This is a genomic window from Pseudomonas sp. RIT-PI-q (assembly GCF_001297125.1).
Lineage (GTDB): Bacteria > Pseudomonadota > Gammaproteobacteria > Pseudomonadales > Pseudomonadaceae > Aquipseudomonas.
In genome coordinates this window covers 1-55396 of the sequence record NZ_LHPC01000038.1, presented here as the reverse complement: position 1 = coordinate 55396, position 55396 = coordinate 1, and the positions used below count along the sequence as shown (strand labels likewise).

Annotated in this window: 53 protein-coding genes and 2 pseudogenes (1 of these 55 cut by a window edge); 23 read left to right on the top strand and 32 right to left on the bottom strand. The window is 59.6% G+C overall.

The window, feature by feature from the left end; genetic code table 11:
- From alkB to AEQ67_RS19530, 5 genes are all read right to left on the bottom strand, one after another.
- Window positions 1–150, bottom strand: partial view of a DNA oxidative demethylase AlkB gene (gene alkB, locus AEQ67_RS19545; protein ID WP_059405470.1) — the beginning only. The gene continues 531 nt to the left of window position 1, outside the view; 150 of the gene's 681 nt are visible here — the first part of the coding sequence; it begins with the start codon at window positions 148–150; its stop codon lies off the left edge, out of view.
- The gene (locus tag AEQ67_RS19540; RefSeq protein WP_059405469.1) at window positions 140–844 is read right to left on the bottom strand and encodes a 2OG-Fe(II) oxygenase; all 705 of its coding nucleotides are present in this window, start codon (window positions 842–844) and stop codon (window positions 140–142) included. Before AEQ67_RS19540 ends, alkB begins: the two co-directional genes overlap by 11 nt.
- Window positions 841–1347 carry a methylated-DNA--[protein]-cysteine S-methyltransferase gene (locus AEQ67_RS19535; protein ID WP_059405468.1) on the bottom strand — a complete coding sequence of 169 codons (507 nt, stop codon included), beginning with the start codon at window positions 1345–1347 and terminating at the stop codon, window positions 841–843. Before AEQ67_RS19535 ends, AEQ67_RS19540 begins: the two co-directional genes overlap by 4 nt.
- Before the next feature lie 126 nt (window positions 1348–1473).
- The gene (locus AEQ67_RS35990) at window positions 1474–1650 is read right to left on the bottom strand and encodes a hypothetical protein (RefSeq protein WP_177333663.1); all 177 of its coding nucleotides are present in this window, start codon (window positions 1648–1650) and stop codon (window positions 1474–1476) included.
- Between the two features lie 30 nt (window positions 1651–1680).
- The gene (locus tag AEQ67_RS19530) at window positions 1681–1983 is read right to left on the bottom strand and encodes a DUF1883 domain-containing protein (protein ID WP_007900033.1); all 303 of its coding nucleotides are present in this window, start codon (window positions 1981–1983) and stop codon (window positions 1681–1683) included.
- Window positions 1984–2195: 212 nt separating this feature from the next.
- Between AEQ67_RS19530 and AEQ67_RS19525 the strand changes: the two genes are divergently transcribed.
- Entirely contained in the window at window positions 2196–2552 is a 357-nt protein-coding gene (locus AEQ67_RS19525) for a hypothetical protein (protein WP_059405467.1), read from the top strand.
- A 72-nt stretch (window positions 2553–2624) separates the two neighbouring features.
- On the top strand, window positions 2625–2855 hold the full coding sequence (locus AEQ67_RS19520) for a hypothetical protein (RefSeq protein ID WP_059405466.1): 231 nt from the start codon (window positions 2625–2627) through the stop codon (window positions 2853–2855).
- Between the two features lie 12 nt (window positions 2856–2867).
- Here AEQ67_RS19520 and AEQ67_RS19515 read toward each other — a convergent pair whose 3' ends face one another.
- Both AEQ67_RS19515 and AEQ67_RS19510 read right to left on the bottom strand, forming a co-directional pair.
- Window positions 2868–3149: a hypothetical protein gene (locus tag AEQ67_RS19515; RefSeq protein WP_059405465.1), complete on the bottom strand. Its 282-nt coding sequence runs from the start codon at window positions 3147–3149 to the stop codon at window positions 2868–2870.
- A gap of 139 nt (window positions 3150–3288) precedes the next feature.
- Window positions 3289–3477, bottom strand: a complete 189-nt coding sequence (locus AEQ67_RS19510; protein ID WP_059405464.1) for a hypothetical protein — start codon at window positions 3475–3477, stop codon at window positions 3289–3291.
- Between the two features lie 268 nt (window positions 3478–3745).
- Here AEQ67_RS19510 and galU point away from each other — a divergent pair, with 268 nt between their 5' ends.
- The 3 genes from galU (at window position 3746) to gorA (ending at window position 7848) form a co-directional block, all read left to right on the top strand.
- Window positions 3746–4585: a UTP--glucose-1-phosphate uridylyltransferase GalU gene (galU, locus tag AEQ67_RS19505; RefSeq protein WP_010460715.1), complete on the top strand. Its 840-nt coding sequence runs from the start codon at window positions 3746–3748 to the stop codon at window positions 4583–4585.
- 267 nt (window positions 4586–4852) lie between these two features.
- Window positions 4853–6382, top strand: a complete 1530-nt coding sequence (locus AEQ67_RS19500) for an MFS transporter (RefSeq protein WP_059405463.1) — start codon at window positions 4853–4855, stop codon at window positions 6380–6382.
- Between the two features lie 107 nt (window positions 6383–6489).
- Complete coding sequence (gene gorA / locus AEQ67_RS19495) at window positions 6490–7848, top strand: glutathione-disulfide reductase (RefSeq protein WP_059405462.1); 1359 nt, start codon at window positions 6490–6492, stop codon at window positions 7846–7848.
- Here gorA and AEQ67_RS19490 read toward each other — a convergent pair.
- Window positions 7845–8855, bottom strand: a complete 1011-nt coding sequence (locus tag AEQ67_RS19490) for a DNA-binding protein (RefSeq protein WP_059405461.1) — start codon at window positions 8853–8855, stop codon at window positions 7845–7847. The genes gorA and AEQ67_RS19490 overlap by 4 nt on opposite strands.
- Window positions 8856–9033: 178 nt before the next feature.
- Here AEQ67_RS19490 and AEQ67_RS19485 point away from each other — a divergent pair, with 178 nt between their 5' ends.
- From AEQ67_RS19485 to ahpF, 3 genes are all read left to right on the top strand, one after another.
- The gene (locus AEQ67_RS19485) at window positions 9034–9963 is read left to right on the top strand and encodes a site-specific integrase (protein WP_059405460.1); all 930 of its coding nucleotides are present in this window, start codon (window positions 9034–9036) and stop codon (window positions 9961–9963) included.
- A 329-nt stretch (window positions 9964–10292) separates the two neighbouring features.
- A complete protein-coding gene (gene ahpC, locus AEQ67_RS19480) occupies window positions 10293–10856 on the top strand; it encodes an alkyl hydroperoxide reductase subunit C (RefSeq protein ID WP_010460707.1) in 564 nt (187 codons plus the stop codon).
- A 132-nt stretch (window positions 10857–10988) separates the two neighbouring features.
- Window positions 10989–12551, top strand: coding sequence for an alkyl hydroperoxide reductase subunit F (gene ahpF / locus AEQ67_RS19475; protein WP_059405459.1), 1563 nt, complete (start codon window positions 10989–10991; stop codon window positions 12549–12551).
- A 165-nt stretch (window positions 12552–12716) separates the two neighbouring features.
- On the opposite strand, the gene gloA is transcribed toward ahpF, so the two are convergent.
- Window positions 12717–13238 carry a lactoylglutathione lyase gene (gene gloA / locus AEQ67_RS19470; protein ID WP_046054068.1) on the bottom strand — a complete coding sequence of 174 codons (522 nt, stop codon included), beginning with the start codon at window positions 13236–13238 and terminating at the stop codon, window positions 12717–12719.
- A 145-nt stretch (window positions 13239–13383) separates the two neighbouring features.
- Here gloA and AEQ67_RS19465 point away from each other — a divergent pair, with 145 nt between their 5' ends.
- Window positions 13384–13908 carry a DUF4946 domain-containing protein gene (locus AEQ67_RS19465; protein WP_059405458.1) on the top strand — a complete coding sequence of 175 codons (525 nt, stop codon included), beginning with the start codon at window positions 13384–13386 and terminating at the stop codon, window positions 13906–13908.
- A 175-nt stretch (window positions 13909–14083) separates the two neighbouring features.
- Here AEQ67_RS19465 and AEQ67_RS19460 read toward each other — a convergent pair whose 3' ends face one another.
- The 3 genes from AEQ67_RS19460 to AEQ67_RS19450 all read right to left on the bottom strand — a co-directional run bounded on the left by AEQ67_RS19460 (window position 14084) and on the right by AEQ67_RS19450 (window position 17200).
- Window positions 14084–14449 (bottom strand): histone-like nucleoid-structuring protein, MvaT/MvaU family, encoded by a 366-nt coding sequence (locus AEQ67_RS19460; RefSeq protein ID WP_008075430.1) that lies wholly within the window; start codon window positions 14447–14449, stop codon window positions 14084–14086.
- Window positions 14450–14682: 233 nt separating this feature from the next.
- Window positions 14683–16215, bottom strand: a complete 1533-nt coding sequence (locus AEQ67_RS19455; protein ID WP_059405457.1) for an EAL domain-containing protein — start codon at window positions 16213–16215, stop codon at window positions 14683–14685.
- Window positions 16216–16318: 103 nt separating this feature from the next.
- Window positions 16319–17200, bottom strand: coding sequence for a LysR family transcriptional regulator (locus AEQ67_RS19450; RefSeq protein ID WP_059405456.1), 882 nt, complete (start codon window positions 17198–17200; stop codon window positions 16319–16321).
- Window positions 17201–17278: 78 nt separating this feature from the next.
- Between AEQ67_RS19450 and AEQ67_RS19445 the strand changes: the two genes are divergently transcribed.
- Together AEQ67_RS19445 and hppD are read left to right on the top strand one after the other, a co-directional pair.
- On the top strand, window positions 17279–18223 hold the full coding sequence (locus AEQ67_RS19445) for a DMT family transporter (protein ID WP_059405455.1): 945 nt from the start codon (window positions 17279–17281) through the stop codon (window positions 18221–18223).
- A gap of 252 nt (window positions 18224–18475) precedes the next feature.
- Window positions 18476–19552, top strand: coding sequence for a 4-hydroxyphenylpyruvate dioxygenase (gene hppD, locus AEQ67_RS19440; protein WP_059405454.1), 1077 nt, complete (start codon window positions 18476–18478; stop codon window positions 19550–19552).
- A 128-nt stretch (window positions 19553–19680) separates the two neighbouring features.
- Here hppD and rarD read toward each other — a convergent pair whose 3' ends face one another.
- Complete coding sequence (gene rarD, locus AEQ67_RS19435) at window positions 19681–20568, bottom strand: EamA family transporter RarD (protein WP_059405453.1); 888 nt, start codon at window positions 20566–20568, stop codon at window positions 19681–19683.
- A gap of 274 nt (window positions 20569–20842) precedes the next feature.
- On the bottom strand, window positions 20843–21856 hold the full coding sequence (locus AEQ67_RS19430; RefSeq protein ID WP_059405452.1) for an aldo/keto reductase: 1014 nt from the start codon (window positions 21854–21856) through the stop codon (window positions 20843–20845).
- Window positions 21857–22023: 167 nt separating this feature from the next.
- Between AEQ67_RS19430 and AEQ67_RS19425 the strand changes: the two genes are divergently transcribed.
- From AEQ67_RS19425 to AEQ67_RS19410, 5 genes and pseudogenes are all read left to right on the top strand, one after another.
- Window positions 22024–23145 (top strand): sugar diacid recognition domain-containing protein, encoded by a 1122-nt coding sequence (locus tag AEQ67_RS19425; RefSeq protein WP_059405451.1) that lies wholly within the window; start codon window positions 22024–22026, stop codon window positions 23143–23145.
- Window positions 23146–23503: 358 nt separating this feature from the next.
- A complete protein-coding gene (locus AEQ67_RS19420; RefSeq protein ID WP_059405450.1) occupies window positions 23504–24646 on the top strand; it encodes a glycerate kinase in 1143 nt (380 codons plus the stop codon).
- 549 nt (window positions 24647–25195) lie between these two features.
- Window positions 25196–25915: pseudogene (locus tag AEQ67_RS36810) on the top strand (MCP four helix bundle domain-containing protein); the annotation flags it as partial.
- A gap of 42 nt (window positions 25916–25957) precedes the next feature.
- Window positions 25958–26821, top strand: coding sequence for a methyl-accepting chemotaxis protein (locus AEQ67_RS36805; RefSeq protein WP_442965658.1), 864 nt, complete (start codon window positions 25958–25960; stop codon window positions 26819–26821).
- A gap of 170 nt (window positions 26822–26991) precedes the next feature.
- Entirely contained in the window at window positions 26992–28179 is a 1188-nt protein-coding gene (locus AEQ67_RS19410; RefSeq protein ID WP_059405448.1) for a pyridoxal phosphate-dependent aminotransferase, read from the top strand.
- A 145-nt stretch (window positions 28180–28324) separates the two neighbouring features.
- On the opposite strand, the gene AEQ67_RS19405 is transcribed toward AEQ67_RS19410, so the two are convergent.
- From AEQ67_RS19405 to AEQ67_RS19385, 5 genes and pseudogenes are all read right to left on the bottom strand, one after another.
- A complete protein-coding gene (locus tag AEQ67_RS19405; protein ID WP_059405447.1) occupies window positions 28325–29302 on the bottom strand; it encodes a 2-hydroxyacid dehydrogenase in 978 nt (325 codons plus the stop codon).
- A 14-nt stretch (window positions 29303–29316) separates the two neighbouring features.
- On the bottom strand, window positions 29317–30615 hold the full coding sequence (locus AEQ67_RS19400) for an MFS transporter (RefSeq protein WP_059405446.1): 1299 nt from the start codon (window positions 30613–30615) through the stop codon (window positions 29317–29319).
- Window positions 30616–30731: 116 nt separating this feature from the next.
- Window positions 30732–31706 carry a sugar kinase gene (locus tag AEQ67_RS19395; RefSeq protein WP_059405445.1) on the bottom strand — a complete coding sequence of 325 codons (975 nt, stop codon included), beginning with the start codon at window positions 31704–31706 and terminating at the stop codon, window positions 30732–30734.
- Window positions 31699–32481, bottom strand: coding sequence for a sugar phosphate isomerase/epimerase family protein (locus tag AEQ67_RS19390; protein WP_059405444.1), 783 nt, complete (start codon window positions 32479–32481; stop codon window positions 31699–31701). The genes AEQ67_RS19395 and AEQ67_RS19390 overlap by 8 nt, the downstream gene beginning before the upstream one ends.
- Before the next feature lie 174 nt (window positions 32482–32655).
- Window positions 32656–33681: pseudogene (locus AEQ67_RS19385) on the bottom strand (LacI family DNA-binding transcriptional regulator).
- On the opposite strand from AEQ67_RS19385, the gene AEQ67_RS35985 reads away from it, so the two are divergent.
- The gene (locus AEQ67_RS35985) at window positions 33622–33786 is read left to right on the top strand and encodes a hypothetical protein (RefSeq protein WP_177333662.1); all 165 of its coding nucleotides are present in this window, start codon (window positions 33622–33624) and stop codon (window positions 33784–33786) included. The pseudogene AEQ67_RS19385 and the gene AEQ67_RS35985 sit on opposite strands and share 60 nt — an antisense overlap.
- 20 nt (window positions 33787–33806) lie before the next feature.
- On the opposite strand, the gene AEQ67_RS19380 is transcribed toward AEQ67_RS35985, so the two are convergent.
- Both AEQ67_RS19380 and AEQ67_RS19375 read right to left on the bottom strand, forming a co-directional pair.
- On the bottom strand, window positions 33807–34415 hold the full coding sequence (locus tag AEQ67_RS19380) for a LysE family translocator (protein WP_059405443.1): 609 nt from the start codon (window positions 34413–34415) through the stop codon (window positions 33807–33809).
- A 52-nt stretch (window positions 34416–34467) separates the two neighbouring features.
- The gene (locus tag AEQ67_RS19375; RefSeq protein WP_059405442.1) at window positions 34468–35307 is read right to left on the bottom strand and encodes an AraC family transcriptional regulator; all 840 of its coding nucleotides are present in this window, start codon (window positions 35305–35307) and stop codon (window positions 34468–34470) included.
- Window positions 35308–35687: 380 nt separating this feature from the next.
- Between AEQ67_RS19375 and AEQ67_RS36305 the strand changes: the two genes are divergently transcribed.
- From AEQ67_RS36305 to AEQ67_RS19365, 3 genes are all read left to right on the top strand, one after another.
- Window positions 35688–36617, top strand: a complete 930-nt coding sequence (locus AEQ67_RS36305; protein ID WP_236710384.1) for a hypothetical protein — start codon at window positions 35688–35690, stop codon at window positions 36615–36617.
- A gap of 123 nt (window positions 36618–36740) precedes the next feature.
- Complete coding sequence (locus tag AEQ67_RS36300) at window positions 36741–37703, top strand: hypothetical protein (protein ID WP_236710383.1); 963 nt, start codon at window positions 36741–36743, stop codon at window positions 37701–37703.
- 175 nt (window positions 37704–37878) lie between these two features.
- Window positions 37879–40080 carry an autotransporter outer membrane beta-barrel domain-containing protein gene (locus AEQ67_RS19365; protein ID WP_059405441.1) on the top strand — a complete coding sequence of 734 codons (2202 nt, stop codon included), beginning with the start codon at window positions 37879–37881 and terminating at the stop codon, window positions 40078–40080.
- 456 nt (window positions 40081–40536) lie between these two features.
- Here AEQ67_RS19365 and AEQ67_RS19360 read toward each other — a convergent pair whose 3' ends face one another.
- The 3 genes from AEQ67_RS19360 to AEQ67_RS19350 form a co-directional block, all read right to left on the bottom strand.
- On the bottom strand, window positions 40537–41178 hold the full coding sequence (locus tag AEQ67_RS19360; protein ID WP_059405440.1) for a DUF1345 domain-containing protein: 642 nt from the start codon (window positions 41176–41178) through the stop codon (window positions 40537–40539).
- Window positions 41179–41371: 193 nt separating this feature from the next.
- The gene (locus tag AEQ67_RS19355; RefSeq protein ID WP_059405439.1) at window positions 41372–44470 is read right to left on the bottom strand and encodes an efflux RND transporter permease subunit; all 3099 of its coding nucleotides are present in this window, start codon (window positions 44468–44470) and stop codon (window positions 41372–41374) included.
- A gap of 15 nt (window positions 44471–44485) precedes the next feature.
- Window positions 44486–45643 carry an efflux RND transporter periplasmic adaptor subunit gene (locus tag AEQ67_RS19350; RefSeq protein ID WP_059405438.1) on the bottom strand — a complete coding sequence of 386 codons (1158 nt, stop codon included), beginning with the start codon at window positions 45641–45643 and terminating at the stop codon, window positions 44486–44488.
- A 270-nt stretch (window positions 45644–45913) separates the two neighbouring features.
- Between AEQ67_RS19350 and AEQ67_RS19345 the strand changes: the two genes are divergently transcribed.
- Window positions 45914–46615, top strand: a complete 702-nt coding sequence (locus tag AEQ67_RS19345) for a response regulator transcription factor (protein ID WP_059405437.1) — start codon at window positions 45914–45916, stop codon at window positions 46613–46615.
- Window positions 46616–46619: 4 nt separating this feature from the next.
- Entirely contained in the window at window positions 46620–47921 is a 1302-nt protein-coding gene (locus tag AEQ67_RS19340) for an ATP-binding protein (protein WP_059405436.1), read from the top strand.
- 728 nt (window positions 47922–48649) lie between these two features.
- Here AEQ67_RS19340 and AEQ67_RS19335 read toward each other — a convergent pair.
- The 4 genes from AEQ67_RS19335 to AEQ67_RS19320 are packed head-to-tail and all read right to left on the bottom strand — an operon-like array spanning window position 48650 to window position 51081.
- A complete protein-coding gene (locus AEQ67_RS19335; protein ID WP_059405435.1) occupies window positions 48650–49411 on the bottom strand; it encodes an anti-sigma factor family protein in 762 nt (253 codons plus the stop codon).
- Window positions 49408–49905: an RNA polymerase sigma factor gene (locus tag AEQ67_RS19330; protein WP_177333664.1), complete on the bottom strand. Its 498-nt coding sequence runs from the start codon at window positions 49903–49905 to the stop codon at window positions 49408–49410. The genes AEQ67_RS19335 and AEQ67_RS19330 overlap by 4 nt, the downstream gene beginning before the upstream one ends.
- Window positions 49906–49959: 54 nt before the next feature.
- Window positions 49960–50493, bottom strand: coding sequence for a tetratricopeptide repeat protein (locus AEQ67_RS19325; protein WP_059405433.1), 534 nt, complete (start codon window positions 50491–50493; stop codon window positions 49960–49962).
- A gap of 27 nt (window positions 50494–50520) precedes the next feature.
- Window positions 50521–51081 (bottom strand): cytochrome b, encoded by a 561-nt coding sequence (locus tag AEQ67_RS19320; RefSeq protein ID WP_059405432.1) that lies wholly within the window; start codon window positions 51079–51081, stop codon window positions 50521–50523.
- 138 nt (window positions 51082–51219) lie between these two features.
- On the opposite strand from AEQ67_RS19320, the gene AEQ67_RS19315 reads away from it, so the two are divergent.
- On the top strand, window positions 51220–51993 hold the full coding sequence (locus AEQ67_RS19315; protein WP_059405431.1) for a class I SAM-dependent methyltransferase: 774 nt from the start codon (window positions 51220–51222) through the stop codon (window positions 51991–51993).
- A gap of 198 nt (window positions 51994–52191) precedes the next feature.
- Here AEQ67_RS19315 and AEQ67_RS19310 read toward each other — a convergent pair whose 3' ends face one another.
- The 4 genes from AEQ67_RS19310 to AEQ67_RS19295 form a co-directional block, all read right to left on the bottom strand.
- Complete coding sequence (locus AEQ67_RS19310) at window positions 52192–53145, bottom strand: D-2-hydroxyacid dehydrogenase family protein (protein ID WP_059405430.1); 954 nt, start codon at window positions 53143–53145, stop codon at window positions 52192–52194.
- A 13-nt stretch (window positions 53146–53158) separates the two neighbouring features.
- Window positions 53159–54184, bottom strand: a complete 1026-nt coding sequence (locus AEQ67_RS19305) for an alpha/beta fold hydrolase (protein ID WP_059405429.1) — start codon at window positions 54182–54184, stop codon at window positions 53159–53161.
- An 84-nt stretch (window positions 54185–54268) separates the two neighbouring features.
- Window positions 54269–54703, bottom strand: a complete 435-nt coding sequence (locus AEQ67_RS19300) for a YqaA family protein (RefSeq protein WP_059405428.1) — start codon at window positions 54701–54703, stop codon at window positions 54269–54271.
- On the bottom strand, window positions 54703–55149 hold the full coding sequence (locus AEQ67_RS19295; RefSeq protein WP_059405427.1) for a DUF411 domain-containing protein: 447 nt from the start codon (window positions 55147–55149) through the stop codon (window positions 54703–54705). The genes AEQ67_RS19300 and AEQ67_RS19295 overlap by 1 nt, the downstream gene beginning before the upstream one ends.
- Window positions 55150–55396 lie beyond the last annotated feature (247 nt).

Sequence of the window (55396 nt, the reverse complement as noted above, 5' to 3'; positions counted from 1 at the left end):
CAATGCAGGCAACAAACGATCCAGCCAGGGCAGGGCAAAGCCGCGCAAGACGTAGGACTGTTGGCCAATCTGATCGCGTCTGGGCTGCTGCTCACGTTCCATGTCGGCAAACAGATCGAAAGTGCTCGGTTTCATGGGGTCATAGTGCATCGTGAAAGATGATTCCAAGGGTATGCCGTTTTCCGCTGTGCAGGCGACTGACGCCATGACGCAAGGTCACTCGGTAATAGCCGCGAACACCTTTGACCGGGCGCTGATTGACGGCAAAGATCAGCCCGTCGCCTTTCTTCAAGCCAATGACCTGCGGGCGCGACTGCATCCGTGGGCGCTGTTCGGTCAAGACGAATTCGCCACCGGTGAACTCTTCGTCCGGTTCTGACAGCAGAATCGCCACTTGCAGCGGGAACACGTGTTCGCCGTACAGGTCTTGATGCAGGCAGTTGTAGTCCTGCGGGCCGTATTGCAGCAACAGCGGCGTCGGGCGTTCCTGACCGGCGGCATGGCAGCGTTCGAGGAAGGCTTCATGCGTGTCGGGGAAACGGGTCGGCAGATCCATGTGCTCGTACCAGCGATTGGCAATCGGCACCAGCTGAGGGTAGAGCGCGCTACGCAAGCGGGCGACGAGATCCGGCAGCGGGTATTTGAAGTATTTGTACTCGCCACGGCCAAAACCGTGACGAGCCATCACTACTTGTGAGCGAAACGGTTCGGAGCCGGGGTACAGCGCGCTCACCTCATCACACGCCTTGCGACTTAGAAGTGATTTGATGATCGCGCAGCCATCCTGATCGAGTTGCTGTTCAATCAGTGCCCAGTCCAGTTTATCGAGGTAGTGTTCGCTCATCCCCGTGCCTCACGATCCAGCAGTTGCCGTTTGCGTTCCAGGCCCCGGCGGTAACCGCCGAGGCTGCCATCCTGGCGCAGCACCCGGTGGCACGGCACGATCACTGCCATCGGGTTCGCTCCACAGGCATTGGCCACCGCCCGATACGCTTTGGGTTGACCCAACTGCCGGGCGATATCCTGGTAGCTGGCGGTTTGACCGACCGGTATTTTTTGCAAGGCCTCCCAGACACGCCGTTGAAACACGCTGCCGATAAGATCCAGCGGCAGGTCGAGAGCGGTGTGCGGGTTTTCGAGATGGCGCAGGGTTAGCTCCAGCGCTGGGCTCAAGCCCTCATCGCGCTGTGGTGTCGGTTTGCCGGGGAAGCGCTGGGCAAGATCGTGCTCAAGCGCCGCCAGGTCATCACCGAGCAACAGGGCGCAAAGGCCCTCGTTGCTGAACGCCAGCATCAAGATGCCGAGGCTGGAGGTGGCGCTGATGAAACGAATCGAAGAAGCAGGCATGTTCTGACTCCTTAACCAATGGTTGAGGTGGCCAGTCTAGGACGCGTTGATGGAGCGAACACTCCGGCGCTTGCGGTCGAATTTCAACGTGGGGAGCAGACGTCCATGTTGTCGCTCCGGATCGCGTTACAGCGCTTTGCTGACGCTGATTTCGCTGATGACGTCGTCGGTCTGGCCATGAATGACGTCCAGCGCGGCCTTGGCTTCTTCTTCAGTGCCTTGTTCAAGCTGGGCAAATTCGAAGCGGCGCTCACCGTTGAGTTTGTATTTGATGACGTACTTGGTCGTTTGGGCCACGGTCATACCTGCCTGTCTTGGTGTGGGGCGCGTTACTCAGCTCAGTTTCGAGCTGGAGCGGCGGATGATCTTGATCGAGTGAGTCAGGGTCGGTTTGCGGGTCACGCTGATCGGCCGGCGGTTGACGGTGTCGATGGTGATGTTCCAGAAACCGGTGCTCGGTGCAGTAATTCGCGCCGGGAAAGTGTCGAATGCTCCGCCATGGTAAGTGTGGCGGCCGCCATTCTTGAAACTGCGGAAATTGGCGTCGTTCATCAAACGGATGTTGCACATTTGGGAGCACTGGATGACAACGATGTCGTCTTCGTTCAGGTGCTCGCGCTGGTGGATAAATTTCATGAGGCGCCTCCAGAAGGGCTTTTTCTACAAAATCAAAACGATAGCATGGGCGATTGGCGCAGTTTATCAGCCCGAACGGGTTATTATCCGGTCGTCGGGGTCCGCTTTGACAATTAAAAACAGTTATTCGGAATTCTATGAGCAATAAAAGCAGTGAGCCTCGGAGAAAATCGGCATTTGTGCTGTCGGAGGGTCTTTATCGGAGGTTACGTATGAAGTGGGGTGTGTGGATCTTGCCGCTGGCGTTGGCCATAAGTGGCTGTGCGAGTGTCGCCGAAATCAATGAAACGCTGCCCACGATGAGTGTGATCTCCGGCAAGAAACCCCATGAATATGCGCAATGCCTGGTTGAAAAACTGGCCGACAGTCGTGGCGCGCTGCAGGTGGAGCCACACAAGGACGGCGTGCGTGTGATCGTCCCGGCCAAATTTTCGTCGGCGCCGGCCGCCGTCTTCGACATCGAAGACCGCTCCACGGGCAGCAGCATCAAGCTGCATGAGCGCATGTCCAATGTGCCGGTGCGTCCTAAGGACGTACAGAAAGCCGCCAACGCGTGCATTTCCGGCTGATAGACTGTCGACCATCAGCACCGATGCCGTCAAAGCAACGCTTTGGCGGCATTGTCATTTCTGGAGTCGAGCATGAAGCGAGAGCAGGTACGGGAACGCCATGCAGAGGGTCATATCTCTGCCACGCACGTCATTCAGAATCCGGCGAGCCCGGGGGAATGGATCGTGTTTTTCAAGAAGAGCGCCGGGCGCAGTTACTTCCTGGTGGATGAAAACGACGAAGTCGAATCCTTCAGTGGCCTCGACGAGTTGGTCGAGACCGTACGCGGTCTCGGGATCAAGTTCGCCGAAATTCACATGTAGGGCAGGGCGCCCTTACTTGCAGACCACCACCACACTGCGGTTCTTGTAGTTGCCGACGTCCACGCCCAGGGTCTTGTCGCTTTCCTTGGTCGAAGGGGTTCCGTCGGTACCGACGATTCGGTAGCCAGTGCCGGCGCAGGAGGCATCGGCTTTTTCGTAGCAGGTGGCCCAGGAATTGGCTTCACCGGAGCAGTCGATGCTCAGGCCTTGCTCGCCGTTGTTGAGGACCGTTTTTTCGGACGTGGCGCAGCCGCTCAGGGCCAATACTGCAATCAGGGGCAAAAATTTATTCATGTCGTTGTCGTCGTCAGGATGATGGGGCTAAGCCTGTGACAGCGCCGGCATCGAAAGGTTATAGCGATTGGCCACGACCGTGCAGTCAATCACAAAAAAGCCCTGCGCTACGGCAGGGCTTTATCTAGTCAGGTGCTGCTCAGGACTTGTCTTTGCCGCGCCGTTTCGGGCCGGCGGGTTGATCCTGCAACACCGATGCCACCTCGATTGCCAGCGCTTCGGTCGGGAAAGGTCCGGCGATATTTTCGCCGCCGACGCTGTCTACCCACCACTGGCCGTCTTTCGCCTGATTGATCAGGTATCCGTTGACGCTTTTTGCTACCGACATCTAACTGCCTCGTTGACTGGTTCAATCGCGCAATGATACCGCCAAATGCACGCAGAAGGTGCCGATGGGCGTATGGTGGTGCAGATTGTCTTCGGTTGACAGGTCGTGCAATTCTGTCGGTCTCTGCTATCTATAAGAGCCAGCGGAACTATCCGCGAGAATATTTCTCTATGATGGCATCGGTTAGCCAGTGCGGGGCATTGTAAGGTGCGCGCCGCCTGATTAGACTGCGCCGAAACTCGTACACACAGCCCTTTCAAGGACTTATATGATCAAGAAATGCTTGTTCCCAGCAGCCGGTTACGGTACTCGCTTCCTGCCAGCGACTAAAGCCATGCCCAAAGAAATGCTGCCGGTGGTAAACAAGCCACTGATCCAGTACGGCGTCGAAGAAGCACTGGACGCTGGGTTGACCGAAATCTCCATCGTCACCGGTCGCGGCAAACGCGCCCTGGAAGACCACTTCGACATCAGCTACGAGCTGGAAAACCAGATCAAAGGCACCGACAAGGAAAAATACCTGGTCGGCATCCGCAAGCTGCTCGACAATTGCTCGTTCTCTTACACTCGCCAGACCGAAATGAAAGGCCTGGGCCATGCCATCCTGACGGGCCGCCCGCTGATCGGCGACGAGCCGTTCGCCGTGGTACTGGCGGATGACTTGTGCGTCAACCTCGAAGGCGACGGCGTACTGACCCAGATGGTCAAGCTGTACAAGCAGTTCCGCTGCTCGATCGTCGCCATCCAGGAAGTCGATCCGCAAGAAACCCACAAGTACGGCGTGATTGCCGGCGAAATGATCCGCGACGACATCTACCGCGTTCACAGCATGGTCGAAAAACCAAAGCCTGAAGATGCCCCGTCGAACCTGGCGATCATCGGTCGTTACATCCTGACCCCGGACATCTTCGACCTGATCGAACAGACCGAGCCAGGCAAGGGCGGCGAAATCCAGATCACCGACGCCCTGATGAAGCAAGCCCAGAACGGCTGCGTCATGGCCTACAAGTTCAAGGGCAAGCGTTTCGACTGCGGCGGCGCCGAAGGCTACATCGACGCGACCAACTTCTGCTTCGAGAACTTCTACAAGACTGGCAAGGCTTACTGATAGCGCCTGAGCCGCTTGTACTGAAAAGCTGACTTCAGGCTGTGTAAAAACACGAATGAAGTTAAAAAAAGGCCCCGACTTCGGTTGGGGCTTTTTTTTGCACAGCATTTAATGGGGATTAATCTGAAGTCCATTTCCCACATTTTTAACGGGTGTGTTGAGTTATTTCAAAAACATCAAGTGAAACAAATTTCTAATTGAATATGGGTATTGCGAAATTATAGAAGAGAGATCGAGTTCTGAGTGCGGACAGGAGGAGTTTTTGCCATGGCACGAATAAGTGGGGCAACACACGGTGGGGCAATAGCGAAACGCTGGTTTGGTTTGAGCGTATTAATGTTCCCGGTATTGCTGGTAACAGTTGACAACACAATACTTGGATTTGCCTTACCGAAAATTGCCGAAGCCCTGCGTCCGAGTGCTAGCCAGCAGTTGTGGATGATCGATGCTTATTCGCTGGTATTGGCGGGATTGCTGGTGTCGATGGGTAGCCTGGGAGATCGAGTCGGTCATCGTAAGTTGTTGATGGCCGGGTCTTTGGGTTTTGCCATAGTGTCGGTGCTGACCGCGTATTCCGATTCCGCCATGCAACTGATCGCCGGGCGAGCGTGTATGGGCGTTTTCGGTGCGATGTTGATGCCCTCAACTTTGGCATTGATACGTTCGGTGTTCGAGGATCGAGAGGAACGTCGATTAGCGGTCGCGATATGGGCTACTACTTTGACGGTAGGTTCGGCACTCGGTCCTTTAGTCGGTGGGGTATTGCTGGAGTTCTTCAGTTGGGGGGCGATTTTCCTGTTGGCGGTTCCCCTGCTGGTGCCACTGCTGGTATTGGGGCCACTGTTGCTGCCGGAATCCGAGCGAGATGCTTCAGGGTCTTTTGATCCGATTAGCATCCTGCAATCGATGGTGGCTCTCGGTGCCATTGTTTATGGCATTAAACACAGCGCCAGTAATGGTATCGACTGGATGGCGCTGACAGCATTTGCAATAGGCACGGTTGCGGGCTGGATGTTTGTGCGTCGGCAGTTACGTCTGTCAGTGCCGCTGATGGATCTGAGTTTGTTCCGCAACGGCACTTTTAGCGGATCGGTCCTGATCAATTTGATGAGTCTCGCGTTTCTCATCGGCTTCGTATTCTTTGCCACTCAGTTCTTGCAGATAGTTCTTCAGATGTCGCCGTTGAGAGCCAGCCTCGCGTTGGTGCCAGGTCAGATCATAGCGATTGTAGTGGGGATGGCGGTCGTACCAGTCGCGCAGCGATTGCAGGTGCATGTGCTGATACCGATTTTGATGGCGTTTGCTGGAGCGGCGTTTTTGCTGGTCGCCAGCATGGGCAGTAGCCTGATCGTTCTAGTGGTGGCTTTTGCCTTGCTTAACATTGGCGTGGGTGCGATCGCGACGGTGTCCAATGATGTGATTTTGTCAGCCGCGCCGCCGGCAAAGGCAGGCGCTGCGTCGGCCATTAGCGAAACGGCCTACGAAGTGGGGGTGGTTTTGGGGACGACTGTGCTTGGCGGTCTCGTCACCGCCTACTATCGCGGTACGTTGCAGCTTCCGGGATTCCTGAGCGAAGTGCAGATGATGCTGGCCAGTGAGACGCTGTCTGGTGCCCATCATGTGTCGGCAGACCTATCACCTGATCAAGCGAGTGAATTGATGACGCAGGCTGGAAGGGCTTTCGAAGGTGGGATCGGATTGGTTTCGTGGGTGACGTTCGGTCTGGCGCTTATGGCGATTTTGATTGCTTGGTGCACTTTGCGGATACCGAAAGCGCAATCTGCAAAGGGACATTGATTGAAAATGAAGGTTGGGCCCGGCATCGCACAACCCAAGCATTTCAGTGCAATGCTTGCTCAATGGCCACCCGCAGGTATGCTGGTGGCCTGCCGAGGAGATTGAAAATGGCCTACGATTTTGACCTTTATGTGATTGGTGCCGGTTCCGGCGGTGTGCGGGCTGCGCGGTTTGCGGCGGGTTTTGGGGCGAAAGTGGCCGTGGCCGAGAGCCGCTATCTGGGCGGCACGTGTGTGAACGTCGGTTGTGTGCCGAAGAAGTTGCTGGTCTACGGCGCGCACTTCGCCGAGGACTTCGAACAGTCGCAAGGTTTTGGCTGGACGCCGGGTGAGGCGAAGTTCGATTGGGCGACGCTGATCGCCAATAAGGATCGCGAGATCAATCGCCTCAACGGCATCTATCGCACGCTGCTGGTTAACAGCGGCGTGACCTTGCACGAAGGTCACGCCAAGATCGTCGATCCGCATCAGGTCGAGATCAATGGCGAGCGTTTCACTGCCAAGAACATCCTGATTGCTACGGGCGGCTGGCCGCAGATTCCGGAGATTCCGGGGCATGAACACGCGATCAGTTCCAACCAGGCGTTCTTCCTCAAAGAGCTGCCCAAGCGCGTTCTGGTGGTGGGCGGTGGTTACATCGCCGTCGAGTTCGCCGGGATTTTCCATGGCCTGGGCGCCGAAACCACGCTGCTCTATCGCGGTGAACTGTTCCTGCGCGGCTTCGACGGTGCGGTGCGCAAGCATTTGCAGGAAGAGTTGACCAAGCGCGGCATGGACCTGCAATTCAATGCCGACATCGAGCGCATCGACAAGCAGGCTGACGGCACCCTGAAAGTTACCCTCAAGGACGGTCGTGAGTTGGAGGCGGATTGCGTGTTCTACGCCACCGGCCGACGTCCGATGCTGGACAATCTCGGACTGGAAAACACCGGCGTCAAACTCGACAAGAAAGGCTTCGTCGAGGTCGACGAGCAGTATCAGACCGCCGAGCCGTCGATCCTGGCGCTGGGCGATGTGATCGGTCGGGTGCAGCTGACGCCGGTCGCGCTGGCCGAGGGCATGGCCGTTGCGCGTCGTTTGTTCAAGCCTGAGCAATATCGCCCGGTGGATTACAAAATGATCCCGACGGCCGTGTTCAGCTTGCCGAACATCGGCACCGTCGGTTTGAGCGAAGAAGAAGCGCGCGAAGCCGGCCACGAGGTGGTGATCTTCGAAAGCCGTTTCCGCCCAATGAAGCTGACCCTGACCGAATGTCAGGAGCGCACGCTGATGAAACTGGTGGTGGACGCCAAGACCGACAAGGTCCTGGGTTGCCACATGGTCGGACCGGATGCGGGCGAAATCGTCCAGGGCCTGGCGATTGCGTTGAAGGCCGGTGCGACCAAGCGTGACTTCGACGAAACCATCGGTGTGCATCCGACGGCCGCCGAAGAGTTTGTCACCATGCGTACGCCGGTCGCCGGTTAAGCGTCCTTTGCTGCGTCTGGCACTGCCTTGGCGGCAGCTGCCAGGCGTACGCTTTCTGCCAGATCCGCCTGGGCCTTGGTCAATTCGATTTCCAGCGCCTGGTTGATCTGCGACTGCTCGTCGACGCTTTGTTTGAGTGACTGGCCTTCCAGCAGGGCGACGCGCAAGCGTTCCTGGAGGAGGGTGCGTTCGCTGTCGACGCGAGTGGCTTGTTCCAGTAGCTGATCCTGTCGGCTGTTGCTCTGTTTCAGCTGATCCTGCATCAGGCTCAGCTCCCTCAAAGTCCCACGGTTCTCCGTCAGCAGGCGCTCGTTGTCGCGGTGCAATTGCGTGATCTCGTCCTGGCGCACCATTGCGCTTTGCTGAGCCTGACGCAATTCCATCTGAATCTGCTGCACCTGGCCTTCATGGCGACGCTGTTCCTGCTCGCGCTGGTCCTTGACAGCGTTGCGGTAGTGTTCCAGCGCATCGCGCGCATGCAGGTGTTTCTCTTCAAGGGAGCGGATTTGCTCGTCCTTGTCTTGCAAACGTAATTCGAAATCGGCCAGCGCCTGGTTCAGTCCGGCGTTGCGGGTTTGTTCGGTCTGCAGCATGGAAACGGTGCTGTGCAGCGCCTCCGATTCCTGGGTCAGTGCCAGGCTTTGAATTTCGTAATGCTCCTGCAACTGCGTGTTGCTCTGCTGAGCTTCATGCAGCTGGCTTTCCAGCTCCTTTCTTTGCCGGTCGAACTGCTCGCGAGCCTGATCTATTGGCTCTTGCGCCTGTTCCTTGAGGCGTTGTGCCAGCCGCGACACCAATCCAGCCAGTTCATCGTCGATCGGTGCAGGCGCTGCTTCGACGCGCTCGACGCCGTCATCCAGTTCCTTCAAATACCGATGAATCGTGGTTTTCGAGCCAGTGTTGCCCATCTCGATCCGTACTGCGTCGATGCTTGGGTTTTCGCCGCGCGCCAAAATTGCCAAGCGTGCCGCTTGCACCACTGCTTTGTTTACACCGCCACGAGCCATGAGTTCTCCTACGATTTCGTACTGTGGTACGTATTACTGGAATACATATTGTACCATCCAATCAAAAAAGTTAAATACTGAATGTAATTGAGGCGGGATATACTGGTATTACCCCGTGTGATGGACGATTCACCGGGTTTTCACCCGCAAAAGCAGTACGCCTTCGAGAATTGCGCCCATGACTGAGCTGGATCGTTACCTGCAAGCCGCCACCCGCGACAACACCCGTCGCAGCTATCGGGCGGCGATCGAGCACTTCGAAGTCAGTTGGGGCGGGTTTCTGCCGGCGACCGGCGATAGCGTGGCGCGCTATCTGGTAGCGCATGCGGGCGTGTTGTCGATCAATACCTTGAAGCTGCGTTTGTCGGCATTGGCGCAGTGGCACAACAGTCAGGGTTTTGCCGATCCCACCAAGGCGCCGGTGGTGCGCAAGGTTTTCAAGGGGATTCGGGCGCTGCACCCGGCCCAGGAGAAACAGGCCGAGCCGTTGCAACTTCAGCACCTGGAGCAAGTGGTCGCGTGGCTGGAGCAGGAAGTGCAAAGCGCAAAATCTGCGGACGATCGACCGGCGCTGTTGCGCGCCAGGCGCGACATGGCGCTGATTCTGCTGGGCTTCTGGCGTGGATTTCGTAGTGATGAGTTATGCCGAGTGCAGATTGAACACGTGCAAGCGAACGCCGGTTCCGGTATCACGCTCTACTTGCCGCGCAGCAAAAGCGATCGCGAAAACCTTGGCAAGACGTATCAGACACCGGCGTTGCAGCGATTGTGTCCGGTGCAGGCGTATATCGCCTGGATCACTGAAGCCGCACTGGTGCGCGGACCGGTGTTCCGAGGCGTCGACCGCTGGGGCCATTTGAGCGAGGAGGGCTTGCACGCCAACAGCGTGATTCCACTGCTGCGCCAAGCGCTGGAGCGCGCAGGCATCCCGGCTGAGCACTACACCAGCCACTCCTTGCGACGCGGCTTCGCCACCTGGGCGCACCAAAGCGGTTGGGACTTGAAGTCGCTGATGAGTTACGTGGGCTGGAAGGACATGAAGTCGGCCATGCGCTATGTCGACGTCAACCCGTTTCTCGGGATGAACCGCATCGCTGAAAAACCCTGATCAATACCTCTGCAAACGCAATCTGTTGTAGCAGCTGTCGAGCCCGCGAGGCTGCGTTCGGCTGCGCAGCAGTCGCAAAACCAGAACTCGCGGTGTGCCAGGTAAACCATGCCAGCCGGGTTTACGACTGCTGCGCAGCCGAACGCAGCCTCGCAGGCTCGACAGCTGCTACAAGACGCCATGGAGCCCTAGTACCGTTTTCTTCTATTAATACTGTCGGCTAATAGCGAAAACCAATCAGCAGCATGAGGTTTGCCAATGAGCCATCCGTCCGTCGAGTCGGTAGAGTTCACTCCATCAACTTCTTAACCCCTGACGGAGAGTCAACGATGCCTATCATCAACAGCCAAGTTAAACCGTTCAAAGCTGACGCATTCAAAAATGGCGACTTCGTAAAAGTCTCGGACGCTGACCTGAAAGGCAAGTGGTCGGTCGTGTTCTTCTACCCAGCTGACTTCACCTTCGTTTGCCCGACCGAACTCGAAGACCTGGCTGACAACTACGACGCGTTCCAGAAGCTGGGCGTCGAGATCTACAGCGTTTCCACCGATACCCACTTTGCCCACGCTGCCTGGCACAACACTTCGCCAGCCATCGGCAAAATCCAGTACACCATGATCGGCGACCCGACTCACGCCATCTCCCGCAACTTCGACGTACTGATCGAAGACGCTGGCCTGGCTGACCGTGGCACCTTCGTGATCAACCCAGAAGGCCAGATCAAAATCGTCGAACTGAACGACGGCGGTGTAGGCCGTGACGCTTCCGAACTGCTGCGCAAAATCAAGGCTGCCCAGTACGTTGCTGCTCACCCAGGCCAGGTTTGCCCAGCCAAGTGGAAAGAAGGCGAGGCCACTCTGGCTCCGTCCCTGGACCTGGTCGGCAAGATCTAAGTCTGTGACGCGCTTCATCAGGGCGGAACTCCGCACCTACTAAGTAAGCTGCACCGCCCTCAAAAACGCCCGGGCGAGATTCGCTCGGGCGTTTTTTTTGTTTTATGAATTTGCAAAAAGGAAATCGCCCGTATGTTGGACGCCAATCTTAAAGCCCAGTTGAAATCGTACCTGGAACGGGTCACCCAGCCGATCGAGATCGTTGCCTCCCTCGACGACGGTGCGAAATCCCAGGAAATGCTCGAACTGCTGAAAGACGTTGCCAGTCTTTCCAGCCAAATTACCTTGCTCGACAACGGTGACGATGCGCGCAAACCATCGTTCTCGATCAATCGCCCCGGTGCCGATATCAGCCTGCGATTCGCCGGTATCCCGATGGGCCATGAATTCACTTCGCTGGTGTTGGCCCTGCTGCAAGTCGGCGGCCACCCTTCGAAGGCCAGTGCTGAAGTAATCGAACAGATTCGCTCGCTCAAGGGTGATTTCAGCTTCGAGACGTACTTCTCGCTGTCCTGCCAGAACTGCCCGGACGTGGTCCAGGCACTGAACCTGATGGCCGTGCTGAACCCGAACATCCGCCATGTCGCCATCGACGGCGCGCTGTTCCAGGCAGAAGTCGATGAACGCCAGATCATGGCCGTGCCCAGCATCTACTTGAACGGCGTGAACTTCGGTCAGGGCCGCATGGGCCTGGAAGAAATCCTCGCCAAGATCGACACCAGCGGCATCGAGCGTCAGGCCGAGAAGATCAGCGCCAAAGAAGCCTTTGACGTGCTGGTCGTCGGCGGTGGCCCGGCCGGTGCTTCGGCAGCCATCTACGCGGCGCGCAAAGGCATTCGCACCGGTGTGGCGGCGGAGCGTTTTGGTGGACAGGTGCTGGACACCATGGCCATCGAAAACTTCATCTCCGTGCAGGAAACCGAAGGGCCGAAACTGGCGGTAGCGCTGGAAGAGCACGTCAAGCAGTACGACGTCGACATCATGAACCTGCAACGCGCCGATAAGCTGGTGCCGGGCAAGAACGGCGAGCTGCACGAAGTCCACTTCGCCAGCGGCGCAACGCTGAAAGCCAAGACTGTGATTTTGGCGACCGGTGCAAGATGGCGTGAAATGAACGTGCCAGGTGAGCAGCAATACCGCAACAAAGGCGTGGCGTACTGCCCGCACTGTGACGGTCCGCTGTTCAAAGGCAAGCGTGTGGCGGTGATTGGCGGCGGTAACTCCGGCGTCGAAGCGGCCATCGACCTCGCCGGTATCGTCTCTCACGTCACACTGCTGGAGTTCGACGTGCAGTTGCGCGCCGATGCGGTGTTGCAGCGCAAGTTGCACAGCCTGCCGAATGTCACCGTGATCACCCATGCGCAAACCACTGAAGTGTTGGGTGACGGTCAGAAGGTCAACGGCCTGCGCTACAAGGATCGTCAGTCTGACGAACTGCGTAGCGTGGAACTGGAAGGGATCTTCGTGCAGATCGGTCTGTTGCCGAACACCGATTGGCTCAAAGGCACCATCGAGTTGTCGCCGCGTGGCGAGATCATCGTCGATGCGCGTGGCGAGACGTCGATGCCCGGGGTGTTTGCCGCCGGCGACGTGACGACTGTGCCGTACAAGCAGATCGTGATTGCAGTGGGTGAGGGCGCCAAGGCTTCCCTGAGCGCATTCGATCACCTGATCCGGACTTCGGCCCCGGCCTGAATTCCGGTGCTGAAAACAAAAAACCCATGAGCGATCATGGGTTTTTTTTGTGCGCAGCTGCAGATCCTGTAGGAGCCGGCTTGCTGGCGAAAGCGGTACTCCTGTCATCATCGATGCTGAATGTACCGACGCCTTCGCTGGCAAGCCAGCTCCTACAAGGTTGTGTTACAGCGGGGCTGGCTGAATGATCTCGACCCAGTAGGCATCCGGGTCCTTGATGAACGCCAGGCTTTTCATGCGGCCATCGTTCAGGCGTTTCTGGAAATCACAGCCCAGCGCTTCGAAGCGCTCGCACGCGGCAACGATGTCCGGCACGGAGATGCAGATATGACCAAAACCACGCGGGTCGGTGTTGCCGTTGTGGTAGGCGAAATCCGCGTCGTTCTCGGTGCCGTGGTTGTGGGTCAGCTCAAGAATGCCAGGGATCGATTTCATCCACTCGGTGCGTGCTGCGGCGTCGGCAGGGATCTGGTTTTTGTCGACCAGCGCCAGAAAGTACAGGCTGAACTCGGCTTCCGGGAAGTCGCGTTTTTCCACCAGCGAGAAACCGAGGATGCGCGTGTAGAAATCCAGGGACTTGGTGATGTCCTTGACCCGCAGCATGGTGTGGTTGAAGACGAACTTCTGGGTGGCGGTGTCAGGCTGGGCGGTGACGCCTGGGAAGGTGTTCAATTCGTGCAGGCTCATGGGCCCTCCGGAAAATAAGTGGGGCTAACGAATGGCGACAATGATACGCAAGGGATCCGACATCACCAAACCCAAACCGTCGGCTATTGCCTGACGGGCGGGTGAGGCTCAGACTTTACGGTTCAATCCGTGAGTGTTCATTGCAATGATTCGATTCAGTAAATCGGCGTTCGTCCTGATGTGTCTGCTATCAGCTGTTGCCAGCGCTCACGCAGACGAGCCGGTGGTGACCTGGCCAAGCGGCTGGGAAGTCGAAGCCATCGCGCACGACGACGCCAAGCCAGAGGTTACCCGCCAACGCGCGGTAAAAAACGATCAGGGCGGCACGCCGGTGATGGTGATGGAGTTGACCATGACCCAGGTGGAAAGCGGTCACCAGGTGAACCTGCAGGGCGTGTTGCTGGAGATGCGCAAGTCGGTGCAGAAAGACTTCTTTCAAGGCGGCTATCAGAGTGTCTGCACCAAGATTCACCCGACGACCTTGAGTCGCTTAACGGCGCTGGAAACTACCTGCACGATCACCCAGAACGGCAGGCATGTGCTCTCGCAAACATTGGTCGCGGCAGTCGATGCCGATAAAGCTTATGTTCTTTCCTACGCAGGGCAGGCTGAGGTTTATAAGGCAAGTCAGGACGAAATAGAGGCGGCGCGTAACAGCTTGAAACTTTAGTGAACGATTTCAATGGCTGCGGATTTCAGTGCTTTCGGACATTTTTAGATACCTAAAGGGATTAAGCACAAAGTTAATCAGCAAGTAGTGAGTTGATCGGTGCCAATCGTTGCATTTAGAGGGTATCCATGAAAAAGCCCTGCATAAGCAGGGCTTTTTTTGTCACCGCAAGTGCTTAGCCGCGCAGCCAGGAATCAACGGTGGCTGCACCGTATTGTTCCTTCCAGGCTTTCAGGCCGCGGTGGTTGCCACCCTTGGTTTCAATCAGTTCACCGGTGTGCGGATTCTGATAAACCTTGACCACGCGAGCGCGGCGGGTTTTAGGCGCTGCCGCCTGTTGCAGACCGGATTTTGCCGGGTTCGGATCGAGAATGGCGATGATGTCGCGCAGGCTCTTGCCGTAGGTTTTCATCAGCCCCTGGAGCTTTTCTTCGAATTCGATTTCTTTCTTGAGCCCGGCATCATTCTTCAGCGATTCCAGCTGCTTGAGCTGTTCTTGAAGGGCCTTTTCAGCTGCACGAAATTCAGCGAGTCTGGACAATATCTTTACTCCAATAGTGTGTTTGGCTGATACCAATCGCAAACAAAGCTATAAGCCAAGAGCCTTGTAGCGACTCGGTGATAGTGGCTCACCTGCTAATCTTACGCGGGCATGAAAAATTGTAGTAGTTAATTGACCAAGAGTAAATCCTGTCTTTTTCTTCATGTAACTACTGTAGTCTTTTGATTCAATTTGGTGCGCTGGCCTCATGTCACGTCGCTTAGAGCCGCTAGTTAATGGTGACTTAATGCGTTAATGAACTCTGCGGCGGGCATTGGTCGGCCGAACAGATAACCTTGCAAGAAGTTCACGCCATGGGCGGTCAGATAATCACTTTGCTCCTCGGTTTCCACACCTTCGGCAACAATGCCCAGATCGAGCTTGGCGGACAGTTCGATGATGGTGTCAAGGATGTGCCGGGAAAGGGCGTCGACACCAATCATGGCCACAAAACTCTGATCGATCTTCAGAAAGTCCACATTGAACTGACGCAGGTAACCCAGGCTGGAGTGACCCGTGCCGAAATCGTCGATAGCGATCATCACGCCCAGTTCATGAAGCTGCTCGAACAGTTGGAGCGTGATGGCCGTGGGCTCGATGAGTTCGCGCTCAGTGAGTTCCAGCACCAGGCTGATGGCCCCCGGTGCAAAAGCGGCGAGGAATTCACGGCAATCGGCGACCAGCTCCAGGTCTCGGCAGTGACTGGCGGTGACGTTGATGCCGACATGAAACGGCCCGTCGAACGGCGCCGGATGGGGCGCCAGCAGGGCTGCGGTTTGTCGCATCAATGAGCGTGTCATCGGCACGATCAGCCCGGAATGTTCGGCAAACGGGATGAACATATCCGGGCGCACCAGACCTTCCTTCGGATGATTCCAGCGCATCAGCACTTCGGCCCCCGACCACTGCTTGCTGTCGCCATGGACCACGGGCTGAAAATACGGAATGAACTCGCAAGCCTCGAGTGCGCGCTGCAATTCATGGCTGGGTGACGACGAGCGCTTCTGCAAAAAATGCCCGATAAAACCGGAGATCACGCCGAAAAAGATCAGCAAACTGAACAACGGCGGATACTCGCTGCGCATGTAACGCCAGGTTTCACCTTCGGGGAAACCTGCCTCCACAGTAAAGGCATAACGCGAGGACGTCAGTTTGGTTTGCGCCACAGGCAAAGTAGGCAGCGCGTCATTGTGGAAGGTGCCGTCAGCGGTCAACCAATCAGGGCCGACTTGCAGTAACAGCAACGTCTTGCCGCCGATCATGCGCAACACGTTACTCAGGTGATAACCGTCCAGGGTGCTCATCGCACCCTGTTTTCCTGCGTTGAGCCGATACACCAGTAACGCGCTATCGGGCGTTATCAGGTTGCCTTTCATCAGCAATATCTCGCCTTTGCTGTAGTCACCGGCAGTGACTTTTTCCTGGTAGTCGCCGAACAGGGAACTGCAGTAAATGGTGTCGTCCCACAGCAGGTTGGTTGAGCGCACGAACGGGCGGCGGGTGACTTGTTCGCGCAACGCCAGGTTCACGTCGATGCAACTTTTCCCGGCCAGCGGCAGTAACTCGCGGGCGGCTTGTGCGTTGTTGTCGAGCATCAGTTCGAATTGGCGAATGGCTTCTTCGGCGGTCTGTTCGGTGTTGTGCTTCAGTGCCCGTTCCGCTTGCATATAAAGGATGGTGAATCCCAGCAGGACCGGGAGTAAACCGCTCAATACCGTCACAGCAATCCGGGTGCGTGTGCGGCGGGTTTTGACGTTCAGTGGCATTCGCGAAACCTGTAACAAAAAAAGAGGGCTCTCAAATGCTGGCAGGGCTGGGCGCCTCCCAAAAAGAGTTCAGGTACGGGCCATGATAGTTGGCCTTCGATCATTATGTCGCGCAAGGGTAGTTCAGACGCTGCGCCAGTTTGAGAAAGGCCAGCGCCGCCGGTGAGGACTGGCGCTGGTCGAGCACCGCCAGGCCGATCTGGCGTGCAACCGGAGGTGACAGCGGTTTTTTCACGTAGCGCCTGTCGTCCTGGTCGGGCAATGAGCCTTCGGCGACCACGGTCAACGCCTCGCCTCGGCAGACGATATCCAGCGTGCTCAGTAGCTGCGAACAACGATAGCGAATGTTCGGTGTCAGCCGGGCGGCACTGAACAACCGTGAAACCAGTTCTGAAGAACCGGCCTCGGTCAGCACGAATGGGTCGTGACACAGATCGCTCAGGCTCAAGCCGTCGCGACTGGCCAGCGGGTGATCGACGGGTAGCAGCGCGACCATCTGGTCCTCGGTCAGCGCAAAGGTATCGAAGCGCTCTTCGGGCAACACCACGAAGCCGATGTCGATACGTCGCTCCTCCAGCCACTGGATCACTTGGCGGTCGGGGCCTTCATCAATGTGCACCTCGATGCCCGGGTGAGCGGCGCGGTAGTGTTGCAGGATCAGCGGCAGTAATTTGATCGACGAGGTCGGGCCGAACGAGCCGATACGCAGCGTGCCACGTTTCATTCCACGGGCATCGGCGGCTTCCTGGCGCAAGGTGTTGGCCAGACCGAGCATCGCCCGGGCGCGCAGCAAAAGCTGTTGGCCGATGTCGCTGAGTTCGACCTGGGACTGATGCCGACGCAGTAACTCCACACCCAATTCCTGCTCCAGCGACTTCAGCGCGTGAGACACCGCCGATTGGGAAATCCCCAGGCGATTCGCCGCCGCAGTGAAACCGTGAAGCTCGGCCACGAGGGAGAAAATCTCCAATTGGGTAAGGGTCATGAGTTTTTACTCATTTTACGATGATCCGACATTAGTCGAATCATACGTCATCTCGCCCATTTCCCGTTCTGGAAACTTATGACCCGTTGTGAACAGACCCTAGCCAATCCTTCGGACATGCCGGTTTATCTGAAGCTCGCCGCCGTCACCATGATCTGGGGCGGCACCTTCGTCGCAGGCCGGTTTCTGGCGGATAGCCTGAGTCCGCTGCTCGCCGCCAGCCTGCGTTTCCTGTTGGCCAGCGCGGCGCTGCTGGTGTTTTTGCTGTTGGCCCGCATACCGCTGGCCCGACCCAGCCCCAGGCAATGGCTGCAATTAATGATGCTGGGTTTTTTCGGGATCTTTTTCTACAACCTGTGCTTCTTTTATGGCCTGCACTACATCAATGCCTCACGGGCATCATTGATTGTGGCGCTGAACCCGGCCGTGATCGGCTTGGCCTCGTGGCTGTTGTTCAAAGAGCACTTGAGTCGGGCGAAAGTCGCCGGTATCGCGATTTGTATTGCCGGGGCGAGCCTGGTGATCGTCAGTCGTAACCCACAGCTGTTGGCCGGCAATGCCAACGCCTGGATCGGCGATCTGTTGATTTTCGGTTGCGTGGTCGGTTGGGGAATTTACTCGCTGTGCTCCAAGGATCTGAACCACAGCCTCGGGCCCGTGCAGACGGTGACGTACTCGATTCTGCTGGGTACGGTGATGCTCTGGGTGACCAGTGCGGTCAGGGGCGAGTTGAGTGTGACTGCACTCGCCAGTCTCGGCCCGCAACAATGGCTGAGCCTGATGTACCTCGGCGTGTTGGGTTCGGCGCTGGCCTACATCGGCTATTACGATGGCCTCCGCAAAATCGGCGCGACCCGTTCCGGCGTGTTCATTGCCTTGAACCCGCTGACCGCGGTGATCCTTGGCGCGCTGCTGCTGGGCGAGCAACTGACGATTGCGATGTGCCTGGGAGGAGGGCTGATTCTGGCCGGGATTTTCCTCTGCAACAAACCCCTTGCGCGAGTGGGGAAAAAGGGGATTTGATACAGAAGGCGGACAAACTGATTTACGCTGTGTAGAATCGGTTTACGCATATAAGAATAATCGTCTTCTGGCAGCAGAAGCCTCGCCCGCAAGAGCCTTGGGTCGACAATGAAGAGTTTTGGGTTTCAACTGATCTATGGTGACTTCCTCGCCCGCAGTGTGCGGGGCATCTCCTGCGCGCCACCCGCCGGTCTCAGCATTGCTAGTAACTAACGTTCCGTTAATTCTAAGAATGATGATGAGGCGCCAACCATGGCAGATTTATACGAAAACCCAATGGGCCTGATGGGCTTTGAATTCATCGAATTCGCATCGCCAACCCCGAACACCCTGGAGCCGATCTTCGAGATCATGGGCTTCACCAAGGTCGCGACCCACCGTTCCAAAGACGTGCACCTGTATCGCCAGGGCCAGATCAACCTGATCCTCAACAACGAACCGAACAGCGTCGCCTCGTACTTCGCGGCTGAGCACGGTCCGTCGGTGTGCGGCATGGCGTTCCGCGTCAAGGATTCGCAAAAGGCCTACAAGCGTGCACTGGAACTCGGCGCACAGCCGATCCACATCGAGACCGGCCCGATGGAATTGCACCTGCCGGCGATCAAAGGCATCGGCGGCGCGCCGCTGTACCTGATCGACCGTTTCGGCGAGGGCAGTTCGATTTATGACATCGACTTTGTGTTCATCGAAGGCGTGGATCGCAACCCGGTCGGCGCAGGCCTGAAAATCATCGACCACCTGACGCACAACGTGTATCGCGGTCGCATGGCCTACTGGGCCAACTTCTACGAGAAGCTGTTCAACTTCCGCGAAATTCGTTACTTCGACATCAAGGGCGAATACACCGGCCTGACTTCCAAAGCCATGACCGCGCCGGATGGCATGATCCGCATCCCGTTGAACGAAGAATCGTCCAAGGGCGCCGGGCAGATCGAAGAGTTCCTGATGCAGTTCAACGGTGAAGGCATCCAGCACGTTGCCTTTCTCAGCGACAACCTGATCGACACGTGGGATCGCCTGAAGAAAATCGGCATGCGCTTCATGACCGCGCCGCCGGAAACCTACTACGAAATGCTCGAAGGCCGTTTGCCGAACCACGGCGAGCCGGTCGATCAACTGCAATCGCGGGGGATTCTGCTGGACGGTTCGTCCGAGTCGGGCGACCGCCGCCTGCTGCTGCAGATCTTCTCGGAAACCCTGATGGGCCCGGTGTTCTTCGAATTCATCCAGCGTAAAGGCGATGATGGTTTCGGCGAGGGTAACTTCAAGGCGCTGTTCGAATCGATTGAGCGGGATCAGGTGCGTCGTGGTGTGCTTTCCACTGACTAAACGGTTTCAGATGTGAAAAAGCCCGGTCAGCAGCAATGCTGGCCGGGCTTTTTCTTGTCTGTAGGAGCGAGGCTTGCCCGCGAAGCTTTTAGCGTCTTCAAAGGCCCCTTCGCGGGCAAGCCTCGCTCCTACATTGGTCCGCGACGCTGCCGGACCAGGTGCTTGAACCCTTCAAACATCAGCACAACCACCGCCATCCAGATCGGAATGTAGGTCAGCCATTCGCCGGCCTTGATACTTTCTCCCAGCAGCAACGCGACGCCGAGCAACAGCACCGGTTCGACGTAGCTCAGCAACCCGAACAGGCTGAACGGCAACAGCCGACTGGCGATGATGTAGACCACCAGCGCCGATGCGCTGATCACCCCGAGTATCGGGATCAGCAGCGACAGCCACGGATACTGATCGAACACGCCGAAACCTTGGTCACCCCCCAGCACGAACCAGAACGCCACTGGCAGCGTCAGCGTCATGTCCACCCAGAGACCGCCGAGGTTGTCCGTCGCCAGTCGTTTGCGCAGGACGAAATAGGTCGGATAGCCAATGCACACCAGCAAGGTCGCCCAGGAAAAACCACCGACCTGATACACCTCATTGATCACGCCGAGGCAGGCGAACGTCACGGCGACTTTTTGCAAATAGGAGAGGCGTTCGCCATAGGCGATCCGGCCGGTCAGGACCATGGTCAGCGGCAACAGGAAATACCCCAGCGACACGTCCAGGCTGTAACCGTTGAGCGGCGCCCACATGAACAGCCAGAGCTGCACGCCGACCAGGGCGGAAGAGGCGATCAGGCCGGCGATCAATTTCGGTTTGCTGCCCAGGCGCCGAAGGATGTCGATGACGCGTTTCCATTCGCCGGAGACCACCATGAACACGGTGATGCACGGCACCGTCAGCAGCATGCGCCAGCCGAAAATTTCCACGCCGCTCAACGGGGTGAGCAGCGACGTGTAGTAATACATGACGGCAAACAGCACCGAGGCTGTGACCGATAAAACAATACCTTTAGACAAACTGTCCTCGCGAGGTTGAACGTGAAACGGGGCGCAGAGGATACGTGGTTTTCGAGCCGAATATTGACCAACTGATCAACACCGACCCCATGTGGTGGACCAGCCGCCATCTATGGTGAATGTGATACCGCCATCGCGGGCAAGCCCGCTCCCACATTGCCAGTGCCGTACACAAGATTCGCGATCGACGCATAACCCCTTGTGGGAGCGGTGCGTACACAAGATTCGTGATCGACACATCACCCTGTGGGAGCGGGCTTGCCCGCGATTAATCTCAAACGTTGCGCGGGCTACGCCCTGACACGAAATGGCTCACGTCATTGAACCCCGGTGTCGACGAGTGCCCCGGCGTGACCAGCGAATCGATAAACGCTTCATCCTCCGCCGTGATTTTCACCGCTTGCGCCTTAGTGTAGGCATCCCATTGCTCTTCGGTACGCGGCCCGACGATGGCCGAGGTGACGGCGCCGTTGTTCAGCACCCAGGCGATGGCGAACTCGACGATGCCCACGCCACGGCCCTGGGTGTACTGCTGGATCTGCTGGGCAATGCGCAGGGATTCAACGCGCCATTCGGTTTCCAGAATGCGTTTGTCTGCGCGCCCGGCACGGCTATTGGCGTCGGGTTTCACGTCCGGTGCGTATTTGCCGCTGAGCACGCCACGCGCCAGCGGGCTGTAAGGCACCACGCCGAGGCCATAGTGTTGCGCGGCCGTGATCTGTTCGGATTCGGCCTGGCGGTTGACGATGTTGTACAACGGCTGGCTGATCACAGGTCTGTCGACGCCCAGTTTGTCGGCCACGCGGATGACTTCGGCGATGCGCCAGCCACGGAAGTTCGACAGCCCCCAGTAACGGATTTTGCCCTGGCGAATCAGATCGCCGATGGCCGACACCGTCACTTCCAGCGGCGTATTGTGGTCTTCGCGGTGCAGGTAATAGATGTCCAGGTAGTCGGTGCCCAAGCGGGTCAGGCTGGCGTCGATACCATTGAAAATGTGCTTGCGGCTCAGGCCGCTGCGGTTCGGCACTCCGCCGACCGGGCCGGAGCCGACCTTGCTGGCGAGCACCCATTCGTGACGGCGGCTGGCAATCGCTTCGCCGACGATTTCTTCGGAGCGGCCATTGGTGTAGACGTCTGCGGTGTCGATGAAATTGATGCCCTGGTCCCAGGCCTTGTCGATGATCCGCAGGGAATCTTCGGTGCTGGTCTGTTCGCCGAACATCATGGTGCCCAGGGTCAGGGTGGAAACGTGCAGACCCGAATGACCCAGTACGCGGTAGCTCATGACGAAATCCTTTTACCGATGGGAAAGGCTCAATCAAATACCAGAACCACCGCCGGGCGCAAACGCAAATCTCAAACACCCACATTTGACCGAGACCATTTTTATCGTCAACGTTGATCGGCCATAAAGCCCCGACCGCCCTCATCACGCTTTCAAGGATCACCACTATGTTCGAACTCGATCACGACCTGGCCCAGGACATCGTCGACCGGGCAATGGCCATCCTGCCTTACAACGTCAACGTCATGGACAGCCAGGGCCTGATCCTCGGCAGTGGCGAACCGGAGCGGGTCAACACTCGGCATGAAGGCGCGCAACTGGTGTTGGCCAACGGCCGCGTGGTGGAGATCGACGCGCAGACCGCGATCCACCTCAAAGGCGTGCAGCCGGGGATCAACCTGCCGCTGATGCTCGACCAGCGCCTCATCGGCGTGCTGGGCATCACCGGCGAACCGGAGCAATTGCGCACCTACGCCGAACTGGTGCGCATGACCGCCGAAATGCTGGTGAGCCAGCGCAATCAGCAGGCCGAGCAGCAATGGCGGCGTCAGCGTTGCGATGATCTGCTGGCGTTACTGCTCAGCGAGGCCGGGGATTCGCCCCGGCTGATCGACGAGGCGCAACAACTGGGGCTCAAGCCGCAAATGACTCGGGTGCCGTATCTGTTTGAGTTGGAGTTGGAGCACGGCCCGGGGCAAACCGTCGAGGCACTGAGCGCCTGGTTGGCTTCGCGCTATCCGGACAGTTGGTGCGTGAGTTCGGCCAAGTCCTCGTTGCTCTGGTGTCGGCCGGCGAACCAGGCGATCGAGAATGATCGACTGCTGGAAAAGCTCGATGGGCTGGGCTGGAACATCCTGCGCATCGCCGTGGGCGGGCAGGCTGATGGGTTGACGGGTTTGCGCCGTTGCTGTCGCCGGGTGAGTGACTTGCTGGCCTATGGACGTGACGTGTTGCCCCAGTCGCGGTTGCTGACCCTGAACCGCTATCGGTTGCCGGTGTTGCTCTGGCGTCATCGTAACGACGATGCGCTGGACGAATTGCTCAGCCCGCTGCGCAAAGTCGTCGCCAAGGACAACAACGGCCAGTTGCTGGCGACCCTGCGCAGTTGGTGCGAACACGATGGCCAGAGCCAGGCGTGCGCCGATGCCCTGGGCATCCACCGCAACAGCCTGCGGTATCGGATGGAGCGGATTGCCGAACTCAGCGGGGTTGATCCGTTGCGGCTGGACGGCATGCTGGCGCTCTACCTCGGCGTGCAACTCCTGCCCCAGACCGACACAACCCCCTAAACAACACAACCCCCTTGTAGGAGCCGGCTTGCCGGCGAAGAGGCCGTCAAATCCAGCATCAATGCCGTCTGACACACCGCAATCGCGAGCAGGCTCGCTCCCCACGTGGTGGAGTAACGATGTGTAAGCGACGCTGATTCCCTGTGGGAGCGGGCTTGCCCGCGAAGAGGCCATCACATTCAATATCGACGGTGACTGACACACCGCCATCGCGGGCAAGCCCGCTCCCACAGGTAATGCGTACATCCAAAGGGTTTTGTGGGAATGAACAATAATCCTCTGTGCCACTTGTGCAGCAGACCGGCGTTATTGTTCTAACCTGCTGGCAGCATGAGGGCATTGGAACTGGAGAACTCCCATGAAAATCGTTATCGCCCCCGATTCGTTCAAGGACAGCCTCAGCGCTCAAGGCGTGGCCGATGCCATCGCCCTCGGGCTGGCCGAGGTCTGGCCCGAAGCGCAGTTGATCAAATGCCCGATGGCCGACGGCGGGGAAGGGACAGTCGAGTCGGTTCTGGCGGCCTGCAATGGCGAATTACGCCGCACGGAGGTTCGCGGGCCACTGGGCGCGCCGGGCAACGCCGCTTGGGGCTGGTTACCGGAGAGCCACACTGCAATCATCGAAATGGCTGAGGCCCGCGGGTTGCAGTTGGTCCCGCTGGGCCAGCGCGATGCGGGCGTCAGCAGCACCTTCGGCACCGGTGAGTTGATCCGCGCGGCGCTCGATGCCGGCGCGCAACGGGTGATTCTGGCGATTGGCGGCAGTGCGACCAATGACGGCGGTGCGGGTGCCGTGCAGGCCTTGGGCGTAAAACTGTTCGATGCGCAGGGTCAGATCCTGGCACCGGGCGGGTTGGCGCTCGGGCAACTGGCGCGCATTGATCTGAGCGCCATCGACCCGCGCCTGGCCGACGTGCGCTTCGACATCGCCGCCGACGTCAATAATCCGCTGTGCGGCCCGCACGGCGCGTCGGCGATTTTCGGTCCGCAAAAAGGCGCCTCGCCGCAGCAGGTCGAGCAGCTGGATCGTGCCCTCGGACACTTTGCCGATCACTGCGCAAAAGCTTTGGACAACGACGTGCGCGACGAGCCGGGCAGCGGCGCGGCGGGTGGCCTGGGGTTTGCCGCCAAGGCGTTTCTTGGCGCGCAGTTCAAGGCGGGGGTTGAAGTGGTCGCCGAACTGGTCGGCCTGGCGGATGCGGTCAAGGGCGCTGACCTGGTGATCACCGGCGAAGGCCGTTTCGATGCGCAAACCCTGCGTGGCAAGACCCCGTTCGGTGTGGCGCGCATTGCTCGGCAGCACGGCGTGCCGGTAATCGTCATCGCCGGGACACTGGGCGAAGGCTATCAGGCACTCTACGAGCATGGCATCGATGCCGCCTTTGCCTTGGCCAGTGGCCCGATGACGCTGGAACAGGCTTGCGCCGAGGCACCGCGGTTGTTGCATGAAAGGGCCAGTGATATTGCGCGGGTTTGGCGAATCGCCGCACGCAAATCCTGACGCCAACACAATCCCTGTAGCAGCTGCCGAAGGCTGCGTTCGGCTGCGCAGCAGTCGTGCTTTTACCTTCGGACAAAAGACCGTCAGGCGACCGCTTCGCGCTCGAACGCAGCCTTCGGCAGCTGCTACATGGATCCGCGTCAGCCGGTGAAGACACGGCGTTGCAATCACGGGTCTCATCCTGACAGCCAGCCGCAACACGACCGTAGCAGCTGGCGAAGCCTGCGTTCGGCTGCGCAGCAGTCGTAAAATCGGCGTCCGCGGTTAACCTGATACACCGCAGTGCCTGACTTCGCGACTGCTGCGCAGCCGAACGCAGCCTTCGGCAGCTGCTACAGGGGATCGTGTTTCATGGATGAAACACACCTGATGCCCTAAAAAATATTTCACCTCCCCCCGCAAAAAATCCCAACTCCCGCCGATACAGATAACAGGCGCGCACACACCAACTACAACAGTCGCGCCAAGCTGAAACGGTGCGCGGCAACGCCTGCCCGACAGCCATCACGGCATGGATGCTCGCAGCTTCAATCACCCGAGAATCGTCCTATGTCACTGCGTAATCTGAACATCGCGCCTCGAGCTTTCCTGGGTTTCGCCTTCATCGCCTTGCTGGTCATCGCGTTGGGCGTGTTTGCCGTGAACCGCATGACGATCATCCGCCAGGCTTCCATCGACATGGGGAGCACGCAGTTACCCAGCGTCGGCTTTCTGGGCAACATGACGGAAAACGTCCTGCGGATGCGGATTCTTTCATTCCGGGTGTTGGTCAACCGTGATCCGGCCGCGTTGCAGGAAGCCCAGACGCGTATCGGCGTGCTTGCCGACAAGCTGCGCAGCGCGCAAGCCAGTTATGCCGCGTTGCCGGCAGCTCCCGAAGAAGCGCAGCTGTACAAGACGTTCACCGCCACCCTCGACAGCTACATGCAAGCCCAGAACCAGATGATGGAGTTGTCGCGGCAAAACAAGCTCGATGAGATGCGCACCTTGATCAATACGCGGATCAAGGACGGCACTGACCAGATGGGCGAGCAGCTCAATAAACTGGTGGCCTTCAATACCGACGAAGCCAAGGCCGCTTCGGCCGAAGCCGGCGAGCATTACAGCAACGCCATCACCGGCATCATCACCGTTGCAGTGATTGCGGCGCTGATGACCGTGTTGCTGGCCTGGCTGTTGACCCGCAGCATCGTCACACCGCTGAACCGTGCGCTGCTGGCGGCCGAAACCATTGCCGGGGGCAACCTCACCAAAATCATCGAAATCGACGGCAAGGATGAGCCGGCGCGCCTGCTCAACGCGTTATCCAACATGCAGGCCAACCTGCGCAAAACCATCGAACAGATCGCCGGTTCCGCCACCCAGTTGGGCGCCGCTGCCGAAGAACTCAGCACGGTCACTCAGGAAGCGTCTCGCGGTCTGCAACAGCAGAACAATGAAATCGAGCAGGCCGCTACCGCCGTCAATGAAATGACCGCCGCCGTCGAAGAAGTCGCGCGCAATGCGGTGTCCACGTCCGAAGCCTCGAACCAGTCGACCCAGGCCGCCCGCGAAGGTCGCGACCGCGTGGTGGAAACAGTCGACGCGATCCAGACCATGACCCACGACGTGCAAAACACCTCGCTGATGATTGAAGGCCTGGCGGCGCAGGGACGTGATATCGGCAAGGTGCTCGACGTGATCCGCGCCATCGCCGAACAGACCAACTTGCTGGCATTGAACGCCGCGATCGAAGCCGCCCGTGCCGGTGAAGCCGGGCGTGGTTTTGCGGTGGTGGCGGATGAAGTTCGGGCCTTGGCCCATCGCACGGCGCAGTCGACTCAGGAAATCGAGAAGATGGTCGCCGGTATTCAGAACGGCACCGGCGCAGCTGTCTCGTCGATGCAGCAAAGCAACCAGCGCACCCAAAGCACCCTGGAAATGGCCCGCGCCGCCGGTGTGGCGCTGGAGCAGATCACGCAGTCGATCCACCTGATCAACGAACGCAACCTGGTGATTGCCAGCGCTTCGGAAGAGCAGGCGCAGGTGTCCCGCGAAGTCGACCGCAACCTGGTGAACATCCGCGACCTCGCCACCCAATCCGCCGCCGGTGCCAACCAGACCAGCGCCGCCACCCACGAGCTGTCGCGCCTGGCCGTGGACCTGAACGCAATGGTCGCGCGCTTCGTGATCTGATCAGCCCTCTGTGGGAGCGAGCTCGCTCGCGAAGGTCGTCAACGATGACGCGTAAACCCGGATGCCCCTTGGCGCCCTTGAGTTTTTCGCGAGCAGGCTCGCTCCCACAGTGGCGTGTTTCGCGATTTGAGATAGGGTTGAGGCATGGAACCGCGCCACAGGAGAAAGACATGCGCTATTCAGCCTTGACCCAACGAATCGCCGGTGACGGAGCGGCGGCGTGGCAGATTCATGATCGAGCGCTGGAATTGCGCGAGCAGGGCGTCGATGTGTTGCTGCTGTCGATCGGCGATCCGGACTTCGACACACCGCAACCCATCGTCCTGGCCGCCATCGACAGTTTGCTCGCCGGCGACACGCACTACCCGGCGGTACGCGGCAGTCAGGGCTTGCGTAGCAGCATCGCCCGGCGTCATCGCCAACGCAGTGGCCAAGAGGTGGATGCCGAACACGTGATCGTGTTTCCGGGGGCGCAGTGCGCGGTGTATTCGGTCGTGCAATGCCTGCTTGATCCGGGTGACGAAGTGATCGTCGCCGAACCGATGTACGTGACCTACGAGGGCGTGTTCGGCGCCTGCGGGGCCAACGTCGTGCCCGTGCCGGTGCGCCCGGAGAATGGCTTTCGGGTCGATCCGGCCGATGTCGCCGCACGCATCACGGCGAAGACCCGAGCCATTTTGCTCAACAGTCCCAACAACCCGTCCGGCGCCAGTTTGTCGCTGGCCATCTGGCAGGAACTGGCGGCGCTATGCGTGCGTCACGACCTGTGGCTGATCAGCGACGAGGTCTACAGCGAATTGCTCTACGAGGGCGAACACATCAGCCCGGCGAGCCTGCCGGGCATGGCCGAGCGCACCGCGACGATCAACAGCCTGTCCAAATCCCACGCCATGAGCGGCTGGCGGGTGGGCTGGGTGGTCGGGCCCAAACCCTTGGCCGAGCACCTGGTGCATTTGTCGTTGTGCATGCTGTTTGGCCTTCCGGATTTCATTCAGAACGCCGCGCAAGTGGCACTGGATAAAGACCTGCCGGAAGTGGCCTTGATGCGTGAGGAATATCGCCAGCGTCGCGACCTGGTGTGTGCGAGCCTCGATCACTGCCCTGGCATGCACGCGATCCGCCCGGATGGCGGCATGTTCGTGATGGTCGACGTGCGCCAGACCGGTTTGACTGCCCAGCATTTTGCCGAACGGCTGCTGGAAGGTTACGGCGTGTCGGTGCTGGCCGGCGAGGCGTTCGGGCCGAGTGCGGCGGGGCATATCCGGATTGGCTTGGTGGTGGACCAGCGCAAACTGGCGGATGCGTGCCGCAGGATTGCGCTGTGTGCGACCGACCTTTTGGAAGCGCGGCGGGCCTGAAAGTTTTGTGGTGCCTGTGCTGGTCCCTTCGCGAGCAAGCCCGCTCCCACACTTGATTTTCGGCGATCACCGGTTTTGTGTACGACTGAGATCAAGTGGGGGAGCGGGCTTGCTCGCGAAGGCGGCCTGACAGGCCCCGCCTGCCTCAGCTCTTCCACGCCCCTACATTCACCAGATTTCCCGGCCGCTCCCCTGCCAGTGCCGCCAATAGATTGTCCACCGCACACCTGGCCATCGCTTCCCGAGTCTCATGAGTCGCCGAACCGATGTGCGGGGTCGCCACCACGTTGTTCAACTGCAACAACGGCGAGTCCGCGTTCAAGGGTTCACGCTCAAACACATCCAGCCCCGCCGCGCGAATCTGACCCGCACGCAACGCTTCAATCATCGCCGCTTCGTCAACCACCTTGCCCCGGGAAATGTTGATGAAGATGGTCTCCGGACGCATCAGCGCAAACTCTTCGGCACCGATCAGCCCTTCGGTTTCTGCGGTCAGCGGCAACGTCAGGCAGACAAAATCCGCCTGTTGCAGCAACTCGGTGAGGCTGCGGTACTGCGCATTGAAGCGTTGCTCGACCGCCGGTTTCGGCGAGTGGCTGTGATAGATCACCGGCATGCCAAAGCCGAAATGGCCGCGCTGCGCGAGGGCTTCACCGATACGGCCCATGCCGATGATGCCCAGGGTTTTGCCGTGCACATCGGTGCCGAATTGCGCCGGGCCGACGTTGCGCTTCCATTCTCCAGCGCGAACCATATTGGCCAGTTCCACCACACGCCGTGCCGTCGCCAGGATCAGCGCAAAACCGGTGTCGGCGGTGGTTTCGGTCAGCACATCCGGCGTGTTGCTCAGCAGGATGCGCCGTTCGGTGAGGTAGTCGATGTCGTAGTTGTCGACACCCACCGAGACGCTGGCGATGGCTTCAAGATTAGGCGCCAGGTCGAGCAGTTCGGCATCCAGTTTCAGGCTGGCGCCGAGCAGGCCGTGGGCGCGGGGCAGGGCCTCGCGCAGTTTGGCCAGGCCTTCAGCGTCGAGGCTGTCGATCAGCGTCACTTCAGTGTGCTCATGCAGCCGCGCCATCAGCAGCGGCGAGAGTTTTTTGTACAGAACGACCTGCTTTTTCATCGTAATACTCTCAATCAGGAATGTGTGGCGGCGGGGCGATTGGCCGCGACCGGGGGACGCTCCCGGTCACTGGCGCCGGGCTTGAGGAAAATCGTCAGCACCACCGAGAGCATCAACGCGCCGCTCATCAGCAGGTACGAGGCACCGGGCGAACCGGTGGAGCTGTTCAGGTAACCGACCAGATACGAACCGCCAAACGAACCGAGCGCGCCCATGCTGTTGATCAGAGCCATGGCGCCACCCGCGACGTTGGCCGGAAGGATTTCCGGGATGATCGCGAAGAACGGGCCGTAAGGTGCATACATGCAGGCACCGGCAATCACCAGCAGGGTGTAGGACCACCAGAAATGTTCGGCGCCGAGGGCGTAGGAGCCGTAAAACGCTATCGAGGCAATCAGCAGCGGCGGCCAGACAAAGCGTTTGCGCTTCTGCATTTTGTCCGAGCCCCAAGACACCAGCAGCATGCCGATCACCGCCGCCAGGTACGGCAGCGCCGAGAGCCAGCCGGCTTCGATCATGTCCATTTGTGCGCCAGCCTTGAGGATCGACGGCAGCCACAGCACGAAGCCATAGACGCCAATGCTCCAGCAGAAAAACTGCAAGGCCAGGATGATGACTTTGGGCGAACGGAAGGCTTCGGCGTAGTTTTTTACGGCTTTGATGCCGACCTGTTCGGCGGCCAGGGCGCTTTCCAGATCGTTTTTTTCCTGGTCGCTGAGCCACTTGGCCTGCGCCGGACGATCATCGGCCAGGTGCCACCAGATAAATGCCCAGAGCACCGCCGGCAGACCTTCGATGATGAACATCCAGCGCCAGCTGTAATGCTGCACCAGATACCCCGAGACCACCGACATCCAGAGCATGGTCACCGGGTTGCCGAGGATCAGGAAGGTATTGGCGCGCGAGCGTTCGGCACGGGTGAACCAGTGGCAGAGGTAGATCAGCATCGCCGGCATCACAGCGGCTTCGACCACGCCGAGCATGAAGCGGATGACAATCAGCCAGTAGGCGTTGGAGACGATCCCGGTCAACGTAGCGAGGCCACCCCAGAGGATCAGGCTGACGAAAATCAGTTTCTTCACGCTGTGCTTCTGCGCGTAGATCGCGCCGGGTACTTGAAAGAAGAAGTAGCCGAGGAAGAACAGTGCGCCGAGCATCGACGACAGGCCCGGCGTGATCATCAGGTCGGCGGCCATCCCCGAGGCGGCGGCAAAGCCGTAGTTGGCGCGATCGAGGTACGCCAGGCTGTAGGTGATGAACACGATGGGCATGATGTACCACCAGCGGCGGGTGGCGAGTGTTGCAGTTTTCATGGTGATGCTCCTGAGCTTGTTGTTTTTGTCGCAGCAGGTAACGGGTTCAAAAAATTCAGTGACTGTTCCGGCCTCATCGCGGGCAAGCCCGCTCCCACAGGGTTTTGTGCTGGAACTCAAACCAATGTGGGGGCGGGCTTGCCCGCGATGGGGGCCTCAAATTCGACGGACATTTCGGCTCGGGTCGGCAACCCCTCCATATCCCCGCGACTCTGCACCGCCCGGCTGCCAATCCAGTTGGCGCGCTTCACGGCATCGGCAAAGCTGTGGTTTTCCAGGAGGGCGCTGATCATGCCGACGGCAAATCCATCGCCGGCCCCGACGGTGTCGACCACCGTTTCCACCGGCACACCGGCCACGAAGCCGGCATCCAGATGCGTGCGGTAGTAAGCACCGTGCGGTCCCAGTTTGATCGCCACGGCTTCGGCACCCTGGTCGAGGTAAAACGCGGCGATATCGGCCGGGTCTTCAAAACCGGTGAGCAAGCGACCTTCGCTCAGCCCCGGCAAAACCCAATGGGCGAGGGCGGCGAGGCGGTTGATCTCGGTGATCATCTGCTGCTCGCTGGCCCACAGGCTCGGGCGCAGGTTAGGGTCGAACGACACACTGTGCCCGGCATCGCGCATGCGGGTCATCAATTCAACAGACATTTCCCGCGCGGTGCTGGACAACGCCGGGGGAATGCCCGTGGCGTGCAGATGCCGGGCCTTGAGCAGTTCGGGCACGATCGAATGGGGTGACAAGTGACTCGCTGCCGACCCGCGTCGAAAGTATTCAACGACAGGATCGCTGCCATCGTCAGTGCGTGATTTGAGCTGAAAACCGGTCGGGTGTGCGCTGTCGATATCAACATGGCTGCAATCCAGGCCTTCCTTCTCCAGGGTATCGATCACGAAGCGACCCAACGAGTCGGCACCGACCCGGCTCAGCCATGCGACGTTGAAACCCAGCCGCGACAAACCGATGGCGACATTGCTGTCGGCGCCGGCGATGCGTTTGTGAAAGGCGCCGATATCGGCCAGATCGCCAGCCTGCTCGGCGACGAACATGGCCATGGTTTCGCCGAACGACAGAATATCGATCTCAGACATGAACGCTCTCCAACCGGGTTTGGCCGAGGCGGGCGAGGGTGGCGACATGCTCGGTGGTCAACTGCAGCAGATCGTCGCCTTGCAGTGGATATTCCGCGGCGCGCATGACGCCTTGGGGCATGTGCCGCAGCAGTTGTTCCCACAGATGCACGTCGCTGGCGGTAGGCGGTATGGCAATCAGTTTGCCGTCGGCGCGGCGTGTTACCGCTTTGCAATGCACGTAGCCGACATGGCGGCCGAGCAGGCGCGCGGCGTTGGCAGCGGGCTGATCCTGCCAATGCCAGTTGCCGATATCGAAGGTCATTTTGATCGGCAGCGTGTGCTGCTCGACCGCCGTGAAAAAGCGCTGGAACGGTTCGATGCGGCCACCGTGCAAGGTCTGGTCGTTCTCCACCAACAGGTGCACCGGGCTCTGCGTGAGGGTGCGGGCCAGGGTTTGCAGGTCGTTGTTGTCGGTGAAGTAGCCCAGCGACACTTTCAGCCATTTGGCGCCGAAGGCTTGGGCGCGTTGCAGGGCAGTGACCAGTTCAGGATTGGGTTTCGACTGGCCGGCCAGCCACAGTTCCATCGGCGAGGAATACACGCTCTCCAGGCCTTCTGCCGCCGTGGCATCGGCCAGTTGCGTGGCGTCTTCGGTGGTGAGCAATTCTTCACGCCATTCGATGCGCGTGGCGCCGGCGGCGGCGAGTATTTCGATAAAACTGCCTTGGCCGCGTTGGCGCACGAGGTCGGCACCGTAGCTGGACAGGCTGATGGAAACGGCGGGGGTGTTCATTGTTGTTCTACCCCTGAAACCGGGTTCATTTTTTTTCAAAAAAAAGTTTTGGGTGAACATATCGGGCCTCATCGCGGGCAAGCCCGCTCCCACAGGGGTCTGTGGTGGTCATCAAATTATGCTCATCACCCATCACCTGTGGGAGCGGGCTTGCCCGCGATGAGGCCGGAAAAGTCAATACACATTCCCCTGGGTTGACCCCCGCACAATCAACCGCGCCGAAAAATCCAGTGTCCGCACAGCCCCATCCTCCCCACGCAACCGCTTGAGCAAACACTCAAATGAGCTGGCGCCAATCTCGGCCGTCGGTTGGGCGAGGGCGGTAATCCCGCTACCCACTAGCGGATACCAATCCAGATCATCAAGAGCGATCAAGCCAACGTCTTCGAACAGATTGCACTTGAGCTCGCGCAACGCATGGGTGCTGGCCAGCGCCGCAATCCCGTTCGCGCAAAAAAGCGCTTTCGGGCCAGGGCCGGGGCTGTCGAGGAAGGTTTTCAACTGCGCAGGCAAATCGCTGGCGGTTTCGAGAATGCTGCCCGAAAGCGTCGGGCGCAGCGCAATCTGCGCCTTGAAACTGCTGACCCGTTCGATCCGCGAACTGGTGCCGTCAAACGGTTCGGTGACCAGCAGCACATCGCGATAGCCACGCTCTTCAAGGTGCGCGAGGGCCATTTCGACCGCTGCCGGGTTGTCCAGCCCGACCATGTCGCTCTCAAGGTGTTCGACCTTGCGGTCCACCAGCACCAGCGGCATTTCCCGGTGCAGTTCGAGCAGTTCGTCGCGGTGATGGCCGAGGGTGTTCACGATCAAACCCTCGATGTTGTACGAGCGCAGCAGCGCCAGGTGCTGGCGTTCCTGCTCGTCGTCACGGTCGGTGTTGCACACCACCAGGCTGTAGCCGTGCTGACGGCAGGCGGTTTCCACCCCGTGCATCACGGCGATTGAATAAGGGTTACGGATATCGGCGACGAGCATGCCGATCAGGCGCGTGCGCCCGCGTTTCAGGCCACGGGCCATCTGGTTCGGGCGGTAGCCGAGTTCGGCAATCGACTGCTCGATGCGCTGGGCGATGGCATCGGAGAGCAGGGCGCGATCATCGCCGATGAACCGCTAAACGCTGGCCTTGGAGACCTTGGCGTGTTCGGCCACGTCGAGCATGGTCACGCGGCTGCGCTGGGCGGCGGAGAAGTCGTTCACGGTCTGAAACCTTCTTATTGGATTTATAAGGTTCGTGCTGAGCCAGCACTGAAACCGGTTTCAGAAGACACCAAAAGCCAATACGCCGTCAAGCCCCAGCGCTGATATAGATCGACGGACGGCGCTTAGACCCACACGCTCATCCACGCCGAGCCCAGCAGCAACAACGCCATGCAACGGTTGAAACGCTGCATCGCACGGGGCGAACGCAACCAGCGACTGGAACCGGCGCCGAGCAGCGCCCAAGCGCTGAGGCAGGGCAGGGAAATCAGGAAAAATACCAGGGACAGGTACAGCACATGCACGAAGCGATCTTCACCGACGCCGGCAAATACGCTGACCACGGCCAGCGCCATCATCCAGGTTTTCGGGTTGATCCATTGCAGGCCGGCGGCGCCCAGCAGTCCGAGGCGGGCTTCGCTTGACGCTGTCGTAATGGCTTCGGCCGGGGCGCGGAAAATCTGCCACGCCAGATAACTCAACCACGCTACGCCGGCCCATTGCATAAACGCTTGAACGCCAGGCCAGGTCGTCAGGGTGGTGCCGGCGCCAGTGCCCACCAGCAGCACAAGAATCGCCGCGCTGGCGCAGGCGCCGAAGATGATCGGCACGGCAGCCGCCAGACCAAATCGGGCGCTGTTGCTCAGCACCAGAATGTTGGTCGGGCCGGGGGTGATCGAGGCGACAAAGGCAAACAACAGAAACGGCAGTAACGTCGGGAAAGAGGACAGCATCGCAGGCAAACTCCAGTGAAGATCGTTGAGATCGATCTTCACAATCCATGCGTCAGCTGTCTGGAAGATTTGAGCAGCGCTTGCGATACAGCGCTGGCGTCAGGCCATAGGCGCGCACGAACCAGCGGCCCAAGTGACTCTGATCGGCAAAGCCCAGCGTCATGGCGACGGTCGCCGGTTGCTCGCCTCGGGCCAGCATGCGGCGGGCCGTGGCCAGGCGCAATTGCACCAGATACGCGTGCGGCGCCAAGCCATATGCCGCTTTGAACGCGCGGGTCAGGCGAAAGCGGTCGACGCCGGTGACGGCGGCCAGTTGATCGAGACCGATGTCGTCGTGCGCGTTGGCGTGCAGATACTCCCGGGCCTTCTGCGCCACCCACGGCAGGCGCGGATCGTCGCTGTAACGCGTGCGCCAGTGCAAATGCCGAGTCAGGCATTCGAACAAGGTGTCGAGGGCGGTCTGGCGGACGATTTTCAGCTCACCGCGATGCAGGGCTTCGAACGCGTGGCTGGTGGCCTGGGCCAAACGCGCGTCGCTGGCCAGGGTGTTGGCGAAACTCAGTTCACCGTTGTCCGGGGCATTGTCGAACACGGCACCGAGTTCGCGCTGCAACCACTGCGGGTCGAGGTACAGCATGCGGTAGGTGAAACCCTCGGCAGTCGGCGCATCGCCATCGTGGATGTCGCCCGGCTCAAGCAAAAACACCTTGCCCGGCGTGCTCTGGTGCTTCGCCCGTCGACAGTTGAACTGCTGAACCCCTTGCTCGGTGACGCCCACCAGATAGCTGTCATGCCAGTGCGGATCGTAGGCATGGCCTTCGAAATGCGCGCGCAGGGTCTCGATGCCGGTGTCGGCATCCTGAGCCAGGTCGAGCCAGTTGTGAGTGGTCATACGGCACCTATGGGAACAACGCAAACCGTGTAGCAGCTGGCGAAGCCTGCGTTCGGCTGTGTGTAGGAGCGAGCTCGCTCGCGAAGATGGAGCATCCGACACATTTTCTGTGGCTGGACGACCATCGCGAGCAAGCTCGCTCCTACACACAGCCGAACGCAGGCTTCGCCAGCTGCCACAGGTCACGTGTGGTTGACGGTTATTTAACGCCCGCGCCACGTGAAATGGCTAGAACGTTTGTGCAAGGAGCAACGGCCTACCTGTCAACTTTGACAGTTACGCGGCAACCAAAAAAAGCGCTTACTTCGCCCAGCGCAGAACGACGGGAAGCGTTTGGTAGTGCCCGGCAGTATTCGGTCTGCTTTTCGAACTGGAGCGCCATGGAAGGTCCATGGCTGCTGGCGTTGAAAACGGAGAGCGACAACTTGGCTGGTTCAGACAAGAAAGAGCAAAAGTTTGCCTCAAGCGAATCGACATCCGGCGCCGCCGAACTGTTGGTGGTGCAGGACCCGGACGTCTCCGGATTTGTGATGGCCGGCAATCCGATCGGGCTCATTCCCAGGGTGAAACTCGATACGGATCAGAAAACTACGATCACTGCCTGGAACGGTTCCTTACCCCCCAATGGACGTACGGACACAATCAGGCTGCAGATTGCGCGAGGGGGCAGTAGCGAATGGACGACGCTTAAAGAGCACACTTTTACCAATGCGACCTGGGTGCCTCTGAATTTCACAATCCCCAGCACGTTCTTTCTGAATACAGAAAACGAAGGCCCCTTCGACCTCCGTTATCTGCATGAAAACTACCTTGGAACTCCCGATGAGTCCGGGCGCGTTCGCATCCATATCGACAAGGTCCCGCCCAATGGCGCGATACCTCCGACCAAGATGGTGTTCACCGTCACGCCACCCATCACCGATACAACGTTTGGCACCGATGACTTCCTGGAAGCGGCGATTCCCGGTTGGACTGGCGATGCTGCTGACGTTCAGGTCGCCTTTGGCTGGCGCAAAGGAGAGCTGCCCGAAGACCCTGCGGATATTGTCTTGATCGGTCCGCAAGCCATTAGCGCTAACGGCAAAGTGAGAATCCCCAAAGCCGCTTTCGCAAGGGAGGGGGATGGTCTGTGCTGCGCCGGCTATGTGCTCCTCGACAAGGCCGGCAATATCAGTGCGCTGTCTTTGTATGAGCTGATGTCCGTGGCGCTGGGTCTGTTGCCTCCCGTCCCGCTGACACCGGCTCCCCATGCAACGGACGCCACCGGCGGTGAGTTGCTGCGCTCGGACATCATCGACAGCGGTGTCTAGGTCACGTTCGGCAGAATTACCAATGGCAAGTCCACCGATCAAATTGCCGTCAAATGGGGCGCCAACGAGGTTGGTCACACGATACCTGTGGGCGCCAACCCGAGCAGCGGATTCAGGTTCTTCATGCCATGGGATCACATTCTGACAGAGTACGGTACGGCGAAAGGCGTGGTAAACACCGACCTCCAGTACATCGTGTATCGCGGTGTTGAACCGTTCGAATCGGTCATCGCGACGGTCAAATGCAACCTGTCCCTGCCCGGGCCAGTGAATCCGAATCCGGAGCCCGGTAACCCGAACCTCAAAGTGGTTGAAGTTATCGGTAAGTCGGCTGTGCCTAACAAGCTGATTGTTACGGATGAAGATGAAGAGGTGAACGCCATAATTGAACTGGTCGCGCCGCTGGCTGATGGCGATACCTACCAGGTGATGTGGAACGGCACACCGATCGGCACTCCCTATGTCATTGATGTGGCCAACGACAAGGTGGGCGATAAAATCAAGATTGAACTCGATTGGGACGTGATCCGCGGCCAAGGCCCCAGCGCAACCATGCCCGTCTGGTACGTGTTGTCCAACGCAGCCCACGAAAACCCGCAAGAACCGCAACCGCGCACGAACATCGACATCGACTGGCTGGTCTTCAAGCTGCCCGACGCCGTACCTTTGCATACCAATCCGGCGGGCATCGTGACCTGTAATTCACTGCGCTGGAAAGAGGAGGGGACGTCGTACGGGATCCAGTATCGGATTCCGCCCAGTGGTCATTTGAACGAGGGCGACGAAGTTAAAGTTGTGTGGAATGCCTACACGGATTTTGATAATCCAACACTGATTCCCACAGCCAAGAAAGAGCAGACGTTCACCAACATTACCGCAGACCAGGCGAGAAACGGCATTGTCTGGCTCATCGAACCCTACGCCACTCACGTGCTTCCTATATGGTCGAAAGCACTACCGTTGGGTAAAGGCGAAGTCTCCTACACCATCACGGGTAAACCCGCTTCATCCGTTCCCACCAACACTGAAGTCGGTTTGTCGCAGGGCGAAGGCAGCTGCAACGTTCCGCCTCCCCCGAACCCTTGAACATTGACTCACACAGATAACGCCAGGCAGGAAACGGGTGTCGCACCGACACGCGTTTCCTCTGGCGGCTGACTCGCCTGTTTCGGATGAGTCCTTCGGATAAGTCCTACATACGAGAAAAGCACTGTTCTATAGCCTGCGCCGCTTTCTATCTTCGCTCGCCAACGGTGTCTTTATGCCTACTGTTCACTTGTTCAAGTTGCATCCGCTGTCTCGCGCTTTGAAGGTGTTCTCGGTTGCACCTTTCTTGCTGTTTTGTGATGTGAGTGTCGCCAGGGTTCTGGTCCCCGGAGAGGTCTTGACCATTGACGGCGCCACGGCACCCGATGACTACGTGTTGAACGGGAAGTCGACCTTGAATGCCAATGGCGCCCAGACGCGTCAGATCCGGGTGAACGATTCGACCCTGAACCTCAAGGGCGCCACCGTGCAGGCAACAGGCACCACGGGTGTGCTTTTGAACGCGGGGCGAGCAGACATTTCTACCAGCACCATTACCAGCAATCAGGTTGGCCTGGCGGTCAGTCGCAATGCAACAGTCACTCAAGGATCCACCGCAACGGTGAGCGACAGTTTCATCTACGGCGGCAGAGCCGGCGCGACCATTACCGGCTTGAGCGAGCTGACACTGTTACGGACAACGGTCTCCGGCACCGGTGCCAACGCTACGGGCATAAATATATTCGGCGGGACGACCACGGCGACCGACAGCACCATCATGGGTAACGCCAGCGGGATCGAAATCAATGGCGATCCGCTGGTCAGTACACCCGCTTCGCTGACCCTGAACAACACCAGAGTTGAAGGCCTCAATGGCCCGGCGATTCTCATCGATACCCTGGGTGTAGGGCCGTTCGAGGCCAACATCTCGGTGCTCAACGGCTCAACCCTGACGGCCAGTAACGGCATCCTGATGGACGTGCGCAACGGCGCCGAAGGTCATTTGCGGGTCGGCGGCAGCACCCTCGTTGGCGATATCGTTGCCGACGGTGGCAGTACGGCCAATGTGCTGCTGGAAAACGCCGCCACCCTGACCGGCCGCCTGCAGAACGTGCAGAACCTGGCAGTCAACAGCGATGCACGCTGGGTGATGGTCGGTGATGGCAGCGTCGCCAACCTCGACCTCAACGGGGGGGGCGTGCAGTTCGGCAACCCGGGCGAGTTCTTCAAATTAGACGTGGGGTCGCTGTCGGGTACTGGCGGTACGTTCTTCATGCACACCGACTTCAAGACCGGTGAGGTCGACACCCTGACCGTGAGCGGAAACGCCACCGGCAATCACACCGTCGCGATTGATTCCAGCGGCACCGAGCCTGTACAGGCGGGCGCCACTCCGGTTGTCCACATTGGCAGCGGTGATGCGACGTTCACCCTGGCCGGTGGCTCGGTGAATCTTGGGGCTTTTTCCTATGACCTGATCCAGCAAGGCAGCAACGACTGGTACCTCAATACCCTGTCGCGCACGATCAGCCCGGGAACCCAGTCGGTCATTGCGCTGTTCAATGCGGCACCGACCGCCTGGTATGGCGAGCTCAGCATCCTGCGCAGCCGCATGGGCGAAGTGCGCATGGACCCCGGTAAGGCCGGTGGCTGGATTCGCGCCTATGGCAACAAATTCGACGTCAGCGCCAGCTCAGGTGTCGATTACCAGCAAGTCCAGCAAGGCCTGTCGTTCGGTGCCGACGCGCCGTTGCCGATCGGTGACGGACAGTGGCTGGTGGGTTTGCTCGGTGGCTACAGCAAGTCCGACCTGGATTTGAGTCGTGGCACCAGCGGCACGATCGACAGCTACTACCTGGGGGCCTACACCACCTGGCTGGATGCGCTCAGCGGTTACTACTTCGATGGCGTGCTCAAGTTCAACCGTTTCCAGAACGAGTCTGACGTGCACCTGAGTGACGGTAAAAAAACCAAAGGTGATTACGACAGCAATGGCGTCGGTGCATCCCTGGAGTTCGGCCGGCATATCAAACTGGCCGACGACTATTTCGTTGAACCCTTTACTCAGTTCTCGGGTGTGATCATTCAGGGCAAAGACTACGACCTGGATAACGGCTTGAGCGCCGAAGGCAGTCGCACTCATTCACTGCTGGTCAAAGCAGGGGCGACCGCCGGGCGCAACTTCAAGTGGGACGACAAGACCGTACAGCCCTACCTTCGCGCGGCTTATGCGCATGAGTTCGCGAACAACAACAAAGTGAAGGTCAACGATAACTCGTTCAACAACGACCTCTCGGGCTACCGCGGTGAATTGGGGGCCGGTGTCGCCATGACGCTGACCGACAAGGTCTCGGTTCATGCCGATTTCGATTACAGCAATGGCAACAAAATCAAACAGCCGTGGGGTGCGAACTTTGGCGTGCGATACCTCTGGTAATTGCGCTTAGAGCGAGCAGCGCCGGGCACAGGCCTGGCGCACTTCACACCACGGCATTGACTGTTCATCAGGGTTGGCGGGCATGCTGGCATCGGCTGCAGCGTGACCGATTTTCAGTGACGGAGAACATGACATGTCAGCATCGAGGTCCCTTAACTCGCTTGACCCCACAATGACTGCACCGTGGACACGGCCGGATCCTTCCTGAAGCGGGCGTGGTCCCTGCGTCCAGCGTGTAGCTTGAGTCCCGTTTATAGCGTGGTTACGGCGTCTTGAAACCTGTAAGAACTATCAGGTTTGGCAGGAAAATGCAGCGCGGCGAATTGCGCCGACAGTGTGTAATTTTCAGCGAATACAGGCGTTTGGTCTGCGCTGAGCACGCGGAAAGAGGACATGTTCCGTTTGTCGTTTTTTTTCAACGCACCTGTCATTTCTGTCAGGTGGGCGCTGCGTGCATCACCCAAACAGCCCCGCCGCGATGTTGATCGAGAACCCAAGGATCGCCGTGTTGAACACAAACCCGATCAGCGACTGCGCCAGCACAATCTTGCGCATTTCCCGCGTGGCGACGCCGACATCCGAGGTCTGTACTGCCACCCCGACGGTGAATGAGAAATACAGAAAGTCCCAATAGTTGGGCGTCAGCAACCCTTCGGCAAAGCGCAGCGCTGGTTCCTTGCCGCCCCAGGTGTAAAACAATCGCGCGTAATGCAGGCTGAAAATCACTCCGATCAGCAACCATGAGCCGATGACGGTCAGCCCGGTAAAACCGTAGTGCAGCAACTTTTGGTAGGTGTCCAGACTATGGCTGCCCGCCAGCTCGAAGGTGATGGTCGCCAGGCTGGCCATCGCCGCAATGCACACCACGAACAGCACCAGCCCGGCGTTTTCATCCTCGATCTCGGCAATGCGTCGCACATCCGGCGCCTTGGCGCGTGAGGTGAGCCAGAGCATCAGGATCAGGTATGTCCAGACCCCGGCGTTCCAGCCGAAGAGGATTTTGCTGATGATCGAATCGGCTGGCATCAGAATGCCCACTGCGATGCCGAACGTGGTTGCGGCGGAGAGGCGTGGGTGGGTGTGGGTGAGAAAGGGCATGGAGGCTCGAGGGGTCAGGACAATGAAAACACCTTAGCTCAGGGTGGCCGGGCATGACCACAATGATCAAGCGAGCATAGATCCCTGTAGGAGCGAGGCTTGCCCGCGAAGGCGTACAGTCAATCAACATTGATATTGAATGTGATGGCGTCTTCGCGGGCAAGCCTCGCTCCTACAGGGATTTGTGTTGTGTTTAGATTTTTGTGTGGCGTTTGCGCACCAGTTTCATCACCACCACAAAAAACACCGGCACGAACACCACGGCCAGGGTTGCGGTGATCATCCCGCCGATCACGCCGGTGCCGATGGCTTGCTGGCTCGCCGAGCTGGCGCCAGTGGCAATCGCCAATGGCACCACGCCAAGGATGAACGCCAGCGAAGTCATGACGATCGGCCGCAGGCGCAATCGCGCCGCTTGCAGCGTGGCGTTGATCAGGTCATGGCCTTCGTCGTACAGGCTCTTGGCGAACTCGATGATCAGGATCGCGTTCTTCGCCGATAGGCCGATGATGGTGATCAACCCGACCTTGAAAAACACATCGTTAGGCATCCCGCGCAACGTCACCGCGAGAACTGCGCCGAGCACACCCAACGGCACCACCAGCAACACCGAGGTCGGAATCGACCAGCTCTCATACAACGCCGCCAGACACAGGAACACGATCAGCAGCGACAAGCCGAGCAGAATCGGTGCCTGGCTTCCGGACAAGCGTTCCTGCAACGACAACCCGGTCCATTCCTGACCCAACCCGGCAGGCCCCAACGCCACCAACCGCTCGATTTCCGCCATGGCTTCACCAGTGCTGTGGCCCGGCGTCGGTTCGCCGGAAATGCTGATCGCCGGATAACCGTTGTAACGGGTCAACTGCGCCGGCCCTTGGGTCCATTTGGCCTGGACGAACGCCGACAACGGCACCATCTTCCCGGCGTTGTTGCGCACGTTAATCTTCAGTAGATCAGCCACCTGACTGCGTTGATCGCCCTCAGCCTGCACCACCACCCGCTGCATCCGTCCCTGATTGGGAAAGTCGTTGATGTAGGCCGAACCGACGGCGGTGGACAGCACGCTGCCGATGTCGGCGAACGATACGCCCAGCGCATTCGCCTGTTTGCGGTCGACGATCAGTTGCACCTGGGGCGCTTCAGCCAGCGCGCTTTCACGCACGTTCATCAGGATCGGGCTCTTCTCGGCGGCGGCAAGTAGTTCGCTGCGCGCCCGCATCAACGTCGCGTGGCCGAGGCCGCCGCGATCTTGCAAGCGGAACTCGAACCCGCTGGACGTACCGAGGCCATCCACCGGCGGTGGCAGCACCGCAAACGCCACGGCGTCCTTGATCTGGCTCAACGCGATATTGGCCCGGTCGGCAATCGAACTCGCCGAATCATCGCTGCCGCGCTCGGACCAATCCTTCAACGTGGTAAACGCCAATGCCGCGTTCTGGCCGCTGCCGGAGAAGCTGAAACCTAGAATCACCGTGCTGTCGCCCACGCCGGGTTCAGTGGCGTTGTGCGCTTCGATCTGCTCGACCACCTGCACCGTGCGGTTCTTGCTCGCACCCGGTGGGAGTTGAATGTCGGTGATGGTGTAACCCTGGTCTTCAACCGGCAGGAACGAGGAGGGCAAGCGACTGAAGCACACGCCCAGACCGACCAGCAACACACCGTAGATCAACAAGTAACGACCGCTGCGTTTCAGCGCATAGGCGACCCAGCCCTGATATCGCTCGGTCAGCTGTTCGAAGCGTCGGTTGAACCAGCCAAAGAACCCGCGTTTCTCATGATGCTCACCCTTGGCAATCGGCTTCAACAGCGTCGCGCACAGCGCCGGGGTCAAGGTCAGGGCGAGGAACGCCGAGAACAGGATCGAGGTGGCCATGGACAACGAGAACTGCCGGTAAATCACCCCGACCGAACCCTGCATGAACGCCATCGGAATGAACACCGCCACCAGCACCAGCGTGATGCCGATGATCGCGCCGGTGATCTGCTTCATCGCCTTGCGCGTCGCCTCTTTCGGCGACAGGCCTTCGCTGGCCATGATCCGTTCGACGTTTTCCACCACCACAATCGCATCGTCCACGAGGATGCCGATCGCCAGGACCATGCCGAACATGGTCAGCACGTTGATCGAGAACCCGAGCGCCACCATCGTCGCAAAGGTGCCCATCAGCGCCACCGGCACCACCAGCGTCGGGATCAGCGTGTAGCGGATGTTCTGCAGGAACAGGAACATCACCGCGAACACCAGCAACATCGCCTCGCCCAAGGTGTAAACCACTTTGGTGATCGAGACTTTGACGAAGGGCGAAGTGTCGTACGGGATCTTGTATTCGACGCCGGCCGGGAAGTAGCGCGCCAGTTCATCCATCTTCGCCCGCACCAGCGTTGCGGTGCTCAGGGCATTGGCGCCGGGCGCCAGTTGCACGCTGACGGCGGTCGAGGGTTTGCCGTTGAGGCGGGTGGAAAACTGGTATTCCTGGCTGCCGATTTCGACCCGCGCCACATCTCCGATGCGTACGGTAGAGCCGTCTGGATTGGCCTTGAGGACGATGTCGGCGAACTCTTCCGGGGTCGACAACTGGCCTTTGACCAGAATGGTCGCGGTGATTTCCTGGGTGGTGCGGGTCGGCAAGTCGCCGATGCTGCCGGCTGACACCTGGGCGTTTTGCGTGACGATGGCGGCGTTGACGTCGGCTGGCGTGAGGTTGAAACCGATCAGCTTCTGCGGGTCGATCCAGATGCGCATCGCCCGTTCGGCGCCGTACAGCTGTGCCTTGCCGACACCGTCCAGACGCTTGATCTCGTTCATCACGTTGCGCGCCAGGTAGTCGCTGAGCGCCACGTCATCGAGCTTGCCGTCGCTGGAGGTCAGGGTGATCAGCAACAGGAAACCGGCGGAGACTTTCTCCACTTGCAGGCCCTGTTGCGTGACCGCCTGGGGCAAGCGCGACTCGACCACCTTGAGGCGGTTTTGCACGTCGACCTGGGCCATTTCCGGGTCGGTGCCCGGCTGGAAGGTTGCGGTGATGGTGGCGCTGCCGAGGCTGCTCTGGGATTCGAAATACAGCAGGTGGTCAGCGCCGTTGAGTTCTTCCTCGATCAGGCTGACCACGCTTTCGTCCACGGTCTGCGCCGAGGCGCCGGGGTACACGGCGTAGATTTCGACTTTCGGCGGCGCGACGTTGGGGTACTGCGCCACTGGCAACTGCGGGATGGCCAAGGCGCCGGCCAACAGGATGAATAGCGCGACCACCCAGGCGAACACCGGGCGATCGATAAAGAACTGCGGCATAAACAAGCGTCCTGCTTACTGACCAGAAACCTGGGCAAGTGGAAGAGGGGTGTCGTCGATCTGCACTTTTTCGCCGGGACGGGCGTGTTGCAGGCCTTCGGTGACGATGCGGTCGCCGGGCTTGAGGCCGCTGGTGACGATCCAGCGATCGTTCTGCACCGGCCCCAGTTCGACCGGTTGCTGGCCGACCCGCTGCTCGGCGTCGAGCACCAACACTTGGGCGATGCCGGCGCTGTCACGCTGGATGGCCCGTTGCGGCACGCTGATGCCTTGCTGATTGACCGCTTGTTCCACACGCACACGAACGAAACTGCCGGGCAGTAAGTCGAGGTCGGGATTGGGGAATTCGCTGCGCAGGATGATCTGGCCAGTGCCCGGATCGACGGTGATGTCGGTGAACAGCACCTTGCCCGGCAATGGATAAAGGCTGCCGTCGTCCTGAATCAGCGTGGCTTTGGCTTGTCCCTGACCCACTTCTTTTAGTTGCCCGGAACGGAACGCCCGACGCAGGTCGTTGAGTTCGCGGGTCGATTGGGTGAGGTCGGCGTGGATCGGGTTCAGTTGCTGAATCAACGCCAGCGGGGTGGTTTCGTTCTGGCCGACCAAAGCGCCTTCGGTGACCAGCGCACGACCGATACGCCCGGAAATCGGCGCGGTGACGGTGGCGTAACCCAGGTTGAGTTTCGCCCGTTCGACGGCGGCTTTGTTGGCGGCGACGTCGGCCGCGGTTTGCCGAACGCTGGCGCGGGCGTTGTCGTAGTCCTGGCCGCTGATGGCGTTGCCTTCGATCAACTGGGCGTAGCGTTGCTCTTGCAGCCTGGCCTGGAACGCGTTGGCCTCGGCCTTGCGCAGCGATGCTTCGGCGCTGTCGAGGTCAGCCTTGAACGGCGCCGGGTCGATGCGAAACAGCACATCGCCTTTTTTCACATCGCTGCCTTCACGGAAGGCCCGCTGCATCACCACGCCGGCCACTCGGGCACGGACTTCGGCAATGCGCGGCGCGGCAATCCGACCGCTCAGCTCGCTGCTGATCGACAGTGGTCGGGCTTCGATAGTCTCGATGCGAACCGTGGCTAGCGGCGCCTGCTCTTCGGCGTTCGAGGACTTGTCACAAGCGCTCAGCGTCAACGCCAGGGCAATCAGGCTGAGCCTGGCAAGCAGATTTTTTGACATGTACACACCCCAATAATGACCCCCGCATCCTACGGGGAGCGGGCGAGGGTAGCGGTGAAGCTTTGTAGGTGCTGTGTGAAATTGTGTAAGGGTTTTACTCAGCTGGGTGTGAGGGCGTATATCCTTGGCTGCTTGATTATTTTTGCGTCTGTTCGTGCCTCTTCGCGGGCAAGCCTCGCTCCTACAGGAGCATGCGATACCTCTGTAGGAGCGAGGCTTGCCCGCGAAGAGGCCCGGAAGGGCGCCACAGCACTTTCTGGAAACACCTCCATGCCCAACATCCTCCTGGTCGAAGACGACACCGCGCTCTCCGAACTGATTGCCAGCTACCTGGAACGCAACGGCTATTCCGTCAGCGTGATCAGTCGCGGTGATCAGGTGCGCGAACGTGCGCGGGTCAATCCGCCGGACCTGGTGATCCTCGACCTGATGCTGCCCGGGCTCGACGGCCTGCAAGTCTGCCGCTTGCTGCGCGCCGATTCGGCGGCGTTGCCGATCCTGATGCTCACCGCCCGCGACGACAGCCACGATCAGGTGCTGGGCCTGGAAATGGGCGCCGATGACTACGTCACCAAACCTTGCGAGCCGCGCGTCCTTCTGGCCCGGGTGCGCACTTTGCTGCGGCGCAGCAGCCTCAGCGAACCGCAGACCGCCAACGACCGCATCCTCATGGGCAACCTGTGCATCGACCTGTCGGAGCGCACCGTGACCTGGCGCGAGCAATTGGTGGAACTGTCCAGCGGCGAGTACAACCTGTTGGTGGTGCTGGCCCGGCACGCCGGCGAAGTGCTGAGCCGCGACCAGATTCTGCAACGCCTGCGCGGCATCGAATTCAACGGCACCGACCGCTCGGTGGACGTGGCGATCTCCAAGCTGCGGCGCAAATTCGACGACCATGCCGGGGAGGCGCGCAAGATCAAGACCGTGTGGGGCAAGGGCTACTTGTTCAGCCGTTCCGAATGGGAATGCTGAGGCGATGTTCAGAATCCTCTTTCGCCTGTACCTGGTAACCATCGTCTCGTTCAGTGCAGCGATTTACCTGGTGCCAGACCTGGTAATCAAGGTCTTCCATGAGCGTTTCCTCACCTATAACCTCGATTATTCCCGAGGGCTGCAAACCCTCATCGTCAAACAGTTCCATGCCGTGCCCCAAGAGCAATGGCCGGCACTGGCCGCCGAGATGGACCGCGAATTCGCGCCTCTGCACATCGCGCTGACGGGTAATGACGACGCCGATTTCACCCTCGATGAACGGGAACGTTTGCAACGCGGCGAGAACGTCGTGCGCATTGGCGACTGGGGCTGGCGCACCCTGGCGGTGTCACCGCTGAATGAGCAAACCGTGGTGGAAATGATCGTACCGCCGGACCCGACGGATGTCAGCTGGCTGTACTGGAGCATCAACGTGCTGATCGGCGCGACCATGCTTGCCTGTTTGCTGTTGTGGCTGCGCCCGCACTGGCGCGATCTGGAACGCCTCAAAGGCACCGCCGAACGCTTCGGCAAGGGTCAGTTGGGCGAGCGCACGCGGATTTCTCCGAACTCCAACATCGGCAGCCTGGCCAATGTCTTTGACACCATGGCCGGCGACATCGAGAACTTGCTGAATCAGCAACGGGACCTGCTCAACGCGGTCTCTCATGAATTGCGTACACCGCTGACACGCCTGGATTTCGGCCTGGCCCTGGCGCTCTCCGACGACTTGCCCGCCGCCAGCCGCGAACGCTTGCAAGGTCTGGTCGCGCACATTCGCGAACTCGATGAGCTGGTGCTGGAACTGCTGTCCTACAGCCGCCTGCAAAATCCGGCGCGCCTGCCGGAACAGGTTGAAGTCTCACTGGACGAATTCATCGACAGCATCTTGGGCAGCGTCGACGAAGAACTGGAGTCCCCGGACATCGTCATCGACGTGCTGCTCCACGGCCAACTCGAGCGCTTCAGTCTCGACCCCCGCCTGACTGCCCGCGCTCTGCAGAACCTGCTGCGCAACGCCATGCGTTACTGCGAGAAGCGGATTCAGATTGGCGTGAAGGTCTGCCCGAAGGGCTGTGAGATCTGGGTGGATGATGACGGGATCGGTATCCCGGATGACGAGCGTGAACGGATTTTTGAACCGTTTTATCGGTTGGATCGTAGCCGGGATCGGGCCACGGGCGGGTTTGGGCTGGGGTTGGCAATCAGTCGGCGGGCGCTGGAAGCGCAGGGCGGCACGCTCACAGTAGAAGCATCCCCCTTGGGCGGCGCACGATTCCGCCTATGGCTGCCGACCCCGGTTTGATGGTCGCTGGCACAACGCGCACTCTGTAGCAGCTGCCGAAGGCTGCGTCCGGCTGCGCAGCAGTCGTACAACCAGTCAGCACGGTCCGACAGGTAAACCGCATGCGCAGGATTGGCGAGGACTGCGTCCTCGAACGCAGCCTCGCAGGCTCGACAGCTGCTACGGGGTCACCCTCAGGAAAAGGACACACAGGAACGGCGCGCACTCTGTAGCAGCTGCCGAAGGCTGCGTCCGGCTGCGCAGCAGTCGTACAACCAGTCAGCACGGTCCGACAGGTAAACCGCATGCGCAGGATTGGCGAGGACTGCGTCCTCGAACGCAGCCTCGCAGGCTCGACAGCTGCTACGGGGTCACCCTCAGGAAAAGGACACACAGGAACGGCGCGCACTCTGTAGCAGCTGCCGAAGGCTGCGTCCGGCTGCGCAGCAGTCGTAAAACCAGTCAGCACGGTCCAACAGGTAAACCGCATGCGCAGGATTGGCGAGGACTGCGTCCTCGAACGCAGCCTCGCAGGCTCGACAGCTGCTACGGGGTCAACCTCAGGAAAAGGACACACAGGAACGGCGCGCACTCTGTAGCAGCTGCCGAAGGCTGCGTCCGGCTGCGCAGCAGTCGTAAAACCAGTCAGCACGGTCCAACAGGTAAACCGCATGCGCAGGATTGGCGAGGACTGCGTCCTCGAACGCAGCCTCGCGGGCTCGACAGCTGCTACAGGGAGAACCGCTTGATCAGGCGCTCAGCCGGCTGCGCAGCAATTTGGCCATGTCTTCCAGTTCCTCCGCCGGGTTATGCCCGATCAGCATCCAGGCGTGTTCCCTCTCGGCCCAATAGACAACGTTCATCTCATGCCGACGCTCATGGGCCAACGGCCGGCTGCCACTGTTGGAACGCGTGACGCACAGCGCCATCGGCCCATGCGTCGGGTCCAGATAGGTAATCTGGGCGATGGCCACGCCGTCGTATTCGAGGATTTGCGCGCGTTTGAACTCGGAGCGCGGCAGGGTCAGTTGTGCGGGCGCAAGCTTCAAACCCAGGCGCGCATCGATCGTGCGCAGTTGCACCCGTTGGGCCGCTTCATCGCTGGGCAAATGGTCCAGGGTCTGTGGTACGTAGAGCGACATATAGTCGGCCACCAGGTCGCGCCAGTTGTTCTTTTGCTGGCTCAATTGCCAGCCGAGGAACAACCGGTCCGCGAGCACGCCGCTGACCACCAGGCCTGCCGCCGCCGCGAGGAACCAGCGCCGGTTCATGGCCGGGCGGGCAGGCGAGGGCAAGGTGTCGAGCATGTACTGCAAACGATCCATCGGTGCCTGTCGCCCCAGCTCGTCGTAGGCGGCCTTGAACGGCAGGCTGCTGCGGGCCAGCCATTGCAGGCGCAGGTTGAGCGTCGGGTCTTCAGCGATGGCGTTGTCGATGCGCGTGCATTGCTCGCTGTCGAGCTGGCCATCGAGGTACGCCACCAGTTGCTCATCCGAGGGGATCGCGTTCATCGATGTTCTCCGGTGGAAGGGTTCGGCACGGTGTGCAGCGGTGGATACTCAGCCAGCTTCAGGCGGGCAGTAGCCAGGCGGCTCATGACGGTGCCGATCGGTATTTGCAATATTTCGGCGACTTCGCGGTAGGACAAGCCCTCGACGTAGGCGAGAAACACCGTTTCTCGCTGGGCTTCGGGCAGCGCGTCGACGCGCCTGATCACCTGCGCCGCCAGCACATGGGTCTGCGCCGCTTGCTCACCATCGAACGACAAGGCGTTATCGGCATCCACCAGCCCCTGGCCATGCCGCACCCGACGCGCGCGCACTTCATTGAGCCAGATCGAATGCAGGATGCTCATCAGCCAACGGTCCATGCGGGTGCCCGATTCAAACTGCCCGCCGCGTTCGAGCGCCCGCACGCAGGTCGCCTGCACCAGGTCTTCGGCGACATGCCTCTGCCTGGACAGCAGCAGGCCGTAGCGCCATAAGCGCGCCAGATGCTGGCCCAGTTCTGCCCGTATTGCCTGATCGCTGGCGATGGCGACCTCCGTCTTATCGGTGTGTCAGGTTTTCGATGAATCGTTGATGGCTTCGGCCAGGTCCTGATACTCCTCGCAGGTGTTACCGCAGATCGATTTGATGTGCTGCAACTGTTCCTGCGCCAGGTCCAGGCGACCTTTGATCACGTAGGCTTCGCCGAGGTACTCACGCACTTGCGCGTACTGCGGATCGAGTTTCACCGATTGCAGGTAGTAACCGATGCCTTCATCGGTGCGCCCTAGTTTACGCGTGGCGTAGCCGCGATAGTTAAGCGCCTTGGCGGTGTTTGGCTCTTTCAGGGTGTCGAGCAGGGCCAGCGCTTCCTCGTAGCGACCGTCCTTGGCCAGACGATAGGCGTAATCGGTGCGGTCAGCGTCCGGCACCAGGCTGCTGGTTTGCTTGAGACATTTTTGCGACCGGCTGTCGAAGACCTGGCCTTTGGGGCAATTAGGTCTTGCCGGGGGCTCGTCGCCACCCCCATTGGCCCACGCAAAAGAGCTGGACAGCGCGACAACCAGCAGCAGCGGGGCGCTAATAACTGCGAAACGGGTACTCATGGTCAAGGCTCCACAGATTGGGTCGTTTCAGATCGCATCATGCCCTGGCAGCATCCGGCGCAAGGTGTTATCACGCAGGCCGTAATGGTGAACCAGCGCCATGACCGCATGCAGTCCGGCCAGAATCACGATAACCCACGCCACTTGCTCGTGCAGCCCGCCAAACACTGACTTCATGCTTTTATCGAAGGTGATCAGCGTTGGGACATCGAACAAGCCGAAAAAGTTGAACGGTTCAGCCTGCGCCCAACGAAACACAAAGCCCAACACGATCTGACTCAGCAACAAGGCATAAAGGGCCACATGCGCGGCTTTCGCCAGGATGTTCATCACGCCTTGATTGGCCGCTGGCAAACGACGGCCCAGGGTCAGACGCCAGAGCAGCCGGCCGATGACAATCACCGCCAGCAGAATGCCGCAGGAAATGTGCAGCGCCTGCAGTTCCTTGCGCAGCGGCGTGCCTTTTTCCAGTTGGCCCCAGATCTGCGCACTGGCAAACAGGCCAATCACCAGCAAGGCCGTCAGCCAGTGCAGGCTTATGGTCAGGCGGTCGTAACGTCTCGGTGCGACAGGGTTCAAGCTACTCATGGACAATCCTCAAGGGGCGATACCGGATGAACACGCCAGGGTGAACAATTATTCATTTCTTTATGACGGTCTTTGCAAGGAAAGCGCAATTCGAGGCGCTATGCTCGTCAGCATTGGTTGTCGATCTGGAGCACTGCCATGAGAGATCAAGTCCATCACTCTGCGGCCGCCGGCTATAAAACCGGCGCCGATACTTATGTTCGCGGTCGCCCGGATTATCCGCCGCAAGTGGCTGATTGGCTAACGGTTACGTTGGGATTGAATGCGGATAAAACCGTGATCGATCTGGGTGCCGGCACCGGCAAGTTCACCGCTCGGCTGGTGGCGACCGGGGCGCAGGTGATTGCTGTGGAACCGGTGCCGCAGATGCTCGAAAAATTGTCTGACGCGCTACCTCAAGTGCTGGCCGTCAACGGCACCGCCATGGACTTGCCACTGCCGGACGCATCGGTGGACGTGGTGATCTGCGCCCAGGCGTTTCACTGGTTTGCCAGTGGCGAAGCGCTGACTGAAATTGCCCGCGTGCTCAAACCCGGCGGCAAGTTGGGGCTGGTGTGGAACCTGCGTGATACCACGGTGAGTTGGGTGCCAAAACTTGATGCGATCGTCAATGCGCTGGAGGGCGATACCCCGCGCTTTTACACGGGAGCGTGGCGTCGGGCGTTTCCGCATGCGGCGTTCGGGCCGCTGCGCGAACAACACTTCAGCCATAGCCACACGGGGGCACCGGAAGACGTGATTTACAACCGCGTGCGTTCGACCAGTTTTGTCGCGGCGTTGCCGGCGCTGGAGAGGGCGAAGGTGGATGAGCAGATTCGGGCAATGATTGCCCGGGAGCCTGAACTGCGGGGCAAAGAGGTGGTGACGGTGCCTTATGTCACGGTGGCGTTTGTGGCGGTGAAGGGCGGTTAGATCGGTGGTGAGGCCATTCGCGAGCAAGCCCGCTCCCACATTGGAATGCGCCCCCTTGTAGGAGCGAGCTTGCTCGCGATGGGCCTGAGGTCGACACGTTTATCCAGCCAGCACGCGTTATCGTTAACGTCCATCGCGAGCAAGCTCGCTCCTACAGGGGACCGCATTCCAATGTGGGAGTGGGCTTGTCCGCGAATCTCAGCTCAATAGGCGTATCGGTTTCCCCGCAGACCAGGCCTGAATGTCCTCAACCATCTGCGAAAAGAACTGGTGATAGTTCTGCTGGCTGACATACCCGACATGCGGCGTCGCCAGCACATTCTCCAGCGTGCGGAACGGGTGATGAGCGGGCAACGGTTCCTGGTCGAACACATCCAGCGCCGCGCCGGCCAGTCGCTGTTTTTGCAACGCCTTGATCAGCGCCGCCTCATCGACAATCGGCCCGCGCGCGGTGTTCACCAGCAGCGCCGTGGGCTTCATCCAGTCGAGTGCCTGAGCGTCGACCAATCCGCGGCTGCGCTCGCTGAGCACCAGGTGCACCGACAGCACATCGGCCTGTTCGAACAGTTCCTGCTTGCTGACAAAGGTCACGCCGGATTCGGCTGCGCGTTCCGCCGTCAGGTTCTCGCTCCAGGCGATCACCCGCATGCCGAACACTTGACCGAACTGCGCGACACGTTGGCCGATGCTGCCCAGACCGAGGATTCCCAGGGTCTTGCCGTGCAGGTCGCCACCGAGGCTTTGCTGCCAGTTGCCGGCGCGCAGGGCATTGGCTTCGACCACCAGGTTGCGGGTCGCGGCCATGATCAGCGCCCAGGTCAGCTCCGGGGCGGCGTGCTTATAACTATCCGTTCCGCTGACCTGAATGCCCAACGAGGCGGCCGCTTTCAAGTCGAGGGCCGCGTTGCGCATGGCGCCGGTGACCAGCAGTTTGAGCTTCGGTAAACGCCGCAGCAGGTCCTCATCGAACCGGGTGCGCTCGCGCATCACACAGATCACCTCAAACTCGCCCAAACGTGCCGCCAGGGTTTCGTTGTCGGCGGGGTAGTCGTGGATAAAACTCACCTGACCGATGCTCTCCAGCACGGACCAGTCCACCACGTTCCGGGCCACATCCTGCCAATCGTCGATCACCGCAATCTGCACAGCCATTCGCCTTACCTCATCAATGAACGGGGTTGGTTTTGTTCAGCCAGGCGAGCAGCGCCTGGTGGAATTTCGCCGGTTCTTCCATCTGCGGCGCGTGGCCCATGCCGGGAAACTCAACCAGCGTCGACTGGGGAATCAGTTTTGCCACTTGCTTGCCGAGTACGTCGTAATGACCGAGCTTGGCCTTGACCTCGGGCGACGCGATGTCGCTGCCGATGGCCGTGGTGTCGGATGTACCGATCAGCAACAGGGTCGGCATCTTCAGGTTCTTGAATTCGTAATACACCGGTTGGGTGAAGATCATGTCGTAGATCAGCGCCGAATTCCACGCCACTTGCGTGTGCCCCGGGCCTTTGTTCAGGCCGGCGAGCATGTCCACCCAGCGATCGAACTCGGGCTTCCAGCGGCCGCCGTAATAGGTGTTGCGTTCGTAAGTGCGGATGCCGTCGGCGGTGAGTTTCAGTTCGCGCTCATTCCATTGATCCACCGTGCGGTACGGCACGCCGAGGGCTTTCCAGTCTTCCAGGCCGATCGGATTGACCAGCGCCAGCTGCTCGACTTGATCGGGGTATTGCAGCGCGTAGCGGGTGGCGAGCATGCCGCCGGTGGAGTGCCCAAGCAGGCTGGCCTTCTGGATGCCGAGGGCTTTGAGCAGTTGCTGGGTGTTGCTCGCCAGTTGCTGGAAGCTGTACTGATAGTGGTCCGGTTTGCTGGAAGTGCAGAAGCCGATCTGGTCCGGGGCGATGACTCGGTAACCGGCCTCGCTCAAGGTCTTGATCGAAGCGTCCCAGGTCGCACCGCAGAAATTCTTGCCGTGCATCAACACGATGCTGCGCCCGTTGGCCTTGCCGTGGGCGGCGACGTCCATGTAGCCCATTTGCAGGGCTTTGCCCTGGGACTGGAAGGCGAAATGCTTGACGGTGTAGGGGTACTCGAAACCCTGCAGCTCGGGGCCATATTCCGCGCCTTCGGCGTGGGCAATGACGGGCAGTGCAGCGGTCAGCAGCAGGCTGGGCAGCCAGCGGGAGAGGGCATGGGACATGGGGAACTCCATTGGAAACCGGTCGATGCTGGATCGGTACGATTAGGGCGACATTAAGCACAGGCAATCGCGCTGCGCGATGGTTCAACCCATCCAGCCCAGTGTTGCCAGGGCCAGTACGCCATAGCGGGCGCCTTTGGCGAGGGTCACGATCAGCAGAAATCGCCCCAGCGGCTCGCGCATCACGCCGGCCACCAGGGTCAGCGGGTCCCCGATAACGGGCACCCAACTCAGCAGCAACGACCAATGACCAAAGCGCTGATAATGAAGGCGGGCTTTGTCCAGATGACGCGGGCTGACCGGAAACCAGCGTCGGTCATGAAAGCGCTCGATACCGCGGCCCAGCCACCAGTTCAGCAGCGAACCGAGGACATTGCCCAACGTCGCGACCGCCAGCAGCGACCAGAGCCAATACTTGCCGCTGAGCAACAGTCCCACCAGCACCGCTTCGGATTGCAAGGGCAGCAGCGTCGCCGCACCGAAGGCGGCGAAGAACAGCCCGATGTAGGCAGCGGACATCAATGGGCGGGGTAGTCCGCCACCACCACGTCAGTGCCGTCTTTCTTCAACCCGATCACTTGGTACGCATCGCTCATGCCGTCCATTTCCATGCCCGGTGAACCCATGGGCATACCGGGGGCAGCAACACCCAGCAGGTCAGCGCGTTTGCTCAAGGCCAGCACTTGATCGGCCGGCACATGACCTTCAACGAATTTGCCGTTGATCAAACCGGTGTGGCAGGACGCCAGACGCGGCGGCACGCCGTGCTGTTGCTTGAACTCGCTCATGTTGGCTTCGACGTGATCTTCGACTTTGAAGCCGTTGGCTTCCAGGTGGCTGATCCATTTTTTGCAGCAGCCGCAATTGGCGTCGCGGTGCACTTCGATCGGGATCAGGTCGGCGGCTTGAGCCAGGGAAGAAATGAACAGGGCGCTCAGGGCGGCCAGGCGCAGGTGGGTTCGCATGGGGGAATCTCGTCTGGGATTGCGGCCAAAGAAAGGCATTCTGACCGTTTTTTCTGGCAAGGAGGTACGAGATTGTTTCGAACTAATACCGCATACGGTGATGGGGCGAGCGCGATCCAATGTGGGAGATTCTATGGTTGAGGGGAAGCCCTCAACCAGCTTTGGGTTGGTATTCGCCCTGTCCTTTCAGTAGAGCGAATACGATCCGAGCAAGCTTGCGAGCCAGTATCACCAATGCCTGAGTGGT

Excerpts from the sequence above, each read along its gene's own strand:
- AEQ67_RS19540 (WP_059405469.1), bottom strand. The coding sequence starts at position 844 with ATGAGCGAACACTACCTCGATAAACTGGACTGGGCACTGATTGAACAG.
- AEQ67_RS19535 (WP_059405468.1), bottom strand. The coding sequence starts at position 1,347 with ATGCCTGCTTCTTCGATTCGTTTCATCAGCGCCACCTCCAGCCTCGGC.
- AEQ67_RS35990 (WP_177333663.1), bottom strand. The coding sequence starts at position 1,650 with ATGACCGTGGCCCAAACGACCAAGTACGTCATCAAATACAAACTCAAC.
- AEQ67_RS19530 (WP_007900033.1), bottom strand. The coding sequence starts at position 1,983 with ATGAAATTTATCCACCAGCGCGAGCACCTGAACGAAGACGACATCGTT.
- AEQ67_RS19525 (WP_059405467.1), top strand. The coding sequence starts at position 2,196 with ATGAAGTGGGGTGTGTGGATCTTGCCGCTGGCGTTGGCCATAAGTGGC.
- AEQ67_RS19520 (WP_059405466.1), top strand. The coding sequence starts at position 2,625 with ATGAAGCGAGAGCAGGTACGGGAACGCCATGCAGAGGGTCATATCTCT.
- AEQ67_RS19515 (WP_059405465.1), bottom strand. The coding sequence starts at position 3,149 with ATGAATAAATTTTTGCCCCTGATTGCAGTATTGGCCCTGAGCGGCTGC.
- AEQ67_RS19510 (WP_059405464.1), bottom strand. The coding sequence starts at position 3,477 with ATGTCGGTAGCAAAAAGCGTCAACGGATACCTGATCAATCAGGCGAAA.
- galU (WP_010460715.1), top strand. The coding sequence starts at position 3,746 with ATGATCAAGAAATGCTTGTTCCCAGCAGCCGGTTACGGTACTCGCTTC.
- AEQ67_RS19500 (WP_059405463.1), top strand. The coding sequence starts at position 4,853 with ATGGCACGAATAAGTGGGGCAACACACGGTGGGGCAATAGCGAAACGC.
- gorA (WP_059405462.1), top strand. The coding sequence starts at position 6,490 with ATGGCCTACGATTTTGACCTTTATGTGATTGGTGCCGGTTCCGGCGGT.
- AEQ67_RS19490 (WP_059405461.1), bottom strand. The coding sequence starts at position 8,855 with ATGGCTCGTGGCGGTGTAAACAAAGCAGTGGTGCAAGCGGCACGCTTG.
- AEQ67_RS19485 (WP_059405460.1), top strand. The coding sequence starts at position 9,034 with ATGACTGAGCTGGATCGTTACCTGCAAGCCGCCACCCGCGACAACACC.
- ahpC (WP_010460707.1), top strand. The coding sequence starts at position 10,293 with ATGCCTATCATCAACAGCCAAGTTAAACCGTTCAAAGCTGACGCATTC.
- ahpF (WP_059405459.1), top strand. The coding sequence starts at position 10,989 with ATGTTGGACGCCAATCTTAAAGCCCAGTTGAAATCGTACCTGGAACGG.
- gloA (WP_046054068.1), bottom strand. The coding sequence starts at position 13,238 with ATGAGCCTGCACGAATTGAACACCTTCCCAGGCGTCACCGCCCAGCCT.
- AEQ67_RS19465 (WP_059405458.1), top strand. The coding sequence starts at position 13,384 with ATGATTCGATTCAGTAAATCGGCGTTCGTCCTGATGTGTCTGCTATCA.
- AEQ67_RS19455 (WP_059405457.1), bottom strand. The coding sequence starts at position 16,215 with ATGCCACTGAACGTCAAAACCCGCCGCACACGCACCCGGATTGCTGTG.
- AEQ67_RS19450 (WP_059405456.1), bottom strand. The coding sequence starts at position 17,200 with ATGACCCTTACCCAATTGGAGATTTTCTCCCTCGTGGCCGAGCTTCAC.
- AEQ67_RS19445 (WP_059405455.1), top strand. The coding sequence starts at position 17,279 with ATGACCCGTTGTGAACAGACCCTAGCCAATCCTTCGGACATGCCGGTT.
- hppD (WP_059405454.1), top strand. The coding sequence starts at position 18,476 with ATGGCAGATTTATACGAAAACCCAATGGGCCTGATGGGCTTTGAATTC.
- AEQ67_RS19430 (WP_059405452.1), bottom strand. The coding sequence starts at position 21,856 with ATGAGCTACCGCGTACTGGGTCATTCGGGTCTGCACGTTTCCACCCTG.
- AEQ67_RS19425 (WP_059405451.1), top strand. The coding sequence starts at position 22,024 with ATGTTCGAACTCGATCACGACCTGGCCCAGGACATCGTCGACCGGGCA.
- AEQ67_RS19420 (WP_059405450.1), top strand. The coding sequence starts at position 23,504 with ATGAAAATCGTTATCGCCCCCGATTCGTTCAAGGACAGCCTCAGCGCT.
- AEQ67_RS36805 (WP_442965658.1), top strand. The coding sequence starts at position 25,958 with ATGCAGGCCAACCTGCGCAAAACCATCGAACAGATCGCCGGTTCCGCC.
- AEQ67_RS19410 (WP_059405448.1), top strand. The coding sequence starts at position 26,992 with ATGCGCTATTCAGCCTTGACCCAACGAATCGCCGGTGACGGAGCGGCG.
- AEQ67_RS19405 (WP_059405447.1), bottom strand. The coding sequence starts at position 29,302 with ATGAAAAAGCAGGTCGTTCTGTACAAAAAACTCTCGCCGCTGCTGATG.
- AEQ67_RS19400 (WP_059405446.1), bottom strand. The coding sequence starts at position 30,615 with ATGAAAACTGCAACACTCGCCACCCGCCGCTGGTGGTACATCATGCCC.
- AEQ67_RS19395 (WP_059405445.1), bottom strand. The coding sequence starts at position 31,706 with ATGTCTGAGATCGATATTCTGTCGTTCGGCGAAACCATGGCCATGTTC.
- AEQ67_RS19390 (WP_059405444.1), bottom strand. The coding sequence starts at position 32,481 with ATGAACACCCCCGCCGTTTCCATCAGCCTGTCCAGCTACGGTGCCGAC.
- AEQ67_RS19380 (WP_059405443.1), bottom strand. The coding sequence starts at position 34,415 with ATGCTGTCCTCTTTCCCGACGTTACTGCCGTTTCTGTTGTTTGCCTTT.
- AEQ67_RS19375 (WP_059405442.1), bottom strand. The coding sequence starts at position 35,307 with ATGACCACTCACAACTGGCTCGACCTGGCTCAGGATGCCGACACCGGC.
- AEQ67_RS36305 (WP_236710384.1), top strand. The coding sequence starts at position 35,688 with ATGGAAGGTCCATGGCTGCTGGCGTTGAAAACGGAGAGCGACAACTTG.
- AEQ67_RS36300 (WP_236710383.1), top strand. The coding sequence starts at position 36,741 with ATGCCATGGGATCACATTCTGACAGAGTACGGTACGGCGAAAGGCGTG.
- AEQ67_RS19365 (WP_059405441.1), top strand. The coding sequence starts at position 37,879 with ATGCCTACTGTTCACTTGTTCAAGTTGCATCCGCTGTCTCGCGCTTTG.
- AEQ67_RS19360 (WP_059405440.1), bottom strand. The coding sequence starts at position 41,178 with ATGCCCTTTCTCACCCACACCCACCCACGCCTCTCCGCCGCAACCACG.
- AEQ67_RS19355 (WP_059405439.1), bottom strand. The coding sequence starts at position 44,470 with ATGCCGCAGTTCTTTATCGATCGCCCGGTGTTCGCCTGGGTGGTCGCG.
- AEQ67_RS19350 (WP_059405438.1), bottom strand. The coding sequence starts at position 45,643 with ATGTCAAAAAATCTGCTTGCCAGGCTCAGCCTGATTGCCCTGGCGTTG.
- AEQ67_RS19345 (WP_059405437.1), top strand. The coding sequence starts at position 45,914 with ATGCCCAACATCCTCCTGGTCGAAGACGACACCGCGCTCTCCGAACTG.
- AEQ67_RS19340 (WP_059405436.1), top strand. The coding sequence starts at position 46,620 with ATGTTCAGAATCCTCTTTCGCCTGTACCTGGTAACCATCGTCTCGTTC.
- AEQ67_RS19335 (WP_059405435.1), bottom strand. The coding sequence starts at position 49,411 with ATGAACGCGATCCCCTCGGATGAGCAACTGGTGGCGTACCTCGATGGC.
- AEQ67_RS19325 (WP_059405433.1), bottom strand. The coding sequence starts at position 50,493 with ATGAGTACCCGTTTCGCAGTTATTAGCGCCCCGCTGCTGCTGGTTGTC.
- AEQ67_RS19320 (WP_059405432.1), bottom strand. The coding sequence starts at position 51,081 with ATGAGTAGCTTGAACCCTGTCGCACCGAGACGTTACGACCGCCTGACC.
- AEQ67_RS19315 (WP_059405431.1), top strand. The coding sequence starts at position 51,220 with ATGAGAGATCAAGTCCATCACTCTGCGGCCGCCGGCTATAAAACCGGC.
- AEQ67_RS19310 (WP_059405430.1), bottom strand. The coding sequence starts at position 53,145 with ATGGCTGTGCAGATTGCGGTGATCGACGATTGGCAGGATGTGGCCCGG.
- AEQ67_RS19305 (WP_059405429.1), bottom strand. The coding sequence starts at position 54,184 with ATGTCCCATGCCCTCTCCCGCTGGCTGCCCAGCCTGCTGCTGACCGCT.
- AEQ67_RS19300 (WP_059405428.1), bottom strand. The coding sequence starts at position 54,703 with ATGTCCGCTGCCTACATCGGGCTGTTCTTCGCCGCCTTCGGTGCGGCG.
- AEQ67_RS19295 (WP_059405427.1), bottom strand. The coding sequence starts at position 55,149 with ATGCGAACCCACCTGCGCCTGGCCGCCCTGAGCGCCCTGTTCATTTCT.